The sequence below is a fragment of the Polaromonas sp. YR568 genome, from assembly GCF_943371715.1.
Classification (GTDB): Bacteria; Pseudomonadota; Gammaproteobacteria; order Burkholderiales; family Burkholderiaceae_C; genus Polaromonas.
Window position 1 is genome coordinate 1 of the sequence record NZ_CALRVW010000020.1, and the last position, 57,083, is coordinate 57,083.

A 57,083-nucleotide genomic window follows, 5' to 3' on the forward strand; every position below is an offset into this window, starting at 1 on the left:
GGCATCGCGCAAGGCCTTGCGCGCCACCGTCAGCGTGCGCTGGGTCAGCCCGGCCGTGGCCGCTTCAAAGTCCGCGGCCTTCATGTCAAATTGCACGTTAGCCCTTGCCAGTCGGGCGGAGAATGCTACTGAATCCGTAGCAGACAAGGCCTCCTTGCAGGCCCGGGCGGCCTGCAGCAAGGCGGCCTTGTCGCCCGGCGTGAGCGTGTCGGCGGCCAGGCCGGCCTTGACCAGCACCCACTCGACCAGCGCGCGGTCGTAGTCGTCGCCGCCCAGCGCCGAGTCGCCGCCCGTGGCCACGACTTCAAACACACCCTGCGTCAGGCGCAGGATGGAAATATCGAAGGTGCCGCCACCGAGGTCATAAATCGCGTAAACCCCTTCGCTGGCGTTGTCCAGCCCATAGGCAATCGCCGCGGCGGTCGGTTCGTTGATCAGGCGCAGCACGTTGAGGCCGGCCAGCTGCGCCGCATCCTTGGTGGCCTGGCGCTGGGCGTCGTCAAAATACGCCGGCACCGTGATGACCGCGCCGAAAATCTCGTCGTCAAAGCTGTCTTCCGCCCGGTAACGCAGCGTCGCCAGGATCTCGGCGCTGACTTCGACCGGGCTTTTTTCGCCGGCCACGGTTTGCAGCGTGACCATGCCGGGCTGGTCGACCAGCTGGTAAGGCAGTTGCGCGCGGTTGCCGATGTCGTTGATGCCGCGGCCCATCAGGCGTTTGACCGAGGCGATGGTGTTTTGGGGATCCTCCACCTGCGCGGCAAGCGCGTCGTAGCCGATCTGGCGGCTGGTGGCGCCGGTCTCGTCCACCAGGTAACGCACCACGCTGGGCAGCAGCACGCGGCCCTGCGCATCGGGCAGGCATTCGGCCACGCCGCTGCGCACACTGGCCACCAGCGAATGGGTGGTGCCCAGGTCAATGCCAATGGCAATGCGCCGCTGGTGCGGATCAGGGGTCTGACCGGGTTCGGAAATTTGCAGTAAGGCCATGAATGTTTTTGGGTCGCGCTGGAGGTCTGTGACAGTCTATTGTCCCAGCGAGTCGATGCGTGCATCAATCTCGCTGCCAAAGCGCTCAATAAACATAAGGCTTCTCACCTGCCGGGCGGCGGCCGGGAAGTCTTTTTCCCGGTCCAGCGAATGCTCTATTTTTGATAGCTGCTCGCGCTTGCTGTCCAGGGTCTGGGCTGCGATTTCTTCCAGACTGTCGAGGCCTTCCGCCTCTTCCAGCGCTTCACGCCACTGCATCTGCTGGATCAGGAAATCGGGAGGCATGGCCGTGTTGCTCTCGGCCTGGATGGGCGCGCCGTGCAGCTCGCAGAGGTAGATCGCACGCTTGAGCGGGTTCTTCAGCCGCTGGTAAGCCTCGTTGATGCGCACCGACCACTGCATGGCCAGCCGCTGGGCGGCAGCGCCCTGCGCCGCAAACCGGTCGGGATGCGCCTCGCGCTGCAGCTCTTTCCAGCGCGCATCGAGCACGGCGCTGTCCTGTGCGAACTGCACAGGCACGTCAAAAAGTTCGAAATCGTTGGATTGGAGGCTTGTCACGGAAAAACCCGTTTTCGGGATGGGAAGCGTAGCGAGCGGGCGTCAGCGAGGTGCGGCCAGCGCGGAGCCACCGGAGCGTACTTCAGGTACGTGAGGATGGCGAGCACTGCCCGCGCCTCGATCACGCCTGCGCAGTAGCTTCACACCCGAAAAGATTCGCCGCACCCACAGCGGTCACGCTCATTCGGATTGATGAACTTGAAGCCCTCATTGAGGCCCTCACGCACGAAGTCGAGCTGGGTGCCGTCGATGTAAGCCATGCTTTTCGGGTCCACCAACACCTTCACTCCGTTGTCTTCAAACACCACGTCTTCAGGCGCAATCTCGTCGGCGTATTCAAGCTTGTAGGCCAAGCCGGAACAGCCGGTGGTTCTGACGCCCAGGCGCACGCCCACGCCCTTGCCGCGTTTGGCCATGTAGCGGGTGACGTGACGTGCTGCGGCGTCGGTGAGGGTAACGGACATGGGGGAAAGCTTCGCAGGTCGATGAGGTTAGTGGGCGTGCTTCAACTTGTAGTCGCTGACGGCGGCCTTGATGGCGTCTTCGGCGAGGATGGAGCAATGGATTTTCACCGGCGGCAGGGCCAGTTCTTCGGCAATGGCGCTGTTCTTGATGCTTGCTGCTTCGTCCAGGGTCTTGCCCTTGACCCACTCGGTCACGAGTGAGCTCGACGCAATCGCGGAGCCGCAGCCGTAGGTCTTGAAACGCGCGTCTTCAATCACGCCGGTCAGCGGGTTGACCTTGATCTGCAGCTTCATGACGTCGCCGCAGGCCGGTGCGCCGACCATGCCGGTGCCTACCGTGTCGTCGCCCTTTTCAAACGAGCCGACGTTGCGGGGGTTTTCATAGTGGTCCACCACTTTTTCGCTGTATGCCATTTTATTTACCTCTTCAAGCTGTTTGCGCTGCTTAGTGAGCAGCCCACTGGATGGTGGACAAGTCCACACCATCCTTGAACATTTCCCAGAGCGGCGACAGGTCGCGCAGCTTGGCCACGTTTTCCTTGATCGTCGCCACGGCGTAGTCAATCTCTTCTTCGGTGGTCCAGCGGCCTATGGTCATGCGCAGGCTGCTGTGCGCCAGCTCGTCGCTGCGGCCCAGGGCGCGCAGCACATAGCTGGGCTCCAGGCTGGCCGAGGTGCAGGCCGAGCCGCTTGAAACCGCAAGGCCCTTGATGCCCATGATCAGGGACTCGCCCTCGACATAGTTGAAACTCATGTTGAGGTTGTGCGGTACGCGCTTGTCGGCATGGCCGTTGAGGAAGACCTCTTCCACGTCTTTCAGGCCGGCCAGCATGCGCTCGTGCAGGGCACGGATGCGCTGGTTTTCGTCGTGCATTTCGGCCTTGGCAATGCGGTAGGCCTCGCCCATGCCCACACACTGGTGCGTCGGCAAGGTGCCGGACCGCATGCCGCGCTCATGGCCGCCCCCGTGCATCTGTGCCTCCAGCCGCACACGCGGCTTGCGCCGCACATACAGTGCGCCTATGCCTTTGGGGCCGTAGGTCTTGTGCGAGGTCAGACTCATCAGGTCGACCGGCAAGGTTGCAAGATCGATATCCACACGGCCGGTGGCCTGCGCCGCGTCCACATGGAAAATGATGCCTTTTTCGCGGCACAGGGCGCCAATCGCGGGGATGTCCTGGATCACACCAATCTCGTTGTTGACGAACATGACGCTGACAATGATGGTGTCGGGGCGGATCGCCGCCTTCAGCACCTCCAGATCGAGCAGGCCGTCGGCCTGCACGTCGAGGTAGGTCACGTCAAACCCCTGGCGCTCCAGCTCGCGGCAGGTGTCGAGCACGGCCTTGTGCTCGGTCTTGACCGTGATCAGGTGTTTGCCCTTGGACTTGTAGAAATGCGCGGCACCCTTGAGTGCCAGGTTGTTGGACTCGGTCGCACCGCTGGTCCAGACGATCTCGCGCGGGTCGGCACCGATCAGCTCGGCCACCTGCTCGCGGGCTTTTTCCACGGCGGCTTCTGCTTCCCAGCCCCAAGCATGGCTGCGCGAAGCGGGATTGCCGAAATGCTCGCGCAACCAGGGAATCATGGCGTCCACCACCCGCGGGTCACACGGGTTCGTGGCGCTGTAGTCCATGTAAATGGGGAAGTGTGGGGTTTCCATGTGGCTGGCTTTTTATTTCAGGGCTGGCTGGCAGCATCAAAAAATGGACGTCAGTCTCCGGCAATCAGGCCCTCGCAGGCCAGAAACGCCAGGACCGCTCAGGACTTCGAAAACGCGTTGCCCAGGGCAAACACCGAATTGGGCGCATTGACGCGCATCGGCTTGGCCACGGGCGCAGTGAAGATGGCTTTCTTCACCATGGGCGTATTTTCAACAACCACGCCTTTGGCCAACTGGTCGTCAACCAGCTTTTGCAGGGTCACGGAGTCGAGAAACTCCACCATGCGGCTGTTCAGTGAAGCCCACAATTCGTGCGTCATGCAGCGGCCACCGTCACCGAGACAGTTTTCCTTGCCACCACACTGGGTCGAGTCGATGGGTTCGTCCACCGACACAATGATGTCAGCTACGGTGATGTCTGCCGCCTTGCGGCCCAGGGTGTAACCGCCGCCGGGGCCACGGGTGGACTCGACGAGTTCATGGCGGCGCAGTTTGCCGAACAGCTGCTCAAGATAGGACAGCGAAATCTGCTGGCGCTGGCTGATGGCCGCCAGGGTAACGGGGCCGTTGTTCTGGCGCAGGGCCAGGTCAATCATCGCGGTGACCGCAAAGCGGCCTTTGGTCGTGAGGCGCATTTTTCAAGCTCCTTAAAAGTTGGCTTGACTGTCGTTTGGCTCACCCTGTCAGCTTGTGGCTTGACAGGGAACTTTTCTCCACCCGCCCCGGCCTGTCGGCCTGATCGGCTGCAGGGCTTTTGTTGTTCTGTTTGTTCCTGACTGTTTTCGTCAAGTATAGCACAGATGCCCGACCGATTCAGTCGCCATTGTACCGCCCAAGCCAGTTTGTCCAGGACAAACACCGCGCCGATTCGTGATGAAAGCCCTGTTTTCCGGTCTTACGGTCAGCCCGTCACCGGCGGCACATTGTCCACACCCGGCGCGCCAAACGCCTGCGCCTTGAGCACATGCAACTGGTCGCGCACGCTGGCCGCCCTTTCAAACTCCAGGTTTTTCGCATGTTCGATCATTTGTTTCTCCAGCCGCTTGATTTCTCGGGCAATGTCCTTCTCGCTCATGTCCTCCACCAGGGCCTTTTGCAGCTCGAGTTTTTCCGCTTCCTTGCCGGATTTCTCGCTGTAGACGCCGTCGATCAGGTCCTTGATGCGTTTGACAATGCTCTTGGGCGTGATTCCGTGTTCGAGGTTGAAAGCGATCTGTTTGTTCCGGCGGCGCTCGGTCTCATCCATCGCCTTTTTCATGGAGTCGGTGATGCGGTCCGCATACAGGATGGCCCGGCCGTTCAGGTTGCGCGCTGCCCGGCCAATGGTCTGGATCAGGCTGCGCTCGGCCCGCAGGAACCCTTCCTTGTCGGCGTCCAGGATGGCGACCAGGCTGACTTCCGGGATGTCCAGGCCCTCGCGCAGCAAATTGATGCCAACCAGCACGTCGAAGGTGCCCAGGCGCAGGTCACGCAGGATTTCCACCCGCTCGACCGTGTCCACGTCGCTGTGCAGGTAACGCACCTTGACGCCGTTGTCGGTCAGGTAGTCGGTGAGTTGCTCGGCCATGCGTTTGGTCAGGGTGGTGATCAGCACGCGCTCGTTCTTGTCCACACGGATGCGGATTTCCTGCAACACGTCGTCGACCTGGTGGGTGGCCGGCCGCACTTCCACCTCGGGGTCCACCAGCCCGGTGGGCCGCACCACCTGCTCGACCACCTTGCCGGCATGCTGCTGCTCGTAGGCGGCGGGCGTGGCCGACACAAAAATGGCCTGGCGCATCTTGGTCTCGAATTCCTCGAACTTCAGCGGCCGGTTGTCCAGCGCGCTGGGCAGGCGAAACCCGTACTCGACCAGCGTGGTCTTGCGCGAACGGTCGCCGTTGTACATGGCGTTGAGCTGGCCGATCATGACGTGGCTCTCGTCGAGAAACATGATCGCGTCTTTCGGCAGGTAGTCGCACAGCGTCGACGGCGGCGAGCCCGGTGGCGCGCCGCTCAGGTGCCGCGTGTAGTTCTCGATGCCCTTGCAGTGGCCGATCTCGCTGAGCATTTCGAGGTCGAAGCGGGTGCGCTGCTCGATGCGTTGCGCCTCGATCAGTTTTCCGTCGCCGACAAATTGCTTGACGCGTTCGGACAGCTCGATCTTGATGGTTTCGACCGCGGCCATGACCTTGTCGCGCGGCGTGACGTAATGGCTCTTGGGGTAGACCACAAACCGCGGTACCTTCTGGCGGATGCGCCCGGTCAGCGGGTCGAACAGCTGCAACGACTCGATCTCGTCGTCGAACAGTTCGATGCGAATGGCCAGCTCGGAATGTTCCGCCGGAAAAACGTCGATCACGTCGCCGCGCACGCGAAAGGTACCGCGCGCAAAGTCCTGGTCGTTGCGTGCGTATTGCATGCGAATCAGGCGCGAGATCACGTCGCGCTGGTTCATCTTGTCGCCGGCGCGCGCGATGAAACGCATCTGCGTGTAGTCCTCCGGCGCGCCAATGCCGTAAATCGCGCTGACCGTGGCCACGATGATGGTGTCGCGCCGCTCCAGCACGCTTTTGGTCGCCGACAGGCGCATCTGCTCGATGTGTTCGTTGATCGCCGAGTCTTTTTCGATGAACAGGTCGCGCTGGGGCACATAGGCCTCGGGCTGGTAGTAGTCGTAATAACTGACGAAATACTCCACCGCATTTTTCGGGAAGAACTCGCGGAACTCGCTGTACAGCTGCGCCGCCAGCGTCTTGTTGGGGGCAAACACGATGGCCGGCCGGCCCATCCGGGCGATCACGTTGGCCATGGTGAAGGTCTTGCCCGAGCCGGTCACACCGAGCAGGGTCTGGAACACCTCCCCATCGTGGAGTCCCTCGACGAGTTGCTCGATCGCCACCGGCTGGTCACCGGCCGGCGGGTAAGGCATGAAGAGCTCGAACGGCGAGTCCGGAAAGCGCACAAATTCGCCGTTGGCAGGCGCTTCGCTGGACTCGGGCAGGACTTCAATCACTTCTGGCATAAAAAACCCAATTCTGGCCCGCTAAAATCTGGGGCAACCGAACAGAATACGACATTTGGCGGGCGGGCGCCGGCTGGGGCTGCCGATCTGCCGGCTGTCTTCGTCGCAGCCGGTAAACCAGATGGCGTGCCGGACCGTTTAAAAACACAAACCACCCTTTTCAGAGGATTTTCATGTCGCTTTTCAACGCCGTCGAAATGGCCCCCCGTGACCCTATATTGGGCCTGAACGAGCAATTCAATGCCGACACCAACCCGAACAAGGTCAATCTCGGTGTCGGCGTGTATTACGACGACGACGGCAAGCTGCCCCTGCTGCAATGTGTGCAGGCCGCCGAAAAGGCAATGATGGAATCGCCCAAGCCGCGCGGCTACCTGCCCATGGACGGTGTGGCCGCCTATGACGCGGCCGTCAAGGCGCTGGTATTTGGCGCCGACAGTGAGCCTGTCAAGAGCGGCCGCGTGGCCACGGCCCAGGCCATAGGCGGCACCGGCGGCCTGAAAATAGGCGCCGATTTCCTGAAAAAGCTCAGCCCGGACGCCAAGGTCCTGATCAGCGACCCGAGCTGGGAGAACCACCGAGCCCTGTTCGCCCAGGCCGGCTTCACCGTGGAAAGCTACCCCTACTATGACGCCGCCAAACGCGGCGTCAACTTCGAGGGCATGCTGGCCGCCCTGAACGCCGCGCCCGCCGGCACGATTGTGGTTCTGCACGCCTGCTGCCACAACCCGACCGGCTACGACGTCACCAGCGCGCAATGGGACCAGGTGATCGCCGCCGTCAAGGCGCGCCAGCTGACTCCTTTCCTGGACATGGCCTACCAGGGCTTTGGCCAGGGCATCCAGGAAGATGGTGCCGTCATCGGCAAGTTTGTCGCCGCCGGCCTGTGCTTTTTTGTCTCGACCTCGTTTTCCAAAAGCTTCAGCCTCTACGGCGAACGTGTCGGCGCCCTGTCGGTGCTGTGCGAGAACAAGGACGAGGCCGATCGCGTGCTGTCGCAACTCAAGATCGTGATTCGCACCAACTACAGCAACCCGCAGATCCACGGCGCCACCGTGGTCGCCAACGTGCTGAACAACCCCGAACTGCGCGCGCTCTGGGAAAAAGAACTGGGCGAGATGCGTGTGCGCATCAAGGACATGCGCCAGAAGCTGGTCGATGGGCTGAAAGCCGCTGGCGTGAAGGAAGACATGAGCTTCATCACCAAGCAGATCGGCATGTTCAGCTACTCCGGACTGACCAAGGACCAGATGGTGCGCCTGCGCAATGAATTCGGCGTCTACGGCACCGACACCGGCCGCATGTGTGTGGCCGCGCTGAACAGCCACAACATCGCCCACGTCTGCGCCTCCATCGCCAAGGTGATGTAAATCGGCGCGGGCGGCCTGCCGCAGCGGTTTGTGCAGGATGCCCTGCGCAACCCCTGCAACCAGGCCCTGCTGGACGGCCTGGCCGCGCTGAAGCTGCCCGACGCCTGGCTGGTCGGAGGTTGCCTGTTCCAGACCGTCTGGAACCTGCTCGATGGCCGCGCACCCGGCGCAGGCATCCGCGACTACGATGTTTTCTACTTCGACCCGCTGGACCTCTCCGGTGAGGCGGAGCAAGCCGTCAACCGGCAGGCGCAGGCGCTTTTTTCGGGCCTGGGCGTCCAGCTCGACGTCAGGAACCAGGCGCGCGTGCACACCTGGTACGCGGCGTATTTTGGGCGGCCCTGCCCGCCGCTGCAAAACGCCTGCGAAGGTGTGGACCGCTTCCTGGTCGGCAGCACCAGCGTCGGACTGCGCCGCGAAGCCGGCCGCATCCGGCTGCATGCGCCCTACGGACTGGACGACCTGTACCAGGGCCTCCTGAGCCCCAACCCCCGTGTGGACCATGGGCTCCTGTATGACAACAAGGTGCAGGACTACCAGGCACGCTGGCGCTGGCTGCGCCGGCCTGATCCACCGCCAGACTCGGCACGCTTCCCGGACTCATGATCAAAAGTGCCTGCAGCCCTTACGGTACGAGCGCAAGCAGCTATCTATTTGATAGTAAAACGGCTACGGATGTTGTAACCGTCGCTCAACCGCCGACCGTCGTCGGGTCGTAGAAAAAACGCTCTTCCACGATCTTGTCACCCTCCCAGCGCTGGTGCGCCAGTTCGTCGATGCGCAGCATCGAACCTGACACCCGCGTGAACTCGAACACCCAGTGGATCACGACGAAGTCGCCGTCCACCAGGAAGGAGTCCACCGGCAGGGTGCGCATTGCACTGCAGGCGGCCATGACGGCCCGCTCGTAGCTGACCAGCGTATCCCGGCCGCGCCGGGGCGGTTCGCTGTTTTCCTGCATGCTGGCATTGGGCGCATAAAACTGCTCGATGGCCTCGACGTAGTGGCCCTGCTCCACCAGTGCGATGAATTCCTGGACAGTTTGGCGGCTTGGCATGGTGTGGCGAGGTTCCTGGTTCAGCCCCAGATCACGGAGCGCATGGAGATCGAACCGAACTGGAAACTGGTGTTGAAAAAGCGTGGCGCTTCGTGGGCGTCCACAGCCGCTGCTGCATACAGCAGCGGGAGGTAATGTTCATGGGTTGGGTGCGCCATCAGCGCCAGCTGGCCCAGCTTCTGGAAGTTCTGCAGCGCATCGAGGTTACCCTGTTGAATGTAACCCCCGGTGGTCTGGTCGAACTCCAGCGCCCAATCATAGGCCTGGTGGCCGGCCGCGCCGCGCTGCGCCTGGCGCAGGTTGTGCACGATGTTGCCGCTGCCGACAATCAGCACACCGCGCTCGCGCAGGCCCTTGAGCTGCCGGGCCAGCGCGTAGTGGTCGGAGGGCGGGCGGCTGTAGTCCATGCTCAGCTGCAGCACCGGGATGCCGGCTTCGGGAAACATGGGCTGCAGCACCGACCAGGCGCCGTGGTCCAGGCCCCAGGCCTCGAGGTCCAGCCCCAGCGGCGCCGAGGCGCGCTGCCTGACGAAACGGCTGATCTCGCGCGCGGCAGTGGGCGCACCGGGCGCCGGGTACTGCTGGTCGAACAGCTCCTGCGGAAACCCGCCGAAATCATGGATGGTCTTGGGTTGCGCCATGCCGGTGACCCACCAGCCTTCGGTCAGCCAATGGGCCGACACACACAGCACCAGCTGCGGCGGCGGGTACTGGCTGCCAAACGCTGCGCCCAGTGCCTGCCAGCTGCGGCGGTATTCGTTGTCGCCAATCGCGTTCATGGGGCTGCCATGACCGACAAACAGCACCGGCATGCGGTCGGATTTTTTCAGCGAAGTGAATTCGTCAAGCGCCAGCGCGCCGGTGATCTCGGTCATAAATATCCGTCAGGTTCGAGCCAGGGCCGGCGGCCGAGGTGCTTTGCGGGGCATGGTGAGGCCATTTCACCAGTCTGCCGGGCTGATGTTCAGACATCCAGCGGCCAGAGATGTGAGATTTTCCATTGAATGGCAAAAAGAAGTGTCATCCGGCCCTTCCCTATTGGTGTTTGCCCTCCATTTAAATCCAGGCACACCTGTTATTATTTGTTGCACTGCAGCATATCGTTGTACAAAGGACATCCATGCTTTATCAAGTCTATGAAACCCAGCGTTCGCTGATGGAGCCGTTTGTCGACTTCGCCCAGGCCGCCGCCAAGCTCTACAACAACCCGACGTCGCCCTTCAGCAAGAGCCCGCTGGCGCAGCGCGCGGCGGCCGGTTACAGCCTGATTTACCGCCTCGGCAAGGACTACGAAAAACCGGCCTTCGGCCTGACCACGGTTGACGTGGACGGTGTTGGCGTGGCCGTGCACGAACGCATCGAGGTGGACAAGCCCTTTTGCGAGCTGCGCCGCTTCAAGCGTTTCACCGACGATCCGGCCACCCTGACCAAGCTCAAGGAGCAGCCGGCGGTGCTGATCGTGGCGCCACTGTCGGGCCACTACGCCACCTTGCTGCGCGACACCGTCAAGACCATGCTCAAGGACCACAAGGTCTACATCACCGACTGGAAAAATGCCCGCACCGTGCCGCTGTCCGAAGGCGCCTTCGCGCTCGACGACTACGTCAACTACGTGCAGGAATTCATCACCCACGTGCAGGGCATCTACGGCAACTGCCACGTCATCAGCGTGTGCCAGCCCACCGTGCCGGTGCTGGCCGCGATTTCGCTGATGGCCAGCCGGGGCGAAACCACGCCGCTGTCCATGACCATGATGGGCGGGCCCATCGATGCGCGCCGCTCACCGACGGCCGTCAACAACCTGGCGATGAACAAGAGCTTCGAATGGTTCGAGAACAACGTGATTTACAAGGTACCGGGCAACTTCCCGGGCGCCGGGCGCCGTGTCTACCCGGGCTTTTTGCAGCACACCGGCTTTGTCGCGATGAACCCGGACCGCCATGCCAAGAGCCACTACGACTACTTCAAGGACCTGATCAAGGGCGATGACACCAGCACCGAAGCCCACACCCGTTTCTACGACGAATACAACGCCGTGCTGGACATGGACGCCGACTACTACCTGGACACCATCAAGACCGTGTTCCAGGAGTTCAAGCTGGTCAACGGCACCTGGGACGTGAAGTCCAGGACAGGCAAGCTCGAACGCGTGCGTCCCGAGGACATCACCACCACCGCCCACTTCACGGTCGAAGGCGAACTCGACGACATCTCCGGCTCCGGCCAGACCGAAGCAGCCCACGGCCTTTGCTACAACGTGCCCAAGGCACGCCAGAAGCACCTGGAGGTCAAGGGCGCGGGTCACTACGGCATTTTCAGCGGCCGCCGCTGGCGCGACACCGTGTATCCGCAGGTCAAGGCCTTCATTCTTGAGCACAACCAGGGCCCCACCCTTTCTGCACAAGCCAAACCAGCGCCCAAAAAAGCAGCCAAACCGGCGCTCAAGACAGCATCCGCCTCAGCCACCCGCAGCGTGGTCAAAAAGAGCGCTGCCAGGAAATAAGCCGCGGCATCTGTGAGCGCCGACTTGTGAACCTGCTCGCCGAGCGGATCAATGCGGCCCTGCCGCAGACGCAGTGCACGCGCTGCGGCTACCCCGATTGCGCGGCCTATGCGCAGGCCGTGGCCGGTGGCCAGGCCGAGATCAACCAGTGCCCGCCCGGCGGTGCCGAAGGCATTTCGCGGCTGGCCCTGATCACCGGCCGGCCGGCCCTCCCCCTCAACCCCGACCACGGCAGCGAAGGCCCGCGCCAGATGGCCGTCATCGACGAGGCCTGGTGCATCGGTTGCACGCTGTGCCTGGACGCCTGCCCGGTGGATGCCATCCTGGGCAGCAACAAGCTGATGCACACCGTGATCGAGCCTTATTGCACCGGTTGTGAGCTGTGCATTCCAGTCTGCCCCGTGGATTGCATCAGCCTGGAAAACGTCACGGGTGAACGCACCGGCTGGGCCGCCTGGTCGGAAGCCGACGCCGGGCTGGCCCGTAAACGCTATGAAATTCATAGCTATCGGCGCATGATGGACGAGGGAAAGAACCTCAAAAGGCTTGAAGAAAAGGCCGAGGCCGCGCTGGCGGACCTGCCTGGGCACTCACAACACACCGACCCGGTGGTGCTGGACCAGAAGCGCGCCATCATTGAAGCCGCACTGGCACGCTCACGCGCCAGGCGTGACGCAGGCAGCAGCTAGGGCTCCTCTCAGCCCAGCGCATCATTGACCGAGTCCCGGAACTCGGCCAGGCTGACGGCGCTGTCGATCTCGCGCGGCAATGCATCGCGGATCGAGAACACCCCCAGGATTTTTCCGGCCGACGACACAATCGGCAGATGCCGGAATCCGCGCTCCAGCAGGATCAACACCGCATCCGAGACGGTCATCTCGGGCACCACACACAGGGGGTTGTGCGTCATTACCTCGGACACCGGCGTCTTTTTGGCATTCAGGGCCTTGGCCAGCACCCGGGTCATCAGGTCACGTTCGGTCAGAATGCCCTGCATGACGCCGGCAGCGTCGATGATCAGCACGCTGCCGCAGTTGGCCTTCGTCATCACACAGGCGGCTTGCCAGACGCTGGCTTGCGGCGGGCAACTCACCACATGCCGGTGCGGGATGGATTGAAACACGGTACGTTCAGACATGGGGGCCTCCTGTCCAGCAGGAATCGGGTTAACGCAGGGATGAGTTGACCTTGTCAAGCGCACGCGAGCCCGGGCACAGGGCCGCGGCGTCCAGCTTGTTCAGCGGCGTCGCGCTGGTGTTCAGCGCCACATGCAGGTCGGTCGCCAGCGGATCTACGTAGAGCAGCCCGGTGACCACTTCGCCACGCGCCTGGTGCGCATTCATGTAACTCAGGGCGGCGTACCGGTCGGTGGGATCGTAGTCGGCGTGCAGCTTGCGAAAACGCAGGCTGGAGCCATCGTGCTGCACCACGTCGATCACCTCGCCGGGAGCATAACTGGTGGTGATTTCCTCGCGCGCGCTGATGAAGTCGATGCGGCTGACGGCTTCGTTGTGTTCACGCACGTAGTCGTAACTCTTGGTGCTGCCGGCATGGTTGTTGAAAGCCACGCAGGGGCTGATGATGTCGATGAAGGCGGCACCGCCGTGACCGATGGCGCCCTTGATCAACGGCACCAGCTGCGCCTTGTCGCCCGAAAAACCGCGTGCCACGTAGGTGGCGCCCAGTTGCAGCGCGAGAGCCACCAGGTCCACCGGGCTGTCGCTGTTGACCACGCCCTTCTTGCTTTTGGAGCCCTGGTCCGCCGTCGCCGAAAATTGCCCCTTGGTCAGGCCATACACGCCGTTGTTCTCCACCAGGTAGACCATGTTGACGCCGCGTCGCATCGCATGGGCGAACTGGCCCAGGCCAATCGACGCCGAATCGCCGTCGCCCGAGACACCCAGGTACAGCAGCTCGCGGTTGGCCAGGTTGGCACCGGTCAGCACCGAGGGCATGCGGCCATGCACGGTGTTGAAGCCATGGGAGGCGCCGAGGAAATAGTCGGGCGTCTTGGAGCTGCAGCCTATGCCCGAAAGTTTGGCGACGCGATGCGGCTCGATGTCGAGTTCCCAGCAGGCCTGGATGATGGACGCCGAGATCGAATCGTGACCGCAGCCGGCACACAGCGTGGAAATCTTGCCTTCGTAGTCACGCCGGGTGTAGCCGACCTTGTTGACGGTCAGCGAAGGATGGTGCAACCGCGGTTTGGCCAGATAAGTCATGACACACGCTCCTTGCCCTGCGGCTGTGAGGTCCCTGCTCCGGCCTGTACCTGCTGCACCTGCTGGGTGATGTCCCCGGTGATGAAACGCGCAGTGATCGGCGTGCCGTCGTAATGCAGCACACGCACCAGGCGCGCCGGATCGACATCGAGCTCGTTGACCAGCAGGCAATGCATCTGTGCATCGCGGTTCTGCTCGACCACAAACACCTTGTCATGCCCGGCGATGAACTGCGCGACAGACGCTGGAAACGGAAAGGCGCGCAGACGCAGCGCATCGATGTGGATGCCGGCCTCGGTCAGCACATCGAGCGCCTCGTTCATGGCCGGGCTGGTGGATCCGAAATAGATGACACCCAGCCGGGTTGGGCGCGCCGCGGGCCGCAGCACCGGCTGCGGCACCAGTGTGGCCGCGGTCTCGAACTTTTTCAGCAGCCGCTGCACGTTGTAGATGTAGTCCGGGCCGCGCTCGGAATACTGGGCGTAGGCATTGCGCGTGGTGCCGCGCGTGAAATAACTGCCCTTGCTGGGGTGCGTGCCCGGCAAGGTGCGCCAGGGGATGCCGTCGCCATCAACGTCCTTGTAGCGGCCGAAATCCTTGCCAGCCTCCAGTTCCTCGGCCGTCATCACCTTGCCGCGGTCATAGCTGCGGCTGTCGTCCCAGGCAAAGGGTTCGCACAGGCGCTGGTTCATGCCGATGTCCAGGTCGGTCATCACAAACACCGGCGTCTGCAGCCGGTCGGCCAGGTCCAGCGCCGCGGCTGCATGCTCGAAACACTCGTGCGGGTCTTCCGGCAGCAGCAACACGTGTTTGGTGTCGCCATGCGAGGCGTAGGCGCAGGAGATCAGGTCGGCCTGCTGGGTGCGTGTCGGCATGCCGGTGGACGGCCCGCCGCGCTGCACATTGATGATGGTGACCGGGATCTCGGCAAAGTAGGCCAGGCCAAGGAACTCGGTCATCAGCGACACGCCCGGCCCCGAGGTGGCGGTGAAGGCGCGCGCCCCGTTCCAGCCCGCGCCGACCACCATGCCGATGGAAGCGATTTCGTCTTCGGCTTGCACCACCGCGTAGTTGTGCCGGCCGGTCGCGGGGTCCACCCGGTATTTGGCGCAATAGGACTGGAAGGCCTCGGCCACCGAGGACGAGGGTGTGATCGGGTACCAGGCGGCCACGGTGGCGCCACCATAGACGCAGCCCAGCGCCGCGGCACTGTTGCCGTCGACGAAAATCCTGCTGCCGACCCTGTCGCGGCGCTGCACGCGTATGCCCAGCGGCGCCTGCAGGTGCTCGCTGGCGAAGTCCCGGCCCAGGTGCAGGGCCTGCACGTTGGACGCGAGCAGTTTCTCCTTGCCCTTGTACTGCTCGCCGAACAGTTTTTCGAGCACCTCGGGTTCGATCTCCAGCAGCACCGACAGCGCGCCTACGTACACGATGTTCTTGAACAGCTGGCGCTGGCGCGGGTCGCTGTAGACCGCATTGCAAATTTCGGTCAGCGGCATGCCGATGACGTGGATGTCGTCGCGGAAGCTGGACGCCGGCAGGGGTCGCGTGCTGTCGTAAAACAGGTAGCCGCCCGGCTCCAGCTCGGCCACATCGGCTTCCCAGGTCTGCGGATTCATGGCCACCATCATGTCGACGCCGCCGCGCCGGCCCTGGTAACCCTTGTCACTCACACGCGCCTCGTACCAGGTCGGCAGGCCCTGGATGTTGCTGGGAAAGATATTGCGCGGGCTCACCGGCACCCCCATGCGCAAAATGGCCTTGGCAAACAGCTCGTTGGCGGAGGCCGAACCCGAACCGTTGACATTGGCGAACTTGATCACGAAGTCGTTGACGGCTTCAATCCTTTTTTTCATGCGGACACTCCTGCTGCGCGGCTGGCAGCCCTGTTGGTATCGCGGCAGGACGGCCCGGCCTGTGTCGTTGTCAGCAAAAACTTCTGCATGTCCCAGGCGCCGGTCGGGCAGCGCTCGGCACACAGGCCGCAGTGCAGGCAGACATCCTCGTCCTTGACCATCACGCGGCCGGTCTTGAGTTCGCCGGACACATAGAGGTCCTGCGCCAGGTTCAGCGCCGGTGCCTTCAGCCGCGTGCGCAAGTCGGCCTCGTCGCCATTGGCCGTGAAGCTGATGCAGTCCATCGGGCAGATATCGACACAAGCGTCGCATTCGATGCAGGCCGGCGCAGTGAACACCGTCTGCACATCGCAATTGAGGCAGCGCCCCGCTTCCTTGAAGGCCGTTGCGGCGTCGAAGCCGAGCTCCACCTCGACGCGTATGCTCGCCAGCGCAATTTCCGCCTTGGCCCAGGGCACCTTGAAACGGGCATCGTTGGAGGTGTCGTTGTCGTAACTCCACTCATGGATGCCCATCTTGGTGGACATCAGGTTGGTCATCGGGTCGGGCCGGCGGCGGATGTCCTCGCCGTGCAGAAGGCGGTCGATCGACACCGCCGCCTCATGCCCGTGCGCCACCGCCGTGATGATGTTTTTCGGACCGAAGGCCGAATCGCCGCCGAAAAAAACATGGGGCACGGTGGACTGGAAAGTCTCCTTGTCCAGCACCGGCAGACCCCACTTGTCGAAGGTGATGCCGCAGTCGCTCTCTATCCAGGGAAAGGCGTTTTCCTGGCCCACGGCAATCAGCACGGCGTCGCATTCGACCCGCACGTCCGGTGCGCCGGTCGGCACCAGGCTGCGCTTGCCGTTGCCGTCGTACACCGCCTGGACCACTTCAAAAGTCATGCCGGTGAGCTTGCCCTGGTGGTGTTCAAAGGACTTGGGCACGTGGAAGTTGATGATGGGAATGCCTTCATGCTGGGCGTCCTCCTTCTCCCAGGGCGACGCCTTCATTTCGTCGAAGCCGCTGCGCACGATCACTTTCACGTCGGTGCCACCCAAGCGCCTTGCCGACCGGCAGCAGTCCATGGCCGTGTTGCCGCCGCCGAGCACAATCACGCGCTGTCCAATCGTGGTGATATGTCCGAAGGAGACCGAGGCCAACCAGTCGATGCCGATGTGGATGTTCTCCGTGATCTCGCTGCGGCCCGGCAGGTCCAGGTCGCGCCCGCGCGGCGCGCCGCAACCGACAAACACCGCGTCGTAGTCCTGCACCAGCAAATCTTTCATGGAGGTGATGCGCTGGCCGCTGTTGAAGTTCACACCCAGATCCAGGATGTAGCCGGTTTCCTCGTCGATCACCGACTCGGGCAGGCGAAAGCGCGGGATCTGGGTGCGGATGAATCCACCGGCCTTCGCTTCGCCGTCAAACACCGTGACTTCATAACCGAGCGGCGCCAGGTCACGCGCCACCGTCAGCGAAGCCGGCCCGGCACCGATGCAGGCGATACGTTTGCCGTTTTTGGGCGCCAGTTGGGGCATGCGCTGTCGGACATCGTTTTTCATGTCGGCGGCCACGCGCTTGAGCCGACAGATGGCCACTGGCTCGGGGTGTTCGCCGTTGTTTTCCTCGACGCGGCTGCGGCGGCAAGCCGGCTCGCAAGGCCGGTCGCAGGTGCGGCCCAGAATGCCGGGGAAGACGTTGGACACCCAGTTGACCATGTAGGCGTCGGTGTAACGCCCCTGACCAATCAGGCGTATGTATTCAGGAACGGGGGTGTGGGCGGGACAGGCCCATTGGCAATCGACGACCTTGTGGAAGTAGGACGGACTGGCTACGTTGGTTGGCTGCAAAACGCTGTCTCCTTCGCCCCGCTGCAACACCACCGGGTCAGGAGGCCGGACCAGTTTACGCCCGGCCCGGCGCACAGCGCTCTCGGGTGAATCCCTCAGTCCCTCACTCAGTTCCGTTTTGTCGTTATCAGCCCGCCACCAGGTTTTTATAGACGCCGCAGCCCACGAACACATCGTCCACCTGCTGGACAAAGGACATCTTGGCCTGGACCTTGCCCGTGGTCGGGTTGGTGATGCCGTACTCCACCCAGCCCGGCTCGTGGCTGGCCTGGTCGATGATGGACTGGAGCAATTGCCCGCCATCGATGCCGGGGATGTCCTGCACCCGGGTGCCAATCTTGGACGGGTTGCCGCCGAAGGCCAGGTAGGTGCCCTGGCTGTCGAGCGCAAAAACATACATGTCGCGGTCGTGAAACCCCCTGGCGGGCAGGGTCAGGTCGCGCAGGAAGGCGTCTCGCGAGGTGCGCTGGCGGTGCGCCACGGCAAGCGCCACCAGCGCCACCGCCTCTTCGGCCGACCCCTGCTGCAGCTTGAATGACGCCACCGACTGCACCAGCGTGCCGGCCCGCGCCTCCAGGTTGCCCGCCTGCGTGACCGCTCGCCCCACCATCCGGGCGTTGCTCTGGGTGATTTCGTCGAGCTGGTGCACGGCCGAGGTGATTTCGGTCAGCCCGGTACTCTGCTCGGCACTGGAGGCCGAGATCTGGGCCATGTTGGCCGCCACGTCGCGGATGCCCGAAACGATCTGGTTCATGTTCGAACCCGCGGCACGGATTTTCTCCGCACTCGCTGCCACCTGGCCCGACGACACCCCGATCAGCTGGCGGATTTCCCGTGCAGAGTCGGCCGAACGCTGCGCCAGTGAGCGCACCTCGCTGGCCACCACCGCAAAGCCGCGGCCCGACTCGCCGGCACGCGCCGCCTCCACGGCCGCATTGAGGGCCAGGATATTGGTCTGGAACGCCAGCCCGTCGATCACCCCCACGATGTCGCCCATGCGTTTGGCGCTGCCCTGCACCGCCTCGACCGACTCGATGGCCTGGGCCATGGCCGTCGCGCCCTGGTCGGCCACATCCCGCACCTGGGCCGCCCGGTCACTGGCCTGGCCAGCCATGCCGGCATTGGCCTGAACCGTGGACGACAACTGCTCCACGCTGGCCGCCGTTTCTTCCAGGCTGGCCGCCTGCTGCTCGGTACGGTCCGAGAGGTCCCGGTTGCCCATGGCCATGCTCTGGCCGAAATGGGCGACAAAAGCGGCGTTGCTGCGTACATTGGCCACCATGCCGGACAGCGTGCGGCCCAACTCGCCCATGGCCTGGGCCAGCTGGCCGGCCTCGTCGGGGCCACGGCGCGTCAGGTCCAGACGCAAATCGCCGGCCACCAGTTGCCGGGTCGCCAGGATCACCTGCTGCAGATCCTGCGCAAGGCTGCGGTGAAAGGCCATCAGAAAATACAGCAGCACCAGCAGCCCCATGCCGCCGGTGGCAAGCATGCTGAGCGGACTGCTGAAGCTGCGGCTGCCCAGCAGGAACTGCAGCGCCAGCACCAGCAGCGGCAGCGCCGCGACAAAGCCAAGCAAGGCCAGCTTGCCGGACAGACGCAGCCGGCGCAGCAAGCAGGTGGCGGGATGAAGCAGCTTGCCAAATATCATGAGGATTCTCCGGAGTCGCGGCTTGAAACCCGGCGTGGGGTGCCGCTGCGCCGGCCCGGTGACTGTTGTCAGGGACCCGCGTGACACACACCCGCACGGCCGTGCGTACACAGAGAACCAGTGGGAAGTATTGCCCGGCAGCCAGCCAGCTCCAGCCGGGTACAGTGCTGCACCAACGGTTCAGGGTGCTCTCACTTAACGGCTGCAGAAGCGGGAACCTGAAGCAGGGTTTTCCCGAAAGGTGCGTTTTTTTTTCAGCCAGCCAGCCTGGCGAAGGCCTGGACCACCTCGGGCGGTGCCTGCACCAGCTCGATCAGCACGCCCTCCCCGGCCACCGGAAACTCCTCACTGGCCTTGGGGTGCAGGAAGCAGATGTCAAAACCGGCCGCACCCTGGCGGATGCCGCCCGGAGCGAAACGCACGCCTTGCGCTGTCAACCAGGCCACGGCTGTGGGCAGGTCGTCGATCCACAGTCCGACGTGGTTCAGCGGTGTGGTGTGTACCGCGGGCTTTTTGTCCGGATCCAGCGGCTGCATCAGGTCCACCTCGACCTTGAACGGCCCGCTGCCGATGGCGCAAATGTCTTCATCGACGTTTTCGCGCTCGCTGACAAAGTTGCCGGTGACCTCCAGCCCCAGCATGTCCACCCACAGGGTGCGAAGGCGGTCCTTGCTGGTGCCGCCAATCGCGATCTGCTGGATGCCCAGCACCTTGAAGGGCCGGTTCATGAGGCAGCGACCGCGCGGCGGCCGACCCGGTAGGTCACTCCATGGGGGCCGGCGCATTCCAGGTGCGGCGTCCCCGCTGCCAGACGGAAGACATCGCCCGCGGCGTAGGTGGTGGACACACCCGCCACCACCAGGGTGATCTGTCCGCCGGTCACCAGGGCACAGGCATCAAACGGGTGCTGGTGTTCACCGAGCTGGTAACCCGCCGGCCGGTCGATGGTGGTGATCTCGTTGAAATGCTCGCTGTTCAGCAAGGCTTCAAAGGCTTGAGGGTTCATGGCGTCTCCCGCTCCGGTTCAGGCAAATTCCACGATCGGCTGGTCCACGCTCAGTGACTCGCCCTTGGCGGCCAGCACCTTGCCCACCACGCCGTCGGCGGTGGCAAACAGCACGTTTTCCATCTTCATGGCCTCGATCACCGCCACGCGTTCGCCGGCCTGCACCCTCTGGCCGGGCTGCACCGCCACCTCGACCAGCAGGCCGGGCATGGGCGAAAGCACAAAGCGGCTCATGTCCGGGGGCGCCTTGTAAGGCATCAGCGCGTGCAACTGGGCGGCGCGCGGCGACAGCACCAGCGTGTCCAGCCGCGTGCCGTTGTGGGCGATGCGAATGGCCAGGGGATTGCGGCCGACACCGCGTTCGACCTGGGCGGCAAAGGGCTGGCCATTGACCGTGCCGCGGATGCGGGCACCGCCCAGATGCCATCTGCTACATATTTCATAGCGCTTCCCGCCCGCTTCTATGGCGCTGGAGCCCGATTCGGCTTGAAAATCCCGCACGGTCACGGCTTCGTGGACGTTTTTTCCAGCTTCCCCCAGGCCGATGACCACGAACTCTTCAGCGACCGTCACCCCGTGACCCGGCAACTGGCCGCTGATGCCCGCGGCGCGGCCGAGCAGGCGGCGGTTCACGTAGGCGGCCAGCGCCACCAGAAAACCGGCGTCGTCATGCGGCACATCTTCGGCGCGGAAACCCTGGGCGTAGTTTTCGGCGATGAAGCCGGTGTTGAAGTCGCCGGCGACAAACTTCGGGTGCGCCAGCAGCGCCGCCTGGAAAGGGATGTTGCTGGACACGCCGCGAATCACAAAGCTGTTCAGGGCCTCGCGCATCTTGGCAATCGCGTCAAGGCGGTCGGTGCCGTGAACAATGAGCTTGGCAATCATCGAGTCGTAAAACATCGGGATCTCGCCGCCGTCCTGCACGCCGGTATCGACCCGCACGCCGAACAGCTGCGCGGTCTCCGCCGCAAACATGTCCTGCCGGGGCGGCTGGAAACGCACCAACCGGCCGGTGGACGGCAGAAAGTTGCGAAACGGATCTTCGGCATTGATCCGACACTCGATGGCCCAGCCCTTGCGCTGAACGTCCTTCTGCGCCAGCGGCAGCTTTTCACCGGCCGCCACACGAATCATGAGTTCGACCAGGTCCAGGCCGGTGATGCATTCCGTCACCGGATGCTCCACCTGCAGGCGGGTGTTCATCTCGAGGAAGTAAAAACTCTGGTCCTTGCCAACGACAAACTCGACTGTGCCGGCCGACTCGTACTTGACGGCCTTGGCCAGCGCCACGGCCTGTTCACCCATGGCTTTTCGCGTCGCTTCGCTGATGAAGGGCGACGGCGCCTCCTCGATCACCTTCTGGTGGCGGCGCTGGATCGAGCATTCGCGCTCATTGAGGTAAATCACATTGCCATGGCTGTCGCCGATCAGCTGGATCTCGATGTGGCGCGGCTCCTCGACAAACTTCTCGATGAAAACGCGGTCGTCGCCAAAGCTGTTGCGCGCCTCGTTGCGGCAGGAGGTGAAGCCTTCGAAGGCTTCCTTGTCGTTGAAGGCCACACGCAGGCCCTTGCCGCCACCGCCGGCACTGGCCTTGATCATCACCGGGTAACCGATGCCCTTGGCGATCTCGACGGCCTTCTCGGCCGTCTCAATCGCGTCATTGACGCCGGGAATGCAGTTGACACCGGCCGCACCGGCCAGCTTCTTGGACTCGATCTTGTCGCCCATAGCGGCAATCGAATAATGCTTGGGGCCGATGAACACCAGGCCCTCTTCTTCCACCCGTTTGGCAAAACCAGCGTTTTCGCTGAGGAAGCCATAGCCCGGGTGAATCGCCTGCGCGCCCGTCTGTTTGGCCGCCGCAATGATCTTGTCGGCCTGCAGATAACTGTCCCGGCTGGGCGCCGGCCCGATGTGGACGGCCTCGTCGGCCAGCTCGACATGGCGCGCGTCCTTGTCGGCGTCGGAATAAACCGCCACGGTCTTGATGCCCATCTTGCGGGCGGTCTGGATGACGCGGCAGGCGATTTCACCCCGATTCGCGACCAGTATTTTTTTAAACATAAGCCTTCTCCATCGGGGCGAAATCCCCTGCGCGCACTGCGTGCGCCATGCAATTTAGCTTCGCTGCTGCGCCGCTTTGCGGCTGGCCGCCCCGATTGGCAATGAGAATTTTGATAAACATGGTGTCTCTTTCCTCAGTCACTTAGAGCGGAATGTTGCCGTGCTTGCGCCACGGGTTCTCAATCTTCTTGTCCTTGAGCATCACCAGTGAACGGCAGATGCGCTTGCGGGTTTCGTGCGGCAGGATCACGTCGTCGATGAAACCGCGTGCGCCGGCCACAAAGGGGTTGGCAAAACGCGCCTTGTATTCGGCTTCTTTCGCTGCCAGCTTGGACGGGTCCTTGCGGTCTTCGCGGAAGATGATTTCCACCGCGCCCTTGGCGCCCATGACGGCGATCTCGGCGTTGGGCCACGCGAAATTGACGTCGCCGCGCAAATGTTTGGAGCTCATCACGTCATACGCACCGCCGTAGGCCTTGCGCGTGATGACCGTGATCTTGGGCACCGTGCATTCGGCGTAGGCATACAGCAGCTTGGCGCCGTGTTTGATGATGCCGCCGTACTCCTGGCTGGTGCCGGGCATGAAGCCGGGCACGTCGACAAAGGTGATCACCGGGATGTTGAAGGCATCGCAAAAGCGCACAAAACGCGCCGCCTTGATGCTGCTCTTGATGTCCAGGCAACCGGCCAGCACCAGCGGCTGGTTCGCGACGATGCCAACCGCCTGGCCTTCCATGCGCGCAAAGCCGATGATGATGTTCTTGGCGTACTCGGGCTGGATCTCGAAAAAGTCGCCGTCGTCCACCGTCTTGGTGATCAGCTCCTTCATGTCATAGGGCTTGTTCGGGTTCTCGGGCACCAGCGTGTCCAGGCTCAGGTCCATGCGGCCCGCCGGGTCGGCGCTGGGGCGCACCGGCGCTTTTTCGCGGTTGTTCAGCGGCAGGTAGTTGTAGAGCCGGCGCAGCATCAGGAGCGCTTCCACATCGTTTTCAAACGCCAGGTCGGCCACGCCGCTGCGTGTCGTGTGGGTCGTGGCGCCGCCGAGCTCCTCCGCGGTCACTTCCTCGTGTGTCACGGTTTTCACGACCTCGGGGCCGGTGACAAACATGTAGCTGCTGTCTTTCACCATGAAGATGAAGTCGGTCATGGCGGGCGAATACACCGCGCCGCCGGCGCAGGGGCCCATGACCATACTGATCTGCGGCACCACGCCCGAAGCCATCACATTGCGCTGGAACACGTCGGCATAACCACCCAGTGAGGCCACGCCCTCCTGGATGCGCGCACCGCCAGAGTCGTTGAGGCCGATCACCGGCGCGCCGACCTTCATGGCCTGGTCCATCACCTTGCAGATTTTCTCCGCATGCGCTTCGCTGAGCGCGCCGCCGAACACGGTGAAATCCTGGCTGAAGACAAACACCAGGCGGCCATTGATCATGCCGTAGCCGGTCACCACACCGTCGCCCGGGATTTTGTTGTCCGCCATGCCGAAGTCGGCACAGCGGTGCTCGACAAACATGTCCCATTCCTCGAACGTGCCTTCGTCGAGCAGCAGTTCCAGCCGCTCGCGCGCCGTGAGTTTGCCCTTGCCGTGTTGGGCGTCTATGCGTTTCTGCCCTCCGCCCAGGCGGGCGGCGGCGCGTTTTGTTTCGAGTTGTTCAAGAATGTCTTGCATGGTTCGCTTTCTGTATGCTCTTTATTTGATAGCTGCTAGCGCCCGTCCCGATTGGGCTACAAGCAGATTTCGTGCTGCGGTGGAGGCCGGGATGCGGCCGCTTTCGACATCGGCCACCAGGGTCGGCAGCAAGGCGCTGACCGCCGGGTCCTGCCGGAAAGCCTGCTTGAGCCCGGCGTCGATGCGCTCCCACATCCACGCGAGCGACTGGTGCCGGCGGCGCTCGGCCAGCCGGCCGTTGGCAGTCTGGATGTTCCTGAACTGCGTCACCGCTGCCCAGAAGGCATCGACCCCCTGGTTGTGCAGCGCGCTGAGCTGGATCACCTGCGGGTGCCAGAAGGTGTCATAGGCCGCTGCCTGCGCCTGGCCCATCGCGTTGTTGACCAGCCCGAACAGGCGCATGGCGGAGGCGATCTGCGCCTGCGCGCGCATCGCGGCATCGGCGTCGATGTCGGCCTTGTTGATGACCACCAGGTCGGCGAGCTCCATCACGCCTTTCTTGATTGCCTGCAGGTCGTCGCCGGCATTGGGCAGCTGCATCAGCACAAACATGTCGGTCATGTTGGCGACCGCGGTTTCACTCTGGCCCACACCCACGGTTTCCACAATCACCACGTCGTAGCCGGCCGCTTCGCAGACCAGCATGGCCTCGCGGGTTTTTTCAGCGACACCGCCCAGCGTGCCGCTGGACGGGCTGGGCCGGATGTAGGCGCGTTCATGCACCGACAGTTTTTCCATGCGTGTCTTGTCACCAAGGATGGAGCCGCCCGAGACGCTCGATGACGGGTCGATGGTCAGCACGGCCACGCGGTGACCCTGCTTGATCAGATAAAGGCCCAGCACCTCGATGAAGGTCGATTTACCGACACCGGGCACACCGCTGATACCGAGGCGAAACGCCTTGCCGGTGTGCGGCAGCAGGGCCGTCAGCAACTCGTCACCCAGCGCACGGTGATCGGCGCGGGTGGATTCCAGCAAAGTGATGGCTTTGGCGATGGCACGGCGCTGCGCGGCGGCGTCGCCATGCAGCACTGCATCCACCAGTTCGCCGGAAGTCACTTCAGCGCAGCCTTGATCTGCTCGAGCACATCCTTCGCGCTGGCCGGGATCGGTGTGCCGGGGCCGTAAATGCCTTTCACGCCGGCTTCATAAAGCATGTCGTAATCCTGCCGCGGAATCACACCACCAACAAACACAATGATGTCGTCGGCGCCCTGCTTCTTCAGTTCGGCGATGATGGCCGGCACCAGCGTCTTGTGGCCGGCGGCCAGCGTCGAGACGCCGACAGCGTGCACATCGTTCTCGATCGCCTGGCGCGCGCATTCTTCGGGTGTCTGGAACAGCGGCCCCATGTCCACGTCGAAACCGAGATCGGCAAAGGCCGTGGCCACCACCTTGGCGCCGCGATCGTGGCCGTCCTGGCCCAGCTTGGAAATCATCACGCGCGGGCGGCGGCCCTGGGCTTCGGCAAAGGCGTTGATTTCAGACTTGAGGTTTTCCCAGCCTTCGGCCGAGTCATAAGCTGCTGCGTACACACCGGTCACCTTTTGTGTATCGGCGCGATGGCGCCCGTAAACTTTTTCCAGCGCATCGCTGACCTCGCCCACCGTGGCACGCAGGCGCATGGCCTTGATGCATAAATCGAGCAGGTTGCCATCGCCCTGCTCCGCGGCAGCGGTCAGCGCGTCAAGCGCGGCCTGCACCGCCGAGCCGTCGCGGCTGGCGCGGATCGCCTTGAGACGCGTGATCTGCCCGTCACGCACGGCGACATTGTCGATGTCGCGGGTTTCAATTGCATCCTCGGTCTTGAGCTTGTACTTGTTGACGCCGACGATGACGTCCTTGCCGCTGTCGATGCGCGCCTGCTTTTCAGCGGCCGCGGCCTCGATCTTGAGCTTGGCCCAGCCGCTGTCCACCGCCTTGGTCATGCCGCCCATGGCATCGACTTCCTCGATGATGGCCCAGGCGGCATCAGCCATGTCCTGCGTCAGCTTTTCCATCATGTAGCTGCCGGCCCAGGGGTCGATCACGTTGGGGATGTGGGTTTCTTCCTGGATGATGAGCTGGGTGTTGCGCGCAATGCGCGAGGAGAACTCGGTCGGCAGGGCAATCGCCTCGTCAAAGCTGTTGGTGTGCAGGCTCTGGGTGCCGCCGAAGACCGCCGCCATGGCCTCGATGGTGGTGCGCACCACGTTGTTGTAGGGGTCCTGCTCGGTCAGACTCCAGCCGCTGGTCTGGCAATGGGTGCGCAGCATCAGGCTCTTCGGGCTTTTGGCGTTGAACTCTTTCATGATGCGGCACCAGAGCAGGCGCGCCGCGCGCATCTTGGCGACTTCGAGGTAGAAGTTCATGCCGATCGCCCAGAAGAAACTCAGGCGTCCGGCAAAACCGTCGACGTCCAGGCCCTTGGCAATCGCCGTTTTCACGTATTCCTTGCCGTCGGCCAGCGTGAAGGCCAGTTCCAGCGCCTGGTTCGCGCCGGCTTCCTGCATGTGGTAACCGCTGATGGAGATCGAGTTGAACTTCGGCATGTGTTTGGCCGTGTACTCGATGATGTCGCCGATGATGCGTATGCTGGGCGCCGGCGGGTAGATGTAGGTGTTGCGCACCATGAACTCTTTCAGGATGTCGTTCTGGATGGTGCCGCTGAGCTGGTCCTGCGCCACGCCCTGCTCTTCGGCCGCAACCACATAACCGGCCAGCACCGGCAACACCGCGCCGTTCATGGTCATGGACACCGACACCTTGTCCAGCGGGATCTGGTCGAACAGGATTTTCATGTCCTCGACGCTGTCAATCGCCACGCCCGCCTTGCCGACGTCACCGGTCACGCGCGGATGGTCGCTGTCGTAGCCGCGGTGCGTGGCCAGGTCGAACGCGACCGACACACCCTGCCCGCCGGCGGCCAGCGCCTTGCGGTAGAAAGCGTTGGATTCTTCCGCCGTGGAAAAGCCTGCGTATTGGCGGATGGTCCAGGGGCGCACCGCATACATGGTGGCCTGCGGGCCGCGGATGAAGGGCTCAAAACCCGGCAGGGTGTTGGTGTAAGGCAAGTCCTTGATGTCTTCGGCGGTGTACAGCGGCTTCACGCTGATGCCGTCGGGGGTCTGCCAGTTCAGCGCGCTGACGTCGCCGCCGGGCGCCGATTTGGCGGCCGCCTTGGCCCAAGCCTCCAGGCTGGCAGGGGCAAATTCAGGGCTGGCTGGGGATTTGGGGGTGCTCATGGCGCGTGTTTCGATAGGGTTGGGCAGGCAACCTGCCGATTGGGCGAGTTTACATTATTTATAATTATTGATGCAAAATTTAGTTTCAGATAAGATTGCGTTGTCTAGCCCTACGGCTGCAATCGACACCCTAACAAGACCATGGCCGCTGTTTCATTGACCCCCCGCGCACTTTACGAAGAAGTGGCGGAGCTTTTGCGCCAGCGCATTTTCAGCCGCGAACTGGCGCCCGGCAGCTGGATCGACGAGCTCAAGCTGGCCGAGGAATACGGCATCAGCCGCACACCGCTGCGCGAGGCTCTCAAGGTGCTGGCGACCGAAGGGCTGGTGACCATGAAGGTGCGGCGCGGCGCCTACGTCACCGAAGTATCCGAGCGCGACCTGGCCGACGTCTACCACCTGCTGTCGCTGCTGGAAAGCGATGCCGCGGGTGTGGTGGCGGCCCAGGCTACCGAAGCCCAGCTGCAGGAGCTGAAAACCCTGCACAGCGAGCTCGAAAAAGCCGTGGGCAACCGCGAACGGTTTTTCCAGATCAACGAAACCTTCCACATGCGCCTGCTGGAAATCGCCAACAACCGCTGGCGCGACCAGATGGTAGCGGACCTGCGCAAGGTCATGAAGCTGAACCGCCACAACTCATTGCTCAAAAGTGGCCGCATCGAAGAGTCACTGGCCGAACATCGGGCCATCATGGCGGCGCTGGACGCGCGCGACGCCGAGGCCACCGTGCAGCGCATGCGCGAACACTTCAGGAACGGGCTGGAAGCGGCGGCTTGACAGGCTGTTTGATCGGCCGGGTGACCAGAAAAACCCCCGGCAGGATCAGCAGCGCGCCCACCGCATGGTGCCAACCCGGTGGCTCCCCGAGCAGCCAGGCCGCCCCCGCCGCGTAAAGCGGGCCCAGGTACAGCGCCACGGCCACCCGGCTGGCCCCGAGGATTTTCTGCGCCCAGCCATAGATCCAGTAGGCACCCACGCCGGGAATCAGCGAGGCCACCACCACCAGCAGCACCGCCTGGCTACCGAGGGCGTCCGCGCCGGGCCGCGTCGCCTCCCACACCGCCGGCGGCAGCAGCACCAGGGTGCCGCCTATGCAGATCGCGGCCAGCCGCGCCGTCGCACTCAGGGAACTGGGCCACCTTTTCTGAAGCAGCGCATAGGCCGCCCAGGACACCGTGGCCGCCAGCATCCAGCCATCCCCTGCCACAAACTGCACGTCGGCCAGCGCTGTCCAGCGCCCCTTGACGACCACGTGAACCACGCCCGTCAGCGCCAGCAGCACGCCGGCCGCCTGCCGCGCGCCAAAACCCTCGCCCAGCCACCACATCGCCCCCAGGGCGATCAGCACCGGCGAGGCCGAATAGATCAGCGCAATGTTCATCGCCCCGGTGGAGCGCGCCCCTTCATACACCCAGGCACCGCAAATCAGCATGCCCAGGATGCCGAGCACCAGGTATTGCCGCCAGGCCCGCGTGATCGCCGCCCGTTGCTCCCACAGCTCCGACCGCGTGATCACCACCAGGATCAGGGCGGCCAGACCCCAGCGTCCCAGGGCCAGCATGTAGGGACCAATGACGCCGGGCGCCTTGCGCGCCACGATGTAGTTGACGGCCCAGAGCGCCGGCACCAGCCACAGGAGCAGCAGCGCCCGGCGCGTGTCGCGCTGCGCGGCATCAGGCATGCGCCTGCACCGCAAACTGCAACGAAGATTCAGCGCTTTCGCCCGCAGCGCCTGGCGCATGGGCCAGCACCATCACCTCACGCGGGTGCAGGTTTTTCAGCTTGTGGTCGCTCCACACCTGGCGCCAGCGCCGCGAACCCGGCAGGCCGTGGCGCAGGCCCAGCATGTGGCGGGCGATCGTCGGCCAGGGCGTGCCGTGTTCCGTGAACTCCCTGGCCATGTAGTCGGCCATCTGCACCTCGACGGATTCACGCGTCGCCTCGCCGGGCGCCGCGCCAAAAAAGGCCTCGTCCCAGGAAGCCAGCCACCAGGGGTTGTGATAAGCCTCGCGCCCGATCATCACGCCGTCGAGCTCGCGCAACTGCGCCGCCACCTGCTCGCCGGTGGTGAGGCCGCCGTTGATGACGATGGTGAGCCCCGGAAACTCGCGCTTGAGCTGGTGCACCATCTCGTAACGCAGCGGCGGCACCTCGCGGTTTTCCTTCGGGCTCAGGCCCTTGAGCCAGGCATTGCGCGCATGCACGATGAAAGTTCTGCAGCCGGCTTCGCTGACGACACCGACAAAGTCGCGCACGAAACCGTAGCTCTCACCCTTGTCGATGCCGATGCGGTGCTTGACGGAGACGGGCACCTTCACCACATCGACCATGGCCTTGACGCAGTCGGCCACCAGTTGCGGCTCGGCCATCAGGCAGGCGCCGAAAGCGCCGCGCTGCACACGCTCGCTGGGACAGCCGCAGTTGAGGTTGATTTCGTCGTAGCCCCATAACTCGCCGAGCCTGGCGCAGTGCGCCAGGTCGGCCGGCTCGCTGCCACCCAGTTGCAGTGCCACCGGATGTTCTTCAGCATTGAAACGCAGGTGCCGTGCCACATCGCCATGCACCAGCGCGCCGGTGGTCACCATCTCGGTGTAGAGCAAGGCATGGCGTGACAGCAGACGGTGAAAATAGCGGCAATGCCGGTCGGTCCAGTCCATCATCGGCGCCACGCTGAGGCGGTGTGCGGGGGACGAACCGGAATTCATGGAGGAAGGAGCGGATTCAAGGAGCATGGAAGCCGTAGTTTCTCATGCGGGCCCGACCGGCGCCGCGAACGGGTGGCGAAAATGCTGCACCCGCGTGCACCAAAGGGTAGGCCCCCACACCGGCAGCGGCGCACAGGCCGGATAATGGCAGCTTGCGCTGCACCTGCGCCGGCCTTCCCAACACCAAGCCATGACCAAGACCGACCTGCCCCTGCGGATGAACCGTCAATCGCCCCCATCGCCCTTCTTCCTGCGCCATCGCGGTAGCGGCCCCCGCGCCGTCGTCCTGCTGCCGCTGCTGCTGGCGCTGGCGGCCTGCACCTCGGTGCCACTGCCGCCCTGGCCGGGGCCCACCGGCACGGTCTCGCCCCCGCCGCGGGTGGTGGTGGCACCTGCGCCTGCCCCCCTTCCCGCTGTTGTCGTCCAGCCGGTCCCCGACCGGCCGGCGATGGCCCCCTCACCTTCCAGCGCCGCCCCCTACAGCGCCGCCGTTGCCGCGCGCTTTCCGGCCCCTTCCGTCATCTACAACACGCCCGGCCTGCAGGAAGGGCGTACCAGCTTCACCTCGAATGCCGAAATCCAGACCTGGCTGCGCGAACTCGGCACAGCGGCCTCGCGCTCACCGGGCCTGAAAGCCGCCGTGCTGCCGATTGGCCAGTCGCAACGCGGCGAAACCCTCGAAGCCCTGGTGCTGACCCGTGCCGCCGGCACGGACGCTGCCGCCATCGCGGCCTCGGCCCGTCCCACCGTGCTGCTGGTCGGCCAGCAGCATGGCGACGAACCCGCCGGCACCGAAGCCTTGCTGGTCGTGGCCCGCGAGCTCACGCAAGGCCTGCTGCGGCCGGTGCTCGATCGTGTCAACGTCATCATCGTGCCGCGTGCCAACCCCGATGGATCGATGGACAACAAACGTGTGACTGCCGGCGGCCTGGACATGAACCGCGACCACCTGCTGCTCAACACGCCGGAAGCCCAGGCCCTGGCCCGGCTTGCGCGCGACTACCACCCGACGGTCGTGGTCGATGCCCACGAATACACCGTGGTGGGCCGTTTTCTGCAGAAATTCGGCACCGTGCAGAAGTACGACGCCCTGCTGCAGTACGCGACCACGGCCAACATCCCCGAGTTTTTGACCAAGGCCTCCGAAGAGTGGTACCGCCGGCCGCTGGTGGCCGCCCTCAAGGGACAGGGGCTCAGCACCGAGTGGTACTACACCACGTCGACGGACCTGGCGGACAAGACCATCTCGATGGGCGGCACGCAGCCCGATACCGGCCGCAACGTCAGCGGCCTGAAAAACACAGTCAGCCTGCTGATCGAAACCCGCGGCGTGGGCATAGGCCGGCTGCACATCCAGCGCCGCGTGCACACCCATGTCACCGCGATCTCCAGCGTGCTCGCCAGCACCGCCCAACGGGCCAGCGAACTGGGCCAGCTGCAGCCCTATGTCGAGAAGGAGATGAGCGCCCTGGCCTGCAAGGAGGAGGCGGTGATTGAAGCCGGGCCCACCCTCACCCAGCAGGAACTCGTCATGCTGGACCCGGTAACCGGTGCCGACAAGACCCTCAAGGTGGATTGGAACTCGGCACTCACGCTGCGCAAGCTCAAGACCCGCGTGCGCCCTTGCGGCTACTGGCTGTCGGCAGGATCGCGAACGGCTGTGGAACGGCTGCGCCTGCATGGCGTGCAGGTGCTGCGGGTGGCCGAACCGGCGTCCATGCTGGGCGACCTGTACCGCGAGACGGCGAGCTCGACCGGCGTCCGGCAGGACGTGCGCGGCAGCATCGCCGATGCCGGGCAGATCGTCAGGGCCGAAGTGGCGCTGGTGCGCGGCGTGATCGATGCGCCCTCCGGCAGTTATTACGTGCCCTTGAACCAGCCGCTGGCCAACCTCGTGATCGCTGCGCTGGAACCAGACACGCAGAGCAGCTATTTTGCGAACCGGTTGCTCGACGGCCTGTCCAGCACTGCCCGCGTCATGTCGGAGCCCGCCCTCCGGACCGAAGAACTGCCCTGAACTGATCCGCACGAAGGCCGGCGCTGCATGCGATTTGTGCGAACCGGCCTACAGACAAGGTGGTGCGGCCGTGCACTAATGATGAATCACCTCGAAAGGATTCACCATGAAAACATTTGCACTCCACCCCAAGATGCTGACCCTGACAGGCGTGTTCTACCCCACAGGTTATGCCTTCATCATGTTTCCCGAGGGTGCCCAGGCCGAGCAGGCGGCACGGGAGCTGGAGGAAAGCGGCTTCGACGGCGAAGCCATCATGCGGCTGGAGCCCGACACCATCCTGCGCGAGATCGGCAAGGTGGACGGCGAGTCTGATGTGATCTTGCCGTCGGTCGGCACCGAAGGCGCCACCGTCCAGAAATACGTCGCCTTGGCCCGCCAAGGCCAGCACGCCCTGATGGTGCACGCTCCCTCCGAGAAGGAGACGGAGCGCGTGATGGCCGTGGTGAGAAAGCAGCCGTTTTCCTACGCCCAGAAATACCACATGCTGGCGATGGAAGACCTGGAATAAGGTCGCAGCTCTTGAATGCTATCAAATAGATAGCTATAGACGCTTGCAAACAAAGGGCCAAGGCCCATTTTTACTTAAAAATCTCCGCCGCCGCCATGCGCCAGACTCTCGAACTTGGTGATGCGGTTGATGAAGGCCAGCTTGACCGTTCCGGTCGGGCCGTTCCGCTGCTTGCTGATGATGACCTCGGCCACGCCGGGCTCCTTGCAGGCGTCCTTGGTGTAGTACTCGTCGCGGTAGATGAACATGATGATGTCGGCATCCTGCTCGATGGCGCCAGACTCGCGCAAATCGCTCATCATCGGGCGCTTGTCGGTACGTGACTCGACGCCGCGGCTCAGCTGTGACAACGCAATCACCGGGCACTGCAGTTCCTTGGCCAGCATCTTCAGGCCGCGCGAGATTTCACCAACGGCCGTGGCGCGGTTTTCCTCGGCCATGCCGCTGGACACACTCATGAGCTGCAGATAGTCCACCACGATCAGACCCAGCTTCCCGCACTGCCGCGCCAGGCGCCTGGCGTTGGCGCGCAACTCGCTGACCGTCAAACCCGGCGTTTCGTCGATGTGCAGGGAGATGTTGCGCAGCTTCTCGATGGCTTCGGTCAGGCGCGGCCACTCTTCGTCGGTCAGCGCGCCGGTGCGCAAGTGGGTCTGGTCGATGCGGCCAATCGAGCCGACGATACGCACCGCGAGTTGCGAGGCGCCCATCTCCATCGAAAACACCGCCACCGGCAGGCCTTCGTTGAGCGCCACGTGTTCGGCGATGTTGATGGCCAGCGCGGTTTTGCCCATGGACGGCCGCGCCGCCAAGATGACCAGGTCACCGGCCTGGAAACCCGAGGTCATCTTGTCGAGGTCGTAAAAACCGGTCGGCACGCCGGTGACGTCGTTCGGGTTTTCCGACATCTCGGTCACACGGTCCAGCAGGCTCACCACCAGGGTGTCCATGCTCTGGAAACCCTGCTTCATGCGCGAGCCCTGCTCGCCGATCTTGAAAATCTTCTGCTCGGCCTCGTCCAGGATCATGGCCACAGCCTTGCCCTGCGGGTTGAAGGCGTGGGTGGCGATTTCGTCGCTGGCGGCCACGAGCTTGCGCAAAATGGAGCGCTCGCGCACGATCTCGGCGTAACGCCGGATGTTGCCGGCGCTGGGCACGTACTGGGCCAGCGAGTTCAGGTAACTCAGGCCGCCGACATCCTCGGCCTTGCCCAGGTTCTGCAGGTGTTCGTAGACCGTGATCACGTCGGCCGGCTTGGTCGCGTTGATCAGGGCACCAACGGCTGCGTAGATCAGCTTGTGTTCGTAGCGGTAAAAATCCTCATCCACCAGCAGGTCGCCGACCCGGTCCCAGGCGCCGTTGTCCAGCAACAGTCCGCCCAGAACACTGGACTCGCCCTCGATGGAATGCGGCGGAATGCGCAGCTGGGCAATCTGCCGGTCGGCGCTGTAACGGGGATCGGGAGCGGTGGAAAGTACGGCGGACATGGGTTTCCTTGACAGCCCTACATGCTAGCGCCAAGCGGGCCTGGCGTCACTGTGAAAAGCTGTTGATAAGTCGTGAATAACAGGGGCACAACCCTGTACAGGATGTGAATGGACGCACCATTGAAAAAGCCGCTCAGCGAGCGGCTTTTCCGGAGGGCAGCGAAGCTGTTTAAGCGGATTCGCCGTACACGGTCACGGTGATGTCCACAGCCACATCGGTGTGCAGTGCCACGGTCACCGGGTGGTCGCCGACGGTCTTCAGGGGGCCGTTGGGCATGCGGATCTGCGACTTGAGCACGGGGAAGCCCTGCTTGGTCAGCTCGGCCGAAATGTCATGGTTGGTGACGGAGCCGAACAGACGGCCGTCCACGCCCGCTTTTTGCGTGAGCTTGACGGTGGTACCGCTCAGCTTTTCGCCCTGGGCTTGCATTTCGGCCAGCTTGGCAGCGGCGGCTTTTTCAAGTTCGGCGCGTTTGACTTCGAATTCCTTGATCGCCATGGCGGTGGCGCGACGTGCGCGGCCGGAAGGGATCAGGAAATTGCGGGCGTAGCCGTCCTTGACCTTGACGACTTCACCCAGATTGCCCAGGTTGACGACTTTGTCGAGCAGAATGATTTGCATGGTCGTGTTCCTTACAGGCTGCGGTGCTGGTCGCTGTAAGGCAGCATCGCGAGGAAGCGAGCGCGCTTGACGGCGGTGTTGATCTGGCGCTGGAAAATCGCGCGCGTGCCGGTCAGGCGAGCGGGGATGATCTTGCCGTTTTCGGCAACGAAATCGCGCAAGGTGTCGATGTCCTTGTAGTCGATTTCTTCAACACCAGCGGCTGTGAAACGGCAAAAACGCTTGCGTTTGAACAGCAGGGATTGGGTATTGCGCTTGGGGCGCTTGTCTTTGTTGAAACGTTTTGGTCCGGGCATGATGGACTCCTTAAATGGGGTTCGGTACTGATTCGATGGCTTGAATATGGAAAACAACGCTCTTGCTGCCGCGGGCATTGACCAGAAAACCGGTGAACCTGAAAGCTTTGCCTAGGGGCAACTGGCCTGTTTGCTCAGCCAGCGTACCAAAAGCAACCGCCTTCATTGTCAAGTGGACCTGCCGGGTGGAACCTGCTTCTGTCATTTCGGACTCGTGTTCGAGGACGGCATTGGCAGCGGGGATTCCAGCGGGGGTGTAGCGAAGAGGACTGGCCTCGGCGATACAAGCGGTCAATTCAACGCGGTTCACTGCAGAATCATGATCTTGCGACGATGCGCAGCAATCAGTTGTTCAACAGCATGTGGGGCAACCCGATGAAGGGTCAGGCCGCATACTCCTGCTGCTGGGCCTTGCGGGCTTCTTCCCTCTCGACGTTGCGCATCATGAGGGACGGGCCGGTTTCAGCCTTTTTCTTGACCACGGTCAGGTGGCGCAACACGGCGTCGTTGAACTTGAACGCGTGTTCAATTTCTTCCATCACAGCCTGGCTGGCTTCGATGTTGATGCACAGGTAGTGGGCTTTGGCGAGTTTCTGGATCAGGTACACCAGCTGGCGGCGGCCCCAATCTTCCACACGATGCACTTTTCCACCGCCGGCGGTAATCATGCCCTTGTAACGTTCCAGCATGGCTGGGACTTGCTCGCTTTGATCCGGGTGGATCAGCAAGACGATCTCGTAATGACGCATAAACTCTCCTTGTGGTTTGGTTGAAGCTGCCCCAGCGTCGTTAAGGGTGCAGCAAGGCGAAGCCCATGATTATAGCCTGAGACGGCAGACCCGCCCAAAACCCGGTTCCGCCGGGCGCCCGGGGCCCCTTTCCCACCGCGCCATCAGGACATTGGGGGTGAAGCCCGTCCCAACGAAAAAAGCCCGGCAACTCGCGTTGCCGGGCTTTAGGGGTGAAGCTGACCGGAGCTTCCGGTCAGTTCAGGACCCCGCGGGAATCAGCGCACGGGGTCGGCGCGCAGGGTTGGGTAGCGCACATGCTCAACCAGTTCCTGGACCTTGCGGCTAGGCGCAGGGGTGACCAGGCTGACCAGGATGATCACGGCAAAGCCGATCGGCACACCGAAGACACCGGCCGAGATCGGCTGGATGTCCCACCAGAGCTGAACTGGTGAAGTGATGCCAAACAGGCCGCGCATCCAGGGCTGGGTGGTGATCATGTAGTAGAACGTGGTTCCCAAGCCGGCAATCATGCCCAGGGAGGCAGCGATACCGGTGGCACGTTTCCAGAAGATCCCCAGGGTCAGCGCCGGAAAGAACGCTGCTGCTGCGAACGAGAACGCCGCAGAGACCAGGAACAGAATGTCGGCCGGTTTCTGGGCAGCCACATAAGCGGCAGCCAGCGCAACAATCAGCAGCAGGACCTTGGAGATGGTCACGCGGCGTGCGGTCGATGCGTTCGGGTCGATCATTTTGTAGTACAGGTCATGTGACAGCGCATTGGCAATCGTCAGCAGCAGGCCGTCGGCAGTTGACAACGCCGCAGCCAGACCACCGGCAGCCACCAGGCCGGACACCACGTAAGGCAGGCCGCCAATCGCGGGCGCGGCCAGCACGATGATGTCACCACCGATGGACATCTCGTTGAGCTGCAGGATGCCGTCCTTGTTGATGTCCACCACCGACAGCAGCGTCGGATCGACCCGGTTCCAGGCAGTGATCCATTCCGGCAACGCGTTGAACGGCGTGCCCACCACCAGGGTGAAGACCTCGTATTTCACCAGCACCGCCAAGGCAGGCGCGGTGAAGTACAGCAGGAAAATGAAGAACAGCGACCAGGTGACGGACTGCCGCGCTTCCTTCACGCTGGGCACCGTGTAGTAACGCATCAGGATGTGCGGCAGCGCGGCGGTACCCACCATCAGGCAGAAAATCAGCGCCAGGAAGTTGCGACGCGAAACGTCGTAGGCTTTCTGGGCAGCGGCATCGCCGTTGGGGTCACCGGCAAACTGCTGCGCATGCGGAGGCATGCCGTTGAGCGGCTTGGCCTTGGCGTCAGCCCCGGCTTTTGCAGCGGTCCAGGCCCTCTTGGCGGCAGCTTCGTCTTTCGGCACCGCAGCCAGCGCTTTTTCAGCCGCAGAAATTTCCGACAGCGCACCATTGGCGGCCTTCAGGTCTGCCACGGCTTTTTCGGCGGCGGCCTTGTCGGCAGCCAGCGCAGCGGCCGGGTTCTTGAGCTTGGCATCCAGGGCAGCCGAACGCTGCTTGTAGATCTCGCGGACTTCGATTTCCTTGGCGTTGGTGGTCAGCTCTTTTTCCTTGGCAGTGACTTTTTGCAGCTGGAAGCCGTAAATTGCCTGCGGAATCGGAACGCTGGTCTGTTTGACCGACAGCCACACCACCGGGATCATGTAAGCCACGATCAAAATGATGTACTGGGCCACCTGCGTCCAGGTCACAGCACGCATGCCGCCCAGGAAGGAACAGACCAGAATGCCGCCCAGACCCAGGAAAATCCCGAGTTCAAAAGCCACACCGGTCAGCCGCGCAGTGATGATGCCGACGCCGTAAATCTGTGCCACCACATAGGTGAAGGAGCACAGAATCGCAGCGACGATACCCAGAAAGCGTGGCAGGTTGCCGCCATACCGCTCGCCCAGGAAGTCGGGGATCGTGAACTGGCCGAACTTGCGCAGGTAGGGCGCAAGGAACAGGGCCACCAGGCAGTAACCGCCGGTCCATCCCATGATGAAGGCCAGGCCGCTGTAACCCGTCAGGTAGAGCGTTCCGGCCATACCGATGAAGGACGCGGCCGACATCCAGTCAGCGCCCGTCGCCATGCCGTTGTACATGGCCGGGACTCGGCGTCCTGCCACGTAGTATTCGGCAGCGTCGGTCGTGCGGCTCATGATGCCGATGCCGGCGTACAGACCGATGGTAGCCAGCAGGAAGATCAGGCCGATCCACTGGCGGGACAAGCCCATCTGCTCGAGAACAGCCAGTACGACCACGAAGGCCAGGAAGCCCCCGGTGTACCAGGTGTAGACCTTGCTCAGGCCTGCCTTGAAGGCCGCATTGGAGGCGGCAGTGTTAGTGCCGGCGTCGTTACCAAACATTCCAGCCATGATTATTCCTCGCTTTCTTCAACACCGTGTTCGATGTCGAGCTTGCCCATGTACCAGGCGTAATACCCGATGATCGCCACGTAGATCACCAAAGCCCCTTGCGCTCCCATCCAGAAGCTGAAAGGCCAGCCAAAGAAATTGAAGCTCAATTCGCGGGCGTAGTAGCTCACGACGAACGTCACGACGAACCAGATCACGAGAAGGATTCCCGTGATGTTGAGGTTCTTGCGCCAATAACGGCGATGGTTGTCAGTCAACTGCATAACACTTGCCTCCATCTAACAACACCCTTTCGGGCACATCACGATCACCACTTTTTCCCCAAGCGTGGCCTGCAAGCCGGATCGCGTCTCTTTTATAAGCCTGGGCTCAGACCCTGGCCATCAAATAACCACTCAGCTGGTTTGCCGTCAGGAAGACTGAGCAATGCTCAATCCCGTCTCGCGTTCCAGCTGGGCGGCTACTTTAGGCTCAAACCGTTTGAGGTGGCGAATGACCTTCACCGCCTCATCAGGGTCTTGCCTGTCAACATGAACCCGCGCAAGCTGATACCAGCCGAACGGGCTCATGGGTTGCAGTTCTGTGTTTTTCTTGAGTGCCTGCACCGCCTCGTCGAAGCGGCGGTCGCGAATCAGCAGCAGGGCCAGGCCATACCAGGCCCGGTCCATCTTGGGTTCGATGTCCAGCGCCCGGCGAAAGGCGGGCTCCGCGTCGGCGTGGCCGCCGATGTCTTCCAGCATGTAAGCCAGGTTGAACCAGGCCGCGGCGTTGTCGGGGTAACGCTCGGTCAGCAAGCGCAGTGCGGCGATGGCGCCGTGTTTGTCGCCTTCCTGCGCAAGGACATGGGCGCGGCTGGCCAGGGCATAACGGTCACCCGGCCGCAGCACCAGCATCTGGTCAAATTTCTCCAGGGCCGCCTGCTGCTTGCTGAACACCAGCAGGATCAGCGCCTGCAGCTTGAGATACCAGTAGGCCAGAATCGTGTTCATTTGCAGAGCTCCACACCAATTTCAAGACAGATCCGGATACGCGTCAGGGTCGCGGCTATCCAGATAAACAGCAGCAACAAAAACGCCACGAATGGAACGTGGCGGTCAATGATTTGTTTCGGGGTGATGAAGCGCGCAGCCACCACAAAAGGTTTGCCGACGATTTGCAGGATTTGATAAAACAGGTTGCTGTCTTTCTTCGCGCCCGCCAGCATGCCCAGCACCCACTGCCCGAACAACGCGAGCAATGCGATCTCTGCTATCAATTTGAGAGTGGACGCGGCAAAAAGCATAAGACCCCTGGCAACAATGGCTTGATTGTTGCCGCGGTGCTTACCGACTTCTTACAAATTGCCACAGAGGGCGGCGAACCCCGTTGAAACCCCTACTAGGACTTTCCCTTGGTTCTGGCCGCTTGCGGACGAAGCTAGAACCAAGTGCCTACAAGGGGACGGTTGCGCCTGACCTGCGCCGCGCGTGGGCGGCGCAAGTCAGCCCCAACGGCCTAGTTGGCCAGCTGCTTCCAGGTGTCGATGACGGTGTCCGGGTTCAGCGAGATCGACCCGATGCCCTGCTCCTTGAGCCACAGGGCAAAGTCCGGGTGGTCGCTGGGGCCTTGGCCGCAGATGCCGACGTATTTGCCCTGGCGCTTGCAGGCCGCAATCGCCTGGCTCAGCAGCGCCTTGACGGCCGGGTCACGTTCGTCGAAGTCTTTGGCGAGGATGTCCAGGCCGGAGTCGCGGTCCAGACCCAGGGTGAGCTGGGTGAGGTCGTTCGAACCGATGGAGAAGCCGTCAAAGTATTCGAGGAACTGGTCGGCCAGCACCGCATTGCTCGGCACCTCGCACATCATGATGATGCGCAGGCCGTCCTGACCGCGCTGGAGGCCGTGCTTCGCCAGCAGCTCGGTCACTGCCTTGGCCTGGCCCAGCGTGCGCACAAAAGGCACCATCACTTCCACATTGGTCAGGCCCATGTCCTTGCGCACACGCTTGAGAGCTTCGCATTCCATGGCAAAGGCCTCGGCAAAATCGGGGCTGAGGTAACGCGCAGCGCCGCGGAAACCGAGCATTGGGTTTTCCTCTTCAGGTTCGTAACGCGAACCGCCAATCAGCTTGCGGTACTCGTTGGACTTGAAGTCCGACAGGCGAACAATCACCGGCTTAGGCCAGAAGGCCGCGGCAATGGTGGCGATGCCTTCGGCCACCTTGTCGACGTAAAAAGCGCGCGGCGAGGCATGGCCGCGCGCCACACTTTCCACCGCCTTCTTCAGGTCGGCATCGACCTGCGGGTAGTCGAGGATGGCCTTCGGGTGCACGCCGATGTTGTTGTTGATGACAAACTCCAGCCGCGCCAGGCCCACGCCGTGGTTGGGCACCTGGCAGAAATCAAACGCCAGCTGCGGGTTGCCGACGTTCATCATGATCTTGATGTCGATGGGCGGCATCTCGCCGCGCTGCACCTCGGTCACCTCGGTTTCCAGCAGACCGTCATAGATGTTGCCGGTGTCACCCTCGGCGCAGCTGACCGTCACCAGCATGCCGTCCTTGAGCTGTTCGGTGGCGTCGCCGCAGCCGACCACGGCCGGAATGCCGAGCTCGCGCGCGATGATGGCGGCGTGGCAGGTGCGCCCGCCGCGGTTGGTCACGATGGCGCTGGCGCGTTTCATGACTGGCTCCCAGTTCGGGTCGGTCATGTCGGTCACCAGCACGTCGCCGGGCTGGACCTGGTCCATCTCGCTGATGTTGTGCACGATGCGGACCGGACCGGTGCCGATTTTCTGGCCGATCGCGCGGCCCTCGGCCAGCACGGTGCCGGTGCCCTTGAGCTTGTAGCGCTGCTCGGCCTTGCCCTTGGACTGGCTTTTCACCGTCTCGGGCCGCGCCTGCAGGATGTAGAGCTGGCCGTCGGTGCCGTCCTTGCCCCATTCGATGTCCATCGGACGGCCGTAGTGGTCTTCGATGATGACGGCGTAACGCGCGAGCTGCTCGACGTCGGCATCGGTCAGCGAGTAGCGGTTGCGCAGTTCGGCCGGCACGTCGGTGGTCTTGACCAGCTTGCCGCCGGCCTTCTTTTCGTCCGCGGTGGTGAACTCCATCTGCAGCAGCTTGCTGCCGAGGTTGCGGCGGATCACGGCGCGGTTGCCAGCCTTGAGCATGGGCTTGTGCACATAGAACTCGTCGGGATTCACCGCGCCCTGCACCACCGTCTCGCCCAGCCCATAGCTGGAGGTGATGAACACCACGTCTTCAAAGCCGCTTTCGGTGTCGATGGTGAACATCACGCCGGCCGCGCCGAGGTCGCTGCGCACCATGCGCTGCACGCCGGCCGACAGGGCCACGTCAGCATGGGCAAAACCCTGATGCACGCGGTAGCTGATGGCGCGGTCGTTGTAGAGCGAGGCAAACACCTCTTTCATCTTGTGCAGCACTTCCTCGATGCCAACCACGTTCAGAAAGGTCTCCTGCTGGCCGGCAAACGAAGCGTCGGGCAGGTCTTCCGCGGTGGCCGACGAGCGGACCGCAAAACTGGCCTGAGCGTTGCCCGCGCTCAGGGCGGCAAAACTGCTGCGCACCGATTTTTCCAGTTCAGGCGGGAAAGGCTGGGCTTCCACCAGTGTTCGGATCTGGGCGCCGGCAACCGCCAGGGCGCGCACGTCGTCGGTGTCCAGCTTGTCCAGAACGGCGTTGATTTTCTTGTCCAGCCCGTCGTGGGCCAGAAACACGCGAAAGGCGTGGGCGGTGGTGGCAAAGCCGGTGGGCACCTGCACGCCCTTGGGGCCGGTCGGCAGTTGCGAGATCATTTCGCCGAGGCTGGCGTTTTTTCCGCCGACCGACTCGACGTCGGTCATCCTCAGGTTTTCAAACGGTACGACCAAGGCGGTCGCCTCAAACAAATTGGACATGAAAATACTCCGGGAGGTTTAAAAACGGGGGTATCGACCATGCGCGGCAGGCAACCTTGTGGTTGTTGGAAGGGGTTGTGGCGGGGCATGGTGTCGCAAATCTGGATAATCCACCGGATTGTAGAACGCCGCCTGCATGGTCCATGTAGGCGCTTTGCCATCAAACCAGGCCCAACATGCCCAACCGCACCGTATTTTTCATCTCCGATGGCACCGGCATCACCGCCGAAACCTTTGGCAACGCCATCCTGGCGCAGTTTGAATTCACGGCGCGCCACGTGCGCCTGCCCTTCATCGACAGCGTGGACAAGGCGCATCAGGCGGTACGCCAGATCAACCACGCCGCCACGGTCGAGGGCAACCGGCCGATTGTGTTCACGACGCTGGTCAACATGGAGATCCTGGCCGTCATCAAGGCCCACTGCCACGGCATGATGCTGGACATGTTCGGCACCTTTGTTGCGCCGCTGGAAACAGAGTTGGGCATCAAGTCGAACCACCGGGTCGGCCGTTTTTCGGACGCCTCCAAAAGCAAGGCCTATGACGACCGGATTGAAGCCATCAACTTCTCGCTGGCCCACGACGACGGCCAGAGCAACAAGGACCTGGCCGGCTCCGACGTGATCCTGGTCGGCGTGAGCCGCAGCGGCAAAACACCGACCTCGCTGTACCTGGCGATGCAGTACGGGCTGAAAGCGTCGAACTACCCGCTGATTCCGGAAGATTTCGAGCGCCGCCAGCTGCCACCGGCGCTGGTGCCACACCGCAAGAAGATCTTCGGCCTGACGATCGCCCCCGAGCGCCTGGCCCAGATCCGCAACGAACGCCGGCCGAACTCGAAATACGCGAGCCTGGCCAACTGCCGCGACGAAATCCACGAGGCCGAAGCCATGATGCGGCGCGAAGGCATTCGCTGGCTGTCGACCACGACCAAGTCGATCGAAGAGATCGCCACCACCATCCTGCAGGAGATCCGGCCCGAGCGGCTGGAGTACTGACCTTCCGGCCCATTAGTCGCTCTGATTTTGATAGCGGCTTGCGCCCGCGGCTATTGGGCTAGTCGGCAATCTGGCGTATTTATTTTGCGCGAAGCCTTTGCCAGCGGACGCCAAGGGCATTTCTTCAACAAAAAAGCCGCGCTTCCCCAGCAGACACGGACGCCACACGCTCTATTTTTGGTAGCAAGCAGGTCTTGCATCTGACGATAGCCATACTGCATGACATGAATACATTCAATTAATTGGATTAATCATCGACCAGACCTTAAGCTATCCCTGTCGTTAATTTTTACGTCGTCATCAATAGAGGAAACCCCATGTCCCTGATCAATACCCAAGTCCAGCCTTTCAAAACCCAAGGCTTCCTCAATGGCAAGTTCATTGACGTTTCAGACGAATCGCTGAAGGGCAAATGGTCGGTCCTGATCTTCATGCCGGCCGCATTCACCTTCAACTGCCCGACCGAAGTCGAGGACGCTGCCGACAACTATGCCGAATTCCAGAAGGCCGGCGCCGAGGTCTACATCGTGACCACCGACACCCATTTCTCGCACAAGGTGTGGCATGAGACTTCCCCCGCCGTCGGCAAGGCCAAGTTCCCGCTGGTCGGCGATCCGACCCACGCGCTGACCAAGGCTTTTGACGTGTTCATCCCCGAAGAAGGCCTGGCACTGCGCGGCACCTTCGTGATCAACCCCGATGGCATCATCAAGACCGCTGAAGTGCACTCCAACGAAATCGCCCGCGACGTCAAGGAAACCCTGCGCAAGCTGAAAGCCGCCCAGTACACCGCAGCGCACCCCGGCCAGGTCTGCCCTGCCAAGTGGAACGAAGGCGCCAAGACCATCGCCCCGTCCATCGACCTCGTCGGCAAGATCTAAGCCCCGCCGTCCCAGCCCGGGCGAAACACACCTCGGGGTGTGCCCCGGGCTTTTTTGTTCCCTTTTGACACGATATTGACAACGAAAGTGAGTTTTCCATGCTCGACGACGCCACCAAAGCCCAACTGAAAAGTTACCTCGAACGCGCCACGCAGCCGATCGAGATCGTCGCCTCGCTCGACGACAGCGAGGCTTCGGGTGAAGTGCTGTCGCTGCTGAAAGACGTGGCTGCGTCCTCGCCGCTGGTCACGCTGACCGAAAGCCGCGACGATCCGCACCGCAAACCCTCTTTCTCCATCAACCGCCCGGGTGAAAACCACGGCCCGCGTTTTGCCGGCCTGCCCATGGGCCATGAATTCACCTCGCTGATCCTGGCGCTGCTGCAGATCGGCGGTTACCCGCCCAAGGTCGAGGAAGCGATCCTCGAGCAGATCCGCGCGCTGGACCGCGACCTCGACTTCGAGGTTTATGTCTCGCTGACCTGCCACAACTGCCCGGACGTGGTGCAGGCGCTGAACCTGATGGCGGTGCAGAACCCGCGCATCAAGACCACCATGATCGAAGGCGGCACCTTCCAGGACGAGATCAAGGAGCGCGAGATCATGGGCGTGCCCACGGTTTTCCTCAACGGCACCATGTTCGGCAACGGCCGCATGAGCCTGGAAGAGATTCTGGCCAAGATCGACACCAGCGGCGTCGAGCGTGAAGCCAAAAAGATCAGCGAGAAGGACCCCTTCGATGTGCTGATCGTCGGCGGCGGCCCGGCGGGCGCGGCTGCGGCCGTGTACGCGGCGCGCAAGGGCATTCGCACCGGCGTGGCGTCGGAGCGTTTCGGCGGCCAGGTGCTGGACACGCTGGGCATCGAGAACTTCATCTCGATCAAGGAAACCGAAGGCCCCAAGTTCGCCCACGCGCTGGAAGAACACGTGCGCAACTACGACGTGGACATCATGAACCTGCAGCGCGCCAAGGCGCTGGTGCCCCACAGCGGACCGGGCAAGGACCTGATCGAGATCCAGCTCGAAAGCGGCGCCTCGCTGAAAAGCAAATCCGTGATCATTTCGACCGGCGCACGCTGGCGCAACATCAACGTGCCCGGCGAGCAGGAGTTCAAGAACAAGGGCGTGGCCTATTGCCCGCACTGTGACGGACCGCTGTTCAAGGGCAAACGCGTGGCGGTCATCGGCGGCGGCAACTCCGGCGTGGAAGCGGCGATCGACCTGGCCGGCATCGTCGGCCATGTGACGCTGATCGAGTACGACACCGCGCTGCGTGCCGATGCGGTGCTGCAGAACAAGTTGAAAAGCCTGGCCAACGTCGACGTGTTCACCAATGCGCAGACCACCGAGATCACCGGCGACCAGAAGGTCAACGGCCTGATCTACAAGGACCGCGCAACCGGTGAGCTCAAAACGGTGCCGCTCGAAGGCGTGTTCATCCAGATCGGCCTGGTGCCCAACACCGACTGGCTCAAGGGTGTGGTTGAACTCTCCAAACACGGCGAGATCATTGTCGATGCCAAAGGCCAGACCTCGCTGCCCGGCGTGTTTGCCGCTGGGGATGCCACGACCGTGCCCTTCAAGCAGATCATCATTGCGGCCGGTGACGGCGCCAAGGCCGCGCTGGGTGCGTTCGACTACCTGATCCGCAGCCCGGCGGCGGCGCACTGAGCGCGCAGGCTTGCCTCTGAAAAAGCCCGCCCCTGGCGGGCTTTTTTGTGTCCGTGTCGCGGCCTTGCGCAATGCGAACGGTTATCACACTCACACGCAAGCCGACCGCCCGCGTGAGGGCATGCCTTGAGCAGAAGCAGCCGCCGGGAGACAATGCAGCATCGACATCACCAACAACAAGGAAATGCCATGAAAGGCGACGCCCAAGTCATCACCCACCTGCAGGCCCAGCTCAAGAACGAGCTGACCGCCATCAACCAGTACTTCGTGCACTACCGCATGTACAAGCACTGGGGCCTGGACAAGCTCGCCAAGAAGGAATACGAGGAGTCCATCGGCGAGATGAAACACGCCGACAAACTGATGGACCGCATCTTCATGCTCGACGGCCTGCCCAACCTGCAGGACCTCGGCAAACTGATGATCGGCGAGGACGTGCCGGAAGCCCTCAACTGCGACCTGAAGGCCGAAACCGGCGCACAGGCCACGATCAAGGACGGCATTGCCCACTGCGAAAGCGTGCGTGACTACGTCTCGCGCGACCTGCTGCAGGGCATTCTGGACGACACCGAGGAGCACATCGACTTCCTGGAAACCCAGATCGAGCTGGTGGCCAAGGTCGGCATCCAGAACTACCTGCAAAGCCAGATGGGCGAGCTGAGCTGACACGGACTCGGAGCCGACAACCGAAGCGGGGCACGACCCCGCTTTTTTTCGGGCGCCATACAAATGCGAATAATTCTCATTATTAAGTTACAATAAAAACCCGCCAGCCATCTCTCTGCAGTGAAGCCAGCTCTAACCCAGCCCAGGCTTCAGCATGTCCACCTCCCCTTTATTTTTCAAGCAAAAACAGCTTCCGGCGCCCGCCGGTCCTGCGCGATCAGCTACCAAACTTGTAGCAAATTTCGCCCTCGCCCCACTTGCCCTGTGCATGGCGCAGCTGGCCGGCGCACAAACCCTGCCGTCCATCACGGTCAAGGAAGAGGCCGCCAGAGAGACCGCGACCAGCCCGGTCAGCGGCTTCATTGCCCGGCGCGCGGCCACCGCCACCAAAACCGACACACCGCTGATCGAGACGCCGCAGGCGATCTCGGTGGTCACGCGTGACCAGATGGAGGCCCAGGGCGCCCAGACCCTGCGCGACACCACCGCCTACAGCGCGGGCGTGGCCAGCAGCTTTTTCGACAGCCGCGGCGACGCCTTCAAGTTCCGCGGCACCGACCCGGTGCAGTACCTCGACGGCCTGCAGCGCACCTACAACTTCTACAACACCACCCGGCCCGACCCGTACACGCTCGAACGCGTGGAGCTGTTGCGCGGCCCGTCGTCGGTGCTCTACGGCCAGGGCAGCGTGGGCGGTGTGCTGAACCTGGTGTCCAAGCGCCCGCTGGCCGAGACCCAGCGCGAAGTGCAGCTGCAGGCCGGCAACAACGGGCGCCGCCAGCTGGCAGCCGATTTCACCGGGCCGCTGGACAGCGAAGGCAAGTGGCTGTACCGCCTGGTCGCCATCGGCCGCGACAGCGGCACGCAGGTCGACCACGTGTCCGACGACCGCATGCTGGTGGCGCCCTCGCTGACCTGGCAACCCGACAGCGACACCTCGCTGACGCTGCAGCTGCTGCACCAGAAAGACAAAAGCGGCTCGCTGGTCGGCTTCTTTCCGTGGCAAGGCACCCTGCTGCCCTCGCGTTACGGCCAGATCCCGACCTCGACCTTTCTCAGCGAGCCGGGCTTCGACCGCTACGACACCGAGCAGACCTCGGCCGGCTGGCTGTTCAGCCACCGCGTCAATGACACCTGGACGGTGCGGCAGAACTTCCGTGCCGCCCAGAGCAAGGTCGACTACCGCACCATGTACACCAGCTTCACCGGCAATGCCCGCACCGGCCGGCCGGCGCGGCCGGTGTTCAATGCCGACCAGCTCAGCGTGATTCGCGACGTCGGCGTGCAGCTCAACGGTCTGGACATGCTGGTGCTGGACAACCAGGCCGAGGCGCGTTTCAGGACAGGCGCGGTCGAACACACGCTGCTGGGCGGCCTGGACGTCCAGCGCAACGAAACCTCGCAAAGCCTGTTTCGCGGCCTGGCGCCGGCCATCAACGCCTATGCGCCGGTCTACGGCAACTTCACGACGCCGACGGTGTTTACCGCGCAGCCCGGCGTGGTGCAGCGCCAGCTCGGCGTCTATGCACAGGACCAGATGAAGTTCGGCCGCTGGGTCGCCCTGCTGGGCCTGCGCCATGACAGCGCCAGGACCGACACCGAAGGCCGGCCCGCGGCCGCAGCCGACGACCAGGCGACGACCAAACGCGCCGGCCTGGTCTACCTGGCCGACGGCGGCTGGGCGCCTTACCTCAGTTATGCCGAGTCCTTTTTGCCGCTGGGCGGCGTTGATGCCTACGGCACGCCCTTCAAGCCGCAGCGCGGCAAGCAGTGGGAAACCGGTCTGCGCTGGGAGCCGGCGGGCAGCCGCAGCTCGCTGCTCGCTGCTCTTTACCAGATGCGCGACACCAACCGCAAGACCACCGACCCGGCGAATCCGCTGAACAGCATCCAGATCGGCGAGGTGCATGCCAAGGGCCTCGAGCTGGAGGCCAAACACAGCATGGCCGGCGGCTGGAGCGCCACCGCAGCCTATGCCTACACCGACGCACGCGTCGCGCGCAGCACCGGCACCGACCTGGGCAAACGCCTGGCCAGCGTGCCCGCGCACAACGCCTCGGCCTGGCTGATGCGCCGCTTCGGCATCGACGGCCTGGGCGGGCTCACGGTGGGCGGCGGCGTGCGTTACGTCGGCGAATCCTGGGACGGCCTGGACGCGCTGCGTACACCGTCGGCCACCTTGCTGGACGCGCTGCTGGCCTGGGACCAGGGCCCGTGGCGGCTCGCACTCAACATCAACAACCTCGCCGACAAGGTGCAGATCACCACCTGCCTGGCACGCGGCGACTGCTTCTACGGCCCGCGCCGCACCGTCGTCACCAGCGTGACCTACAAGTTCTGAAATTTTCAAAGGAGTCCCCATGCACAACACCCCCTTTCAAACCTTTCGCCGCATCGCCTTCGTCACCGGCCTGCTTTTCCTGGGCAGCGCGCAGGCGCACCATGTCTGGATCGAGCAGGACAGCGGCGGCACCGGCAACGCCGTGCTTTATTTCGGCGAGTTCGGCGACAACCTGCGCGAAACCTCGCCCGGCCTGTTGGACAAGTTCGTCAAGCCGGTCGGCCGGCTCATCGGTGCGGCAGGCGCCAGGCCGCTGCTGCCGACCAAATCGGCCCAGGGTTTTGTGCTGCCGGCGCGCGCCGCCCAGGGCGAATCCATCGTCGCTGAAGAAACCGCGTACCCGAGCTTCGAGCGCAAGGAGGGCGGCAAAAGCACACGCGGCATCTACGTCCCGGCGGCGCGCCTGGTCGCTGGCTTCGGCGCCCAGCCGCCCGCGCTGACGCTGGACCTGGTGCCCACCGGCCAGCACACCGCGGACAGCGTGGAACTGCAGGCCTTTTACGACGGCAAGCCCTTGCCCAAGGCCAAGGTGAGCATCGTCACCGCCGCGGGCTGGAGCCAGGAGCACCAGGCCGACGCGCAGGGCAAGCTCAAGGTCAGCCTGCCATGGCAGGGCAGCTACGTGCTGGAAACCAAACACACCGGCGGGCCGGGTGAGCGCAGCGGCGAAAAGTACGACAGCGCCAGTTATGTCACCTCGCTCACGCTGATGCAGGCCCAAGGCTTGGCGGCGCTGCCCGCTCCCTCGCCGGCCACCCCGAACAAATGAAGTCCGAGCCTGTGATGACCTCCTTCACCGAAAACATCAGGCAAAAAAGGCCTCCAGCCCTTGTCCGCCAAGCGCAATCAGCTATGAATTGTGTAGCACCACCGCGGCGGCATCCGGTGGCCGTGGCGGCGCTGATTGCCGCCTGCGGCCTGCATGGGCCCCTGTTCGCACAGGCCGCCCCGGTCGCCGCGTTGCCCGAGATCCGCGTCACCGACAGCGCCTCGGGCGACAGCGGCCTCTACACCGTGCGCGCCGTCAGCATCGGCAAGACCGGCCAGTCGCTGAAGGACACGCCGCAATCGATCAGCGTGATCACGCGCCAGCGGCTGGACGACCAGAACATCACCAAGGTCGAAGACGCGCTCAAGCAGACCACCGGCGTGACCGTGGAGCGCTACGACGGCGCGGGCAACTACAACGTGATCCGCTCGCGCGGTTTCGAGATCGGCGCCATCCAGCTCGACGGCGTGCCGATCAGCCAGGGCGCCAACTACTCGACCGCGCTGGACACGGCCGTGTACGAACGCATCGAGGTGCTGCGCGGCCCCGCCGGCCTGCTGCAGGGCGCGGGAGAACCCGGCGGCGCGGTCAACCTGGTGCGCAAGCGCGCGCTCGGCACACTGGCCCTGGGCGCCAACGCCTCCGTCGGTTCCTTCGGCTTCAAACGCGCCGACGTGGACCTGACCGGCGCGTTCAATGCGGCCGGCACCCTGCGCGGCCGCGTGGTCGCGGTCAAGGACGAGCGCAACAGCCATGTCGACACCCTGTTCAACAACAAGGAAACCGCCTACGGCACACTGGAACTCGACATCACGCCATCGACCACGCTGTCGGTCGGCTACACCCAGCAGAAGATCCGCGCCGCCATCGACCAGGGCCTGCCCAGCCTGGCCAACGGCACCCTGCTGGACCTGCCGCGCTCGAGCTTCGCCGGCCTGCGCGCCAACCGACAGGACCTGGACACCGACGACGCCTTTGCCGAACTCGAGCACCGCCTGGACAACGGCGGGCAAATCAAGTTCTCGGCACGCGACGTGACCCGCACCTCGTTTTACCGCGCGGCCCGCGCCAACAGCGCGGTGGCGGTCAACGGCAACTACCAGCTGCAGACGGTGGACTACGAGCAGAAAAGCACCGACCGCAACTACGACCTGTTCTTCACCAGCCCGGTCAAGATCGGCGAGGCCACGCACCGCGTGCTGCTCGGCATGAGCCGCAACACCGGCGACACGTTCGGCGGCAACCTGGCCTATGGCCCCAACCTCGCGGCCAACATCTACCGGCCCAACTACGAGCTCGCCTACCCGACGATCAAGCTGCCGGGCTATACGAGCGTGACCACGCGCAGCGAAGACGCGCTGTACGGCCAGTTCCAGCTCAATGCCACCGAGCGGCTCCAGCTGCTGGCGGGCGGCCGTGCCAGTTGGGCCGATGTGGAAGTGCGGCGCACCAGCGACGGCGCCGTCACCTCCACGTCCCGACCAGGCCGGCAGTTCACGCCATCGGTCGCGGCCATCTACGCGCTGGACGCGAACATCTCGGCCTACACCAGTTACGCAGAAACCTTTGTGCTGCAGACGGCGCTCGACGCCGCCGGCGGCCTGCTGGCGCCGCGCACCGGCTCGCAGGTCGAGGCCGGTGTCAAGGGCGAGTTCTTCAACAAGCGGCTCAACGCGCATGCAGCGATCTTCCGCATCCTCGACAAGAACCGCGCCATCGCCGATCCGGTGGTGCCGACCGCGTCCATCGCTGGCGGCGAAGTACGCAGCCAGGGCCTGGAGACCGAAGTCAGCGGACAGCTCGCGCCCGGCTGGGACCTCAGTGCCGGTTACGCCTACACCGAGACGCTGTACCTGAAGGCGCCGGTGGCCCAGGTCGGCACGGTGTTCAGCCCGGTCACGCCCAGACACAGCATCAACCTGTCCACGCGTTACGCGCTGCGTGGCCCGGGTCTCACCGGCTGGAGTGTGGGCGGCGGCGTCACCTGGCGCAGCGAGTTCTCGGCGCAAAGCGGCACCGTCAGGCTGGTGTCGGGCGACTACGCGCTGTTCAACGCCCAGGTCGCCTACCAGGTCAACGACAAGGTCTCGGTCAGCCTGAGCGCCGAGAACCTGCTCGACGAAAAGTACTACGAAAAAGTCTCCAGCGTCGCGCGCCAGAACTTCTACGGCGAGCCGCGCAAGTTCGTGCTGGCGCTGAAGGCCCGCTACTAGGAACAGGACCACCCATGAGCAGTACCCCGATGAACATGGAGAGCGCCCCGGATTCGGTGCCGGCTAAGGATGCGGACGCCGATGGCTACAGTCGCCACGGCTGGCTGCCGCGCGGCAACGTCGCCCTGATGTACCGGTTGGGCGTGGCATCACGCGCGGTGGCAGCCATCGTGGGCGGTTACGCCTTGTCGGCGCTGGTGGCCACGGTGTCGGCCATCTACTTTCCCGGCACGCGCGCCGAAGCCGCGCTCTTCGGCATGCTGCTGTCCTTCGTGATCTACACGACGGCGGTGATGTGGGTGTTCGCCGTACGCAGCGCCTGGCGCGCCTGGTTGGGCCTGCTGTTGCCTGCCATCCCGCTGGCCATGGCGGTTCTCATCCACCTGTATCTCCGGAGTGCGCCATGAAGGAAGGTTTTCGCCAGTCCATGAACTGGGTGCATACCTGGAGCGGCCTGCTGGTGGGCTGGGTGCTGTTCATGGTGTTTGCGGCGGGCACGGCCTGTTATTACCGCGACGAGATCACCTTCTGGATGAAGCCAGAGCTGCACCAGGCCCGCCTGGGGCTGCCGCCGGAAGCCGAGGTCGTCAACCACACCGTCGCCGCACTGCAGCAGCGCGCACCGACCAGCCAGCGCTGGTTCATCAGCCTGCCCACAGTGCGCGAGCCCGGCGTGCGCGCGAGCTGGTCGGGCGCGCCGGTCGTCAAGGGCGCGGCCGAGCCGCCGCTGGAGCCCGGCGTCACGCGCCGCGGCCGCTTCTACAGCGCCGTGCTGGACCCGGCCACCGGCAAGCTGCTGGCGGTCACCCGCGAAACGCGCGGCGGCGAGTTTTTTTACCGCCTGCACTTCGACCTGCACTACATGCCGGCGATCTGGGCGCGCTGGATCATCGGCTTCTGCGCGATGTTCATGCTCGTGGCCATCATCACCGGCATCGTTACGCACCGGCGCATCTTTGCGGACTTCTTCACCTTTCGCCCCAGGAAAGGCCAGCGCAGCTGGCTGGACGCGCACAACGCCACCGCCGTGCTGGCCCTGCCTTATCACCTGATGATCACCTACACCGGCCTGGTGACGCTGATGCTGATGTACATGCCCTGGGGCCCCCAAGTCACCTACCAGGGCGACCCCCAGGCCTTCACGGCCGAGGTGTTTCCGGCCAGCGGGCCGCGCGATCCCAAGCCCTCGGGCATGGCCACGCCGCTGACACCGATCACGCCGCTGATCACCGAGGCGCAGCAGCGCTGGGGCAAAGGCAGCATAGGCCGCATCACCGTCAACAACCCCGGCGATGCCGTGGCCACCATCACGCTGTCACGCAAAAGCGAGCACACCATGTCGTCGGCACAGCCCACCCTGGTGTTCAACGGCAGCAGCGGCAAGCTGCTCAGCGAGGTGGGCGAAGACCGCGGCGCGGTTTTCACCACCCGCAGCGTGCTGTACGGTTTGCACCAGGGCCGCTTCGCCGACCCGCTGCTGCGCCTGCTGTTTTTTGTGTCGGGGCTGGCCGGCTGCGGGATGGTGGCCACCGGGCTGCTGCTGTGGGCCGTGAAAGAGCGCAACAAGTACACCAAGGTCGTGGCCAAGGGCGGCCGCGTGGGCTGGGCGTCCCGCCTGGTGGACGGGCTGAATGTCGGCGCCATCGCCGGGCTGATGATCGCCATCCCGGCCTTCTTCTGGGCCAACCGGCTGCTGCCCGTAGGCATGAGCGCGCGCGGACAGGCCGAGATCGACCTGTTCTTCGGCGTGTGGGGCCTGGCCGCCATCGCGGGTCTGGCTTGGCCCACGCGGCGCATGTGGATGGTTCAGCTGGGTATCGCGGCGTTTTTGTTCGGCGCCATCCCGCTGCTGAACGCGGCCACCACGGCCACCCACCTGGGCGTGAGCATCCCGGCGGGCCTGTGGCGTGTGGCCGGCTTTGACCTGACCTGCCTGGCCCTGGGCGTGGCGCTGCTGATGTGCGTGGGGTGGCTGGCACGGCGCAAGCCGGCACGCAGCGCGCAGCGCACTGGAGCCACCCACCTTACCGGGGAGCCAGCGCTGTGACGGCGACATGGCCCATGGTCGTCGCCGCCTGGTGCACGGCGTTTTCGGGCTTCACCGCGCTGGGCTTGGCGATGGACCGGCACCATGAGGACAGCTATGGCCGCGGCAGCTCGCCCGGCCCGCGCCGGCCCTGGCTGCGTAGCGCTGGCGTGCTGGGCCTGCTGCTGTCGCTGGCTGGCTGCCTGGCGATCAAGGGACCGGCCCAGGGCTGGGTGTTGTGGCTGGGCGTGCTCACTGCCGGTGCGCTGGGGGTGGTGGGCGTGCTCAGTTACGCACCGCGGCACGCTGCGCCACTGGGAGGCCTGGCGGTCGCCCTCGCCGGTCTGGCGGCCGCAATGGCCTTCTGACGCCTCTGACCTGACACCTGAGTACCCGATACCTGACTACCGGGATCGGGCCAATCCGTGACCCAAGTCAACATGCAGAGATGATGCTTCCACTACAATGCAAATAATAATGATTCTCATAAAGAATAGCGTACCAACTTGGAAAAATTCGCGCAGCCCTCGAGTCAAGCGTCCATGACCTCTGCCACGCCCCCTGTTCACGCCAACCTTTCCGGCTCGCTGTCCCTCGCCGATCTGGCACCGAACCGGATCACGACCATCCTCGGGCTGGCGGCTCCAGGCAAGGACGGCGCCTCCGGTCTGCTGCAACGGCTGGCCGAACTCGGCTTCATGGCCGGCGAAACCATCAGCGTGCTGCGGCGCGGCCCGGGCGGAAGCGAGCCTATCGCCGTGCAGGTCGGCGATACCGTTTTTGCGCTGCGACGCCATGAAGCCACGTGCATCCAGGTCAAGGTGCCCGCATGAACGCCGCCACACACACACCTGCAGGCCCGCTGCGCATCGCCCTCGTCGGCAACCCGAACTGCGGCAAGACCGCCCTGTTCAACCTGCTGACCGGCGCGCGCCAGAAAGTCGCCAACTACGCGGGCGTGACGGTCGAACGCAAGGAAGGCCGCACCCGCCTGCCCGACGGCCGCGAGCTGGCCGTGATGGACCTGCCGGGTGCCTACAGCCTGAACCCGGCGACCACCGACGAAGTCGTCACGCATGACGTGGTGATGGGCCTGCGCGCCGGTGAAAGCCGGCCGGACGGCATCATCGCCGTCGTCGACGCGACCAACCTGCGCATGAACCTGCGTCTGGTGCTGCAGTTGCGCGCGCTGGGCCGGCCCATGGTGCTGGCGCTGAACATGATGGACGTGGCGCGCGCGCGCGGCCTGCAGATCGACATCGCCCGGCTGTCGGCCGAACTCGGCATGACGGTGGTGGAAACCGTCGCGGTGCACAACCCGTGGTTCGCCACCTGGCGCGGCAAGACCGGCGAAAGCGGGCGTGAGGCCCTGCTGCAAGCCGCCCAGACCGCCTTTGCGGCCCAAAGTCATGAAGCTTTTGTGCCTCCAGCCCAATACCCGTCTGTGCTAGCAACTATTAAAACAGGAGCAGACGGCGTGCCGGACATGGCCGCGTTGCAGGTGCAGGTCCGGGCCATTCTGGCCGCCGCGGTGCCCAATGCCGGCCAGGTCAAACGTTTCAACCACCGCATCGACGCGGTTGTGATGCACCCGGTGGCCGGCCTGCTGATGCTGGCCACGGTGCTGTTCCTGATCTTCCAGGCGGTGTTTGCCTGGGCCAACTTGCCGATGGACCTGATCAAGGACGGGGTAGCTTGGGCCGGCACGCAGATCCAGGAACACATGGCGCCCGGCCTGCTGCAAAGCCTGCTGGTCGACGGCATCGTGGCCGGCGTCGGCGGCGTGCTGGTGTTTTTGCCGCAGATCGTGATCCTGTTTTTCTTCATCCTGCTGCTGGAAGACTCGGGCTACCTGCCGCGCGCCGCGTTTCTGCTGGACAACGTCATGGGCAAGGTCGGGCTGTCGGGCCGCGCCTTCATTCCGCTGCTGTCGAGTTTTGCCTGCGCGATTCCCGGCATCATGGCCACCCGCACCATTCCGCATTGGCGCGACCGGCTCGCCACCATCATGATCGCGCCGCTGATGACCTGCTCGGCTCGGCTGCCGCTGTATGCCCTGCTGATAGGCGCCTTCATCCCGGACCGCGAAGTCGGCATCTTCAACCTGCAGGGGCTGACGCTGTTTGCCCTCTATCTGCTGGGCATTGTGTCGGCCATGGCCGTGGCCTGGGTGTTCAAGCGTACCTGGGCCAAAAGCAGCTACCAGCCGCTGATGCTGGAGCTGCCGCCTTACCGCGTGCCGAATCTGCGCAACCTGCTGCTGGGCCTGTGGCAGCGGGTGGAGATTTTCATGCACCGCGTCGGCACCATCATTTTTGCGCTGATGGTGGTGTTGTGGTTTCTCTCGACCTTCCCCGGGCCGCCCGAGGGCGCCACCGGTGCAGCCATCCAGTACAGCTTCGCCGGCATGATAGGCAAGGCGCTCGAGGTGGTGTTTGCGCCCATCGGTTTCAACTGGCAGATCTCGATCGCGCTGGTGCCCGGCATGGCCGCGCGTGAAGTCGCGGTCGGGGCCCTCGGCACGGTGTATTCGCTGTCCGCCGCCGGCGACGACGCGGCCGCGGCGCTGAGCCCGCTGATTGCGCAGAGCTGGTCCACCGCCACCGCCTACTCGCTGCTGGCCTGGTATGTGTTTGCGCCGCAGTGCATCTCGACCCTGGCCGTGGTCAAGCGCGAAACCAACTCCTGGCGCTATCCACTGCTGATGGCCGCCTACCTGTTTGCGCTGGCCTATGCCGCCTCGTTTGTGACCTACCGCGCCGTGCTGGCGCTGACCGGCTGATGTACAGCCTGCTGCAAGCCCTGGCGGTCTACACGCTGGTCGTGTTGTGTGCCGCCTATTGCCTCTGGATCTTCCTGCCGGCGGGACTGAAGCAGCGCGCCGCACGGACGCTGATGGCCCGCTCCGGCCGCCTGCAGGCCTCGCGCACCCTGCAGGCGCTGGCGCAACAACCGGCGGCCGGCTGCGCTTCGGGCTGCAGCGGCTGCGGCAGCGAAGCCGCAGTCCCCGGGCAAACGCCGCGTGTGCACAACATCCGCTGGGCTCGCAAGCCCGGCCCGCCACCCGGCTGATCTCCGGCCGGTCTCCTGCCACCCATGGCTTTTACGCCACAGGGCACGCGATTTTCAGAAAATCACCGGCTTTCGGCGTACAAGTTATTACGAATCATTATCATTTAATTTACACTCACGGTTGACCTGACCAGCCAGCCAACTCGTGTCCGCCAGGACGTCTTCGAGCACAGCCAAGCCATTTCCTGAAACCCGGTCCGTTGCCGCTACAAGGCCGGACTTCCCGCTTGGAGGCCATCTTGGCAAACCCTTCTGCCCGCCGCGCACGTTCCGTGCGTCGCCCCCCATCCCGTCCCCGGGGCGCCCCCGCTGCCTTGGCCTGCACACCTGCCCCCTCAGCAGGCAAAACCCTGCTGCCCCTGGGCGCGTTGATGCTGGCCGCGTCCTTCTCGAGCTGGGCTCAGGACGCTGCACCAGCGGCAGCCACCACGCAAGCCGGTGGCAACACCCTCGCGCCGGTGACGGTGCGGGAAAAGGCCGACGACAGCGGCAAGGATTCGCTGCGCGTCAACCGCTCCACCATCGGCAAGGGCAACCAGGAGCTGCGCGACATTCCGCAATCCGTCACGGTGGTGACCGAGAAACTGATCGACGACCGCAACCTGGACACGGTCAAGGAAGCCCTCAAAAACACCGC

The 57,083-nt window shown here is 63.7% G+C and carries 54 protein-coding genes (1 of these 54 running past the window's edge); 21 read left to right on the forward strand and 33 right to left on the reverse strand.

All coding sequences use genetic code 11. The annotated features are described in order from the left end of the window. From AAG813_RS14260 to uvrB, 7 genes are all read right to left on the reverse strand, one after another. Positions 1-990, reverse strand: a 990-nt coding sequence (locus AAG813_RS14260) for an Hsp70 family protein (protein WP_341916228.1), incomplete at its 3' end; no start/stop codon positions are given. Between the two features lie 36 nt (positions 991-1,026). Continuing rightward, a complete protein-coding gene (gene hscB / locus AAG813_RS14265; RefSeq protein ID WP_341916230.1) occupies positions 1,027-1,548 on the reverse strand; it encodes a Fe-S protein assembly co-chaperone HscB in 522 nt (173 codons plus the stop codon). Between the two features lie 140 nt (positions 1,549-1,688). Next, positions 1,689-2,012 carry an iron-sulfur cluster assembly protein IscA gene (iscA, locus tag AAG813_RS14270; RefSeq protein ID WP_096665502.1) on the reverse strand — a complete coding sequence of 108 codons (324 nt, stop codon included), beginning with the start codon at positions 2,010-2,012 and terminating at the stop codon, positions 1,689-1,691. Positions 2,013-2,039: 27 nt separating this feature from the next. Beyond that, entirely contained in the window at positions 2,040-2,426 is a 387-nt protein-coding gene (gene iscU / locus AAG813_RS14275; RefSeq protein ID WP_293592264.1) for a Fe-S cluster assembly scaffold IscU, read from the reverse strand. 31 nt (positions 2,427-2,457) lie between these two features. Next, on the reverse strand, positions 2,458-3,675 hold the full coding sequence (locus AAG813_RS14280; protein WP_341916233.1) for an IscS subfamily cysteine desulfurase: 1,218 nt from the start codon (positions 3,673-3,675) through the stop codon (positions 2,458-2,460). Between the two features lie 98 nt (positions 3,676-3,773). Continuing rightward, entirely contained in the window at positions 3,774-4,310 is a 537-nt protein-coding gene (iscR, locus tag AAG813_RS14285; protein ID WP_096665511.1) for a Fe-S cluster assembly transcriptional regulator IscR, read from the reverse strand. Between the two features lie 266 nt (positions 4,311-4,576). Further along, complete coding sequence (gene uvrB, locus AAG813_RS14290; protein ID WP_341916235.1) at positions 4,577-6,679, reverse strand: excinuclease ABC subunit UvrB; 2,103 nt, start codon at positions 6,677-6,679, stop codon at positions 4,577-4,579. A gap of 173 nt (positions 6,680-6,852) precedes the next feature. Here uvrB and AAG813_RS14295 point away from each other — a divergent pair, with 173 nt between their 5' ends. After that, positions 6,853-8,049: an amino acid aminotransferase gene (locus AAG813_RS14295; RefSeq protein ID WP_341916237.1), complete on the forward strand. Its 1,197-nt coding sequence runs from the start codon at positions 6,853-6,855 to the stop codon at positions 8,047-8,049. A 30-nt stretch (positions 8,050-8,079) separates the two neighbouring features. Further along, positions 8,080-8,655 carry a nucleotidyltransferase family protein gene (locus AAG813_RS14300; RefSeq protein ID WP_341916238.1) on the forward strand — a complete coding sequence of 192 codons (576 nt, stop codon included), beginning with the start codon at positions 8,080-8,082 and terminating at the stop codon, positions 8,653-8,655. Positions 8,656-8,740: 85 nt separating this feature from the next. Here the strand turns inward: AAG813_RS14300 and AAG813_RS14305 are convergent, their stop codons facing one another. Both AAG813_RS14305 and ygiD read right to left on the reverse strand, forming a co-directional pair. Then, complete coding sequence (locus AAG813_RS14305) at positions 8,741-9,106, reverse strand: nuclear transport factor 2 family protein (RefSeq protein ID WP_341916239.1); 366 nt, start codon at positions 9,104-9,106, stop codon at positions 8,741-8,743. 20 nt (positions 9,107-9,126) lie between these two features. After that, the gene (gene ygiD, locus AAG813_RS14310) at positions 9,127-9,981 is read right to left on the reverse strand and encodes a 4,5-DOPA dioxygenase extradiol (protein ID WP_341916241.1); all 855 of its coding nucleotides are present in this window, start codon (positions 9,979-9,981) and stop codon (positions 9,127-9,129) included. Between the two features lie 245 nt (positions 9,982-10,226). Here ygiD and phaZ point away from each other — a divergent pair, with 245 nt between their 5' ends. Then, positions 10,227-11,609: a polyhydroxyalkanoate depolymerase gene (gene phaZ / locus AAG813_RS14315; RefSeq protein ID WP_341916242.1), complete on the forward strand. Its 1,383-nt coding sequence runs from the start codon at positions 10,227-10,229 to the stop codon at positions 11,607-11,609. Between the two features lie 26 nt (positions 11,610-11,635). Beyond that, positions 11,636-12,298, forward strand: a complete 663-nt coding sequence (rsxB, locus tag AAG813_RS14320) for an electron transport complex subunit RsxB (protein WP_341916244.1) — start codon at positions 11,636-11,638, stop codon at positions 12,296-12,298. Positions 12,299-12,306: 8 nt separating this feature from the next. Here rsxB and AAG813_RS14325 read toward each other — a convergent pair whose 3' ends face one another. From AAG813_RS14325 to scpA, 12 genes are all read right to left on the reverse strand, one after another. Beyond that, positions 12,307-12,747 carry a CBS domain-containing protein gene (locus AAG813_RS14325; RefSeq protein ID WP_341916246.1) on the reverse strand — a complete coding sequence of 147 codons (441 nt, stop codon included), beginning with the start codon at positions 12,745-12,747 and terminating at the stop codon, positions 12,307-12,309. A 28-nt stretch (positions 12,748-12,775) separates the two neighbouring features. Continuing rightward, entirely contained in the window at positions 12,776-13,831 is a 1,056-nt protein-coding gene (locus AAG813_RS14330) for a 2-oxoacid:ferredoxin oxidoreductase subunit beta (RefSeq protein WP_341916248.1), read from the reverse strand. Continuing rightward, the gene (locus AAG813_RS14335; RefSeq protein WP_341916250.1) at positions 13,828-15,687 is read right to left on the reverse strand and encodes a 2-oxoacid:acceptor oxidoreductase subunit alpha; all 1,860 of its coding nucleotides are present in this window, start codon (positions 15,685-15,687) and stop codon (positions 13,828-13,830) included. The genes AAG813_RS14330 and AAG813_RS14335 overlap by 4 nt, the downstream gene beginning before the upstream one ends. After that, a complete protein-coding gene (locus AAG813_RS14340; RefSeq protein WP_341916252.1) occupies positions 15,684-17,522 on the reverse strand; it encodes an FAD-dependent oxidoreductase in 1,839 nt (612 codons plus the stop codon). The genes AAG813_RS14335 and AAG813_RS14340 overlap by 4 nt, the downstream gene beginning before the upstream one ends. A gap of 127 nt (positions 17,523-17,649) precedes the next feature. Then, positions 17,650-19,173, reverse strand: coding sequence for a methyl-accepting chemotaxis protein (locus AAG813_RS14345; protein WP_341916254.1), 1,524 nt, complete (start codon positions 19,171-19,173; stop codon positions 17,650-17,652). Between the two features lie 254 nt (positions 19,174-19,427). Beyond that, complete coding sequence (locus AAG813_RS14350; RefSeq protein ID WP_341916256.1) at positions 19,428-19,901, reverse strand: VOC family protein; 474 nt, start codon at positions 19,899-19,901, stop codon at positions 19,428-19,430. Beyond that, the gene (locus tag AAG813_RS14355) at positions 19,898-20,179 is read right to left on the reverse strand and encodes a cupin domain-containing protein (RefSeq protein WP_341916258.1); all 282 of its coding nucleotides are present in this window, start codon (positions 20,177-20,179) and stop codon (positions 19,898-19,900) included. Before AAG813_RS14355 ends, AAG813_RS14350 begins: the two co-directional genes overlap by 4 nt. Before the next feature lie 18 nt (positions 20,180-20,197). Next, entirely contained in the window at positions 20,198-22,246 is a 2,049-nt protein-coding gene (locus AAG813_RS14360; protein ID WP_341916260.1) for an acetyl/propionyl/methylcrotonyl-CoA carboxylase subunit alpha, read from the reverse strand. Beyond that, the gene (locus AAG813_RS14365) at positions 22,239-22,367 is read right to left on the reverse strand and encodes a hypothetical protein (protein WP_341916262.1); all 129 of its coding nucleotides are present in this window, start codon (positions 22,365-22,367) and stop codon (positions 22,239-22,241) included. The genes AAG813_RS14360 and AAG813_RS14365 overlap by 8 nt, the downstream gene beginning before the upstream one ends. A gap of 21 nt (positions 22,368-22,388) precedes the next feature. Further along, on the reverse strand, positions 22,389-23,921 hold the full coding sequence (locus AAG813_RS14370; protein ID WP_341916263.1) for an acyl-CoA carboxylase subunit beta: 1,533 nt from the start codon (positions 23,919-23,921) through the stop codon (positions 22,389-22,391). A gap of 21 nt (positions 23,922-23,942) precedes the next feature. Further along, positions 23,943-24,980, reverse strand: coding sequence for a methylmalonyl Co-A mutase-associated GTPase MeaB (meaB, locus tag AAG813_RS14375; RefSeq protein WP_341916264.1), 1,038 nt, complete (start codon positions 24,978-24,980; stop codon positions 23,943-23,945). Continuing rightward, positions 24,977-27,145: a methylmalonyl-CoA mutase gene (scpA, locus tag AAG813_RS14380; protein ID WP_341916266.1), complete on the reverse strand. Its 2,169-nt coding sequence runs from the start codon at positions 27,143-27,145 to the stop codon at positions 24,977-24,979. Before scpA ends, meaB begins: the two co-directional genes overlap by 4 nt. Before the next feature lie 141 nt (positions 27,146-27,286). Here scpA and AAG813_RS14385 point away from each other — a divergent pair, with 141 nt between their 5' ends. Next, positions 27,287-27,922: a GntR family transcriptional regulator gene (locus AAG813_RS14385; protein ID WP_341916268.1), complete on the forward strand. Its 636-nt coding sequence runs from the start codon at positions 27,287-27,289 to the stop codon at positions 27,920-27,922. Here the strand turns inward: AAG813_RS14385 and AAG813_RS14390 are convergent. Continuing rightward, on the reverse strand, positions 27,894-28,826 hold the full coding sequence (locus tag AAG813_RS14390) for a DMT family transporter (RefSeq protein WP_341916270.1): 933 nt from the start codon (positions 28,824-28,826) through the stop codon (positions 27,894-27,896). The genes AAG813_RS14385 and AAG813_RS14390 overlap by 29 nt on opposite strands. Further along, entirely contained in the window at positions 28,819-29,850 is a 1,032-nt protein-coding gene (dusA, locus tag AAG813_RS14395) for a tRNA dihydrouridine(20/20a) synthase DusA (protein ID WP_341916271.1), read from the reverse strand. Before dusA ends, AAG813_RS14390 begins: the two co-directional genes overlap by 8 nt. A 217-nt stretch (positions 29,851-30,067) precedes the next feature. Here dusA and AAG813_RS14400 point away from each other — a divergent pair, with 217 nt between their 5' ends. After that, on the forward strand, positions 30,068-31,867 hold the full coding sequence (locus tag AAG813_RS14400; protein ID WP_341916352.1) for a M14 family metallopeptidase: 1,800 nt from the start codon (positions 30,068-30,070) through the stop codon (positions 31,865-31,867). Between the two features lie 106 nt (positions 31,868-31,973). Then, positions 31,974-32,378, forward strand: a complete 405-nt coding sequence (locus tag AAG813_RS14405) for an RNA-binding protein (protein WP_341916273.1) — start codon at positions 31,974-31,976, stop codon at positions 32,376-32,378. A gap of 74 nt (positions 32,379-32,452) precedes the next feature. On the opposite strand, the gene dnaB is transcribed toward AAG813_RS14405, so the two are convergent. The 10 genes from dnaB to ppsA form a co-directional block, all read right to left on the reverse strand. Beyond that, on the reverse strand, positions 32,453-33,865 hold the full coding sequence (gene dnaB, locus AAG813_RS14410; protein ID WP_341916275.1) for a replicative DNA helicase: 1,413 nt from the start codon (positions 33,863-33,865) through the stop codon (positions 32,453-32,455). Between the two features lie 169 nt (positions 33,866-34,034). Then, the gene (gene rplI / locus AAG813_RS14415; protein WP_341916277.1) at positions 34,035-34,487 is read right to left on the reverse strand and encodes a 50S ribosomal protein L9; all 453 of its coding nucleotides are present in this window, start codon (positions 34,485-34,487) and stop codon (positions 34,035-34,037) included. An 11-nt stretch (positions 34,488-34,498) separates the two neighbouring features. Further along, the gene (gene rpsR, locus AAG813_RS14420) at positions 34,499-34,783 is read right to left on the reverse strand and encodes a 30S ribosomal protein S18 (protein WP_077592883.1); all 285 of its coding nucleotides are present in this window, start codon (positions 34,781-34,783) and stop codon (positions 34,499-34,501) included. A gap of 10 nt (positions 34,784-34,793) precedes the next feature. Continuing rightward, positions 34,794-35,093, reverse strand: coding sequence for a primosomal replication protein N (gene priB, locus AAG813_RS14425; protein WP_341916280.1), 300 nt, complete (start codon positions 35,091-35,093; stop codon positions 34,794-34,796). 73 nt (positions 35,094-35,166) lie between these two features. Next, a complete protein-coding gene (gene rpsF / locus AAG813_RS14430; RefSeq protein WP_007871089.1) occupies positions 35,167-35,532 on the reverse strand; it encodes a 30S ribosomal protein S6 in 366 nt (121 codons plus the stop codon). Positions 35,533-35,789: 257 nt separating this feature from the next. Beyond that, the gene (locus AAG813_RS14435) at positions 35,790-37,916 is read right to left on the reverse strand and encodes a sodium:solute symporter family protein (protein WP_341916285.1); all 2,127 of its coding nucleotides are present in this window, start codon (positions 37,914-37,916) and stop codon (positions 35,790-35,792) included. A 2-nt stretch (positions 37,917-37,918) separates the two neighbouring features. Continuing rightward, complete coding sequence (locus AAG813_RS14440) at positions 37,919-38,179, reverse strand: DUF4212 domain-containing protein (RefSeq protein ID WP_096667957.1); 261 nt, start codon at positions 38,177-38,179, stop codon at positions 37,919-37,921. 147 nt (positions 38,180-38,326) lie between these two features. Further along, positions 38,327-38,905 (reverse strand): tetratricopeptide repeat protein, encoded by a 579-nt coding sequence (locus AAG813_RS14445; RefSeq protein WP_341916288.1) that lies wholly within the window; start codon positions 38,903-38,905, stop codon positions 38,327-38,329. Beyond that, a complete protein-coding gene (locus tag AAG813_RS14450) occupies positions 38,902-39,198 on the reverse strand; it encodes a hypothetical protein (protein WP_341916289.1) in 297 nt (98 codons plus the stop codon). Before AAG813_RS14450 ends, AAG813_RS14445 begins: the two co-directional genes overlap by 4 nt. A 212-nt stretch (positions 39,199-39,410) precedes the next feature. Then, on the reverse strand, positions 39,411-41,810 hold the full coding sequence (ppsA, locus tag AAG813_RS14455; protein WP_341916291.1) for a phosphoenolpyruvate synthase: 2,400 nt from the start codon (positions 41,808-41,810) through the stop codon (positions 39,411-39,413). Between the two features lie 176 nt (positions 41,811-41,986). Here ppsA and AAG813_RS14460 point away from each other — a divergent pair, with 176 nt between their 5' ends. The 14 genes from AAG813_RS14460 to AAG813_RS14525 all read left to right on the forward strand — a co-directional run. Then, complete coding sequence (locus AAG813_RS14460; RefSeq protein WP_341916293.1) at positions 41,987-42,808, forward strand: pyruvate, water dikinase regulatory protein; 822 nt, start codon at positions 41,987-41,989, stop codon at positions 42,806-42,808. Between the two features lie 317 nt (positions 42,809-43,125). Then, positions 43,126-43,689, forward strand: a complete 564-nt coding sequence (ahpC, locus tag AAG813_RS14465) for an alkyl hydroperoxide reductase subunit C (RefSeq protein ID WP_341916294.1) — start codon at positions 43,126-43,128, stop codon at positions 43,687-43,689. 98 nt (positions 43,690-43,787) lie between these two features. After that, positions 43,788-45,359, forward strand: coding sequence for an alkyl hydroperoxide reductase subunit F (ahpF, locus tag AAG813_RS14470; protein WP_341916296.1), 1,572 nt, complete (start codon positions 43,788-43,790; stop codon positions 45,357-45,359). A gap of 189 nt (positions 45,360-45,548) precedes the next feature. Next, complete coding sequence (gene bfr / locus AAG813_RS14475; protein WP_341916297.1) at positions 45,549-46,025, forward strand: bacterioferritin; 477 nt, start codon at positions 45,549-45,551, stop codon at positions 46,023-46,025. A 154-nt stretch (positions 46,026-46,179) separates the two neighbouring features. Beyond that, entirely contained in the window at positions 46,180-48,366 is a 2,187-nt protein-coding gene (locus tag AAG813_RS14480; protein ID WP_341916299.1) for a TonB-dependent siderophore receptor, read from the forward strand. A 19-nt stretch (positions 48,367-48,385) separates the two neighbouring features. Then, positions 48,386-49,135, forward strand: a complete 750-nt coding sequence (locus AAG813_RS14485) for a DUF4198 domain-containing protein (RefSeq protein WP_341916301.1) — start codon at positions 48,386-48,388, stop codon at positions 49,133-49,135. An 83-nt stretch (positions 49,136-49,218) separates the two neighbouring features. After that, on the forward strand, positions 49,219-51,348 hold the full coding sequence (locus AAG813_RS14490) for a TonB-dependent siderophore receptor (RefSeq protein WP_341916303.1): 2,130 nt from the start codon (positions 49,219-49,221) through the stop codon (positions 51,346-51,348). 128 nt (positions 51,349-51,476) lie between these two features. Beyond that, positions 51,477-51,755 carry a DUF3649 domain-containing protein gene (locus tag AAG813_RS14495; RefSeq protein ID WP_341916354.1) on the forward strand — a complete coding sequence of 93 codons (279 nt, stop codon included), beginning with the start codon at positions 51,477-51,479 and terminating at the stop codon, positions 51,753-51,755. Beyond that, a complete protein-coding gene (locus AAG813_RS14500) occupies positions 51,752-53,395 on the forward strand; it encodes a PepSY-associated TM helix domain-containing protein (protein WP_341916304.1) in 1,644 nt (547 codons plus the stop codon). The genes AAG813_RS14495 and AAG813_RS14500 overlap by 4 nt, the downstream gene beginning before the upstream one ends. Before the next feature lie 14 nt (positions 53,396-53,409). Further along, positions 53,410-53,742, forward strand: a complete 333-nt coding sequence (locus AAG813_RS14505) for a DUF3325 domain-containing protein (protein WP_341916306.1) — start codon at positions 53,410-53,412, stop codon at positions 53,740-53,742. A gap of 174 nt (positions 53,743-53,916) precedes the next feature. Then, on the forward strand, positions 53,917-54,207 hold the full coding sequence (locus AAG813_RS14510; protein WP_341916308.1) for a FeoA family protein: 291 nt from the start codon (positions 53,917-53,919) through the stop codon (positions 54,205-54,207). Next, positions 54,204-56,156, forward strand: a complete 1,953-nt coding sequence (feoB, locus tag AAG813_RS14515; protein ID WP_341916309.1) for a ferrous iron transport protein B — start codon at positions 54,204-54,206, stop codon at positions 56,154-56,156. The genes AAG813_RS14510 and feoB overlap by 4 nt, the downstream gene beginning before the upstream one ends. Next, a complete protein-coding gene (locus AAG813_RS14520) occupies positions 56,156-56,446 on the forward strand; it encodes a DUF6587 family protein (protein ID WP_341916311.1) in 291 nt (96 codons plus the stop codon). The genes feoB and AAG813_RS14520 overlap by 1 nt, the downstream gene beginning before the upstream one ends. 371 nt (positions 56,447-56,817) lie before the next feature. Then, a protein-coding gene (locus tag AAG813_RS14525) for a TonB-dependent siderophore receptor (protein WP_341916356.1) crosses the window boundary here: on the forward strand, positions 56,818-57,083 show its start. It continues 1,927 nt past the right edge of the window; the window shows 266 of its 2,193 coding nt (coding positions 1-266); it begins with the start codon at positions 56,818-56,820; its stop codon lies off the right edge, out of view.

Coding starts and splice junctions, on each gene's coding strand:
- iscA (WP_096665502.1), bottom strand. CDS start 2,012: ATGTCCGTTACCCTCACCGACGCCGCAGCACGTCACGTCACCCGCTAC.
- iscU (WP_293592264.1), bottom strand. CDS start 2,426: ATGGCATACAGCGAAAAAGTGGTGGACCACTATGAAAACCCCCGCAAC.
- AAG813_RS14280 (WP_341916233.1), bottom strand. CDS start 3,675: ATGGAAACCCCACACTTCCCCATTTACATGGACTACAGCGCCACGAAC.
- iscR (WP_096665511.1), bottom strand. CDS start 4,310: ATGCGCCTCACGACCAAAGGCCGCTTTGCGGTCACCGCGATGATTGAC.
- uvrB (WP_341916235.1), bottom strand. CDS start 6,679: ATGCCAGAAGTGATTGAAGTCCTGCCCGAGTCCAGCGAAGCGCCTGCC.
- AAG813_RS14295 (WP_341916237.1), top strand. CDS start 6,853: ATGTCGCTTTTCAACGCCGTCGAAATGGCCCCCCGTGACCCTATATTG.
- AAG813_RS14305 (WP_341916239.1), bottom strand. CDS start 9,106: ATGCCAAGCCGCCAAACTGTCCAGGAATTCATCGCACTGGTGGAGCAG.
- ygiD (WP_341916241.1), bottom strand. CDS start 9,981: ATGACCGAGATCACCGGCGCGCTGGCGCTTGACGAATTCACTTCGCTG.
- phaZ (WP_341916242.1), top strand. CDS start 10,227: ATGCTTTATCAAGTCTATGAAACCCAGCGTTCGCTGATGGAGCCGTTT.
- AAG813_RS14325 (WP_341916246.1), bottom strand. CDS start 12,747: ATGTCTGAACGTACCGTGTTTCAATCCATCCCGCACCGGCATGTGGTG.
- AAG813_RS14330 (WP_341916248.1), bottom strand. CDS start 13,831: ATGACTTATCTGGCCAAACCGCGGTTGCACCATCCTTCGCTGACCGTC.
- AAG813_RS14335 (WP_341916250.1), bottom strand. CDS start 15,687: ATGAAAAAAAGGATTGAAGCCGTCAACGACTTCGTGATCAAGTTCGCC.
- AAG813_RS14345 (WP_341916254.1), bottom strand. CDS start 19,173: ATGATATTTGGCAAGCTGCTTCATCCCGCCACCTGCTTGCTGCGCCGG.
- AAG813_RS14350 (WP_341916256.1), bottom strand. CDS start 19,901: ATGAACCGGCCCTTCAAGGTGCTGGGCATCCAGCAGATCGCGATTGGC.
- AAG813_RS14355 (WP_341916258.1), bottom strand. CDS start 20,179: ATGAACCCTCAAGCCTTTGAAGCCTTGCTGAACAGCGAGCATTTCAAC.
- AAG813_RS14360 (WP_341916260.1), bottom strand. CDS start 22,246: ATGTTTAAAAAAATACTGGTCGCGAATCGGGGTGAAATCGCCTGCCGC.
- AAG813_RS14365 (WP_341916262.1), bottom strand. CDS start 22,367: ATGTTTATCAAAATTCTCATTGCCAATCGGGGCGGCCAGCCGCAAAGC.
- AAG813_RS14370 (WP_341916263.1), bottom strand. CDS start 23,921: ATGCAAGACATTCTTGAACAACTCGAAACAAAACGCGCCGCCGCCCGC.
- scpA (WP_341916266.1), bottom strand. CDS start 27,145: ATGAGCACCCCCAAATCCCCAGCCAGCCCTGAATTTGCCCCTGCCAGC.
- AAG813_RS14385 (WP_341916268.1), top strand. CDS start 27,287: ATGGCCGCTGTTTCATTGACCCCCCGCGCACTTTACGAAGAAGTGGCG.
- AAG813_RS14390 (WP_341916270.1), bottom strand. CDS start 28,826: ATGCCTGATGCCGCGCAGCGCGACACGCGCCGGGCGCTGCTGCTCCTG.
- dusA (WP_341916271.1), bottom strand. CDS start 29,850: ATGAATTCCGGTTCGTCCCCCGCACACCGCCTCAGCGTGGCGCCGATG.
- AAG813_RS14400 (WP_341916352.1), top strand. CDS start 30,068: ATGAACCGTCAATCGCCCCCATCGCCCTTCTTCCTGCGCCATCGCGGT.
- AAG813_RS14405 (WP_341916273.1), top strand. CDS start 31,974: ATGAAAACATTTGCACTCCACCCCAAGATGCTGACCCTGACAGGCGTG.
- dnaB (WP_341916275.1), bottom strand. CDS start 33,865: ATGTCCGCCGTACTTTCCACCGCTCCCGATCCCCGTTACAGCGCCGAC.
- rplI (WP_341916277.1), bottom strand. CDS start 34,487: ATGCAAATCATTCTGCTCGACAAAGTCGTCAACCTGGGCAATCTGGGT.
- rpsR (WP_077592883.1), bottom strand. CDS start 34,783: ATGCCCGGACCAAAACGTTTCAACAAAGACAAGCGCCCCAAGCGCAAT.
- rpsF (WP_007871089.1), bottom strand. CDS start 35,532: ATGCGTCATTACGAGATCGTCTTGCTGATCCACCCGGATCAAAGCGAG.
- AAG813_RS14435 (WP_341916285.1), bottom strand. CDS start 37,916: ATGGCTGGAATGTTTGGTAACGACGCCGGCACTAACACTGCCGCCTCC.
- AAG813_RS14440 (WP_096667957.1), bottom strand. CDS start 38,179: ATGCAGTTGACTGACAACCATCGCCGTTATTGGCGCAAGAACCTCAAC.
- AAG813_RS14445 (WP_341916288.1), bottom strand. CDS start 38,905: ATGAACACGATTCTGGCCTACTGGTATCTCAAGCTGCAGGCGCTGATC.
- AAG813_RS14450 (WP_341916289.1), bottom strand. CDS start 39,198: ATGCTTTTTGCCGCGTCCACTCTCAAATTGATAGCAGAGATCGCATTG.
- ppsA (WP_341916291.1), bottom strand. CDS start 41,810: ATGTCCAATTTGTTTGAGGCGACCGCCTTGGTCGTACCGTTTGAAAAC.
- AAG813_RS14460 (WP_341916293.1), top strand. CDS start 41,987: ATGCCCAACCGCACCGTATTTTTCATCTCCGATGGCACCGGCATCACC.
- ahpC (WP_341916294.1), top strand. CDS start 43,126: ATGTCCCTGATCAATACCCAAGTCCAGCCTTTCAAAACCCAAGGCTTC.
- ahpF (WP_341916296.1), top strand. CDS start 43,788: ATGCTCGACGACGCCACCAAAGCCCAACTGAAAAGTTACCTCGAACGC.
- bfr (WP_341916297.1), top strand. CDS start 45,549: ATGAAAGGCGACGCCCAAGTCATCACCCACCTGCAGGCCCAGCTCAAG.
- AAG813_RS14480 (WP_341916299.1), top strand. CDS start 46,180: ATGTCCACCTCCCCTTTATTTTTCAAGCAAAAACAGCTTCCGGCGCCC.
- AAG813_RS14485 (WP_341916301.1), top strand. CDS start 48,386: ATGCACAACACCCCCTTTCAAACCTTTCGCCGCATCGCCTTCGTCACC.
- AAG813_RS14490 (WP_341916303.1), top strand. CDS start 49,219: ATGAATTGTGTAGCACCACCGCGGCGGCATCCGGTGGCCGTGGCGGCG.
- AAG813_RS14495 (WP_341916354.1), top strand. CDS start 51,477: ATGTACCGGTTGGGCGTGGCATCACGCGCGGTGGCAGCCATCGTGGGC.
- AAG813_RS14500 (WP_341916304.1), top strand. CDS start 51,752: ATGAAGGAAGGTTTTCGCCAGTCCATGAACTGGGTGCATACCTGGAGC.
- AAG813_RS14505 (WP_341916306.1), top strand. CDS start 53,410: ATGGTCGTCGCCGCCTGGTGCACGGCGTTTTCGGGCTTCACCGCGCTG.
- AAG813_RS14510 (WP_341916308.1), top strand. CDS start 53,917: ATGACCTCTGCCACGCCCCCTGTTCACGCCAACCTTTCCGGCTCGCTG.
- feoB (WP_341916309.1), top strand. CDS start 54,204: ATGAACGCCGCCACACACACACCTGCAGGCCCGCTGCGCATCGCCCTC.
- AAG813_RS14520 (WP_341916311.1), top strand. CDS start 56,156: ATGTACAGCCTGCTGCAAGCCCTGGCGGTCTACACGCTGGTCGTGTTG.